The organism is Chromatium okenii, assembly GCF_016583745.1.
GTDB classification, from domain to species: Bacteria; Pseudomonadota; Gammaproteobacteria; order Chromatiales; family Chromatiaceae; genus Chromatium; species Chromatium okenii.
In genome coordinates this window covers 1-57,671 of the sequence record NZ_NRRQ01000015.1, presented here as the reverse complement: position 1 = coordinate 57,671, position 57,671 = coordinate 1, and the positions used below count along the sequence as shown (strand labels likewise).

Annotated in this window: 48 protein-coding genes and 4 tRNA genes (1 of these 52 running past the window's edge); 24 read left to right on the top strand and 28 right to left on the bottom strand. The window is 53.2% G+C overall.

Translation table 11 applies throughout. From position 1 onward, the window contains the following. From CKO12_RS07760 to epmB, 11 genes are all read right to left on the bottom strand, one after another. Window positions 1-1,582: the 5' portion of a valine--tRNA ligase gene (locus CKO12_RS07760; RefSeq protein WP_200154163.1), read on the bottom strand. Its footprint begins 1,250 nt before the window's first position; only the first 1,582 of its 2,832 coding nucleotides appear in the window; it begins with the start codon at window positions 1,580-1,582; the stop codon falls past the left edge of the window. Window positions 1,583-1,740: 158 nt separating this feature from the next. Further along, window positions 1,741-1,953, bottom strand: a complete 213-nt coding sequence (locus CKO12_RS07755) for a type II toxin-antitoxin system HicB family antitoxin (RefSeq protein ID WP_200154162.1) — start codon at window positions 1,951-1,953, stop codon at window positions 1,741-1,743. Window positions 1,954-2,101: 148 nt separating this feature from the next. Next, entirely contained in the window at window positions 2,102-4,933 is a 2,832-nt protein-coding gene (gene ileS / locus CKO12_RS07750) for an isoleucine--tRNA ligase (protein WP_200154161.1), read from the bottom strand. 78 nt (window positions 4,934-5,011) lie between these two features. Next, window positions 5,012-6,511: a helix-hairpin-helix domain-containing protein gene (locus CKO12_RS07745; protein WP_200154160.1), complete on the bottom strand. Its 1,500-nt coding sequence runs from the start codon at window positions 6,509-6,511 to the stop codon at window positions 5,012-5,014. Window positions 6,512-6,523: 12 nt separating this feature from the next. Beyond that, complete coding sequence (locus CKO12_RS07740; protein WP_242466254.1) at window positions 6,524-8,017, bottom strand: PP2C family serine/threonine-protein phosphatase; 1,494 nt, start codon at window positions 8,015-8,017, stop codon at window positions 6,524-6,526. A gap of 59 nt (window positions 8,018-8,076) precedes the next feature. After that, window positions 8,077-9,129: a TerY-C metal binding domain-containing protein gene (locus CKO12_RS07735; RefSeq protein WP_200154158.1), complete on the bottom strand. Its 1,053-nt coding sequence runs from the start codon at window positions 9,127-9,129 to the stop codon at window positions 8,077-8,079. An 84-nt stretch (window positions 9,130-9,213) separates the two neighbouring features. Then, window positions 9,214-9,855, bottom strand: a complete 642-nt coding sequence (locus tag CKO12_RS07730) for a VWA domain-containing protein (RefSeq protein WP_200154157.1) — start codon at window positions 9,853-9,855, stop codon at window positions 9,214-9,216. Window positions 9,856-9,887: 32 nt separating this feature from the next. Further along, the gene (locus CKO12_RS07725) at window positions 9,888-10,529 is read right to left on the bottom strand and encodes a TerD family protein (protein ID WP_200154156.1); all 642 of its coding nucleotides are present in this window, start codon (window positions 10,527-10,529) and stop codon (window positions 9,888-9,890) included. Window positions 10,530-10,539: 10 nt separating this feature from the next. Then, complete coding sequence (locus CKO12_RS07720) at window positions 10,540-11,178, bottom strand: vWA domain-containing protein (protein WP_200154155.1); 639 nt, start codon at window positions 11,176-11,178, stop codon at window positions 10,540-10,542. Between the two features lie 42 nt (window positions 11,179-11,220). Beyond that, on the bottom strand, window positions 11,221-11,826 hold the full coding sequence (locus CKO12_RS07715) for a TerD family protein (protein WP_200154154.1): 606 nt from the start codon (window positions 11,824-11,826) through the stop codon (window positions 11,221-11,223). A 100-nt stretch (window positions 11,827-11,926) separates the two neighbouring features. Continuing rightward, window positions 11,927-12,940 (bottom strand): EF-P beta-lysylation protein EpmB, encoded by a 1,014-nt coding sequence (gene epmB / locus CKO12_RS07710; RefSeq protein ID WP_420826833.1) that lies wholly within the window; start codon window positions 12,938-12,940, stop codon window positions 11,927-11,929. Between the two features lie 34 nt (window positions 12,941-12,974). On the opposite strand from epmB, the gene efp reads away from it, so the two are divergent. Genes efp through CKO12_RS07685 form a run of 5 tightly spaced genes read left to right on the top strand, consistent with a single transcriptional unit; the run spans window position 12,975 to window position 17,126 of the window. Continuing rightward, the gene (gene efp / locus CKO12_RS07705) at window positions 12,975-13,544 is read left to right on the top strand and encodes an elongation factor P (RefSeq protein WP_200154153.1); all 570 of its coding nucleotides are present in this window, start codon (window positions 12,975-12,977) and stop codon (window positions 13,542-13,544) included. A gap of 9 nt (window positions 13,545-13,553) precedes the next feature. After that, window positions 13,554-14,528, top strand: coding sequence for an EF-P lysine aminoacylase EpmA (gene epmA / locus CKO12_RS07700; RefSeq protein ID WP_200154152.1), 975 nt, complete (start codon window positions 13,554-13,556; stop codon window positions 14,526-14,528). Between the two features lie 40 nt (window positions 14,529-14,568). After that, on the top strand, window positions 14,569-15,498 hold the full coding sequence (locus CKO12_RS07695; protein ID WP_200154151.1) for an ABC transporter ATP-binding protein: 930 nt from the start codon (window positions 14,569-14,571) through the stop codon (window positions 15,496-15,498). A gap of 29 nt (window positions 15,499-15,527) precedes the next feature. Continuing rightward, the gene (gene gloB / locus CKO12_RS07690) at window positions 15,528-16,304 is read left to right on the top strand and encodes a hydroxyacylglutathione hydrolase (RefSeq protein ID WP_200154150.1); all 777 of its coding nucleotides are present in this window, start codon (window positions 15,528-15,530) and stop codon (window positions 16,302-16,304) included. Window positions 16,305-16,346: 42 nt separating this feature from the next. After that, window positions 16,347-17,126 carry an ABC transporter permease gene (locus CKO12_RS07685; protein ID WP_200154149.1) on the top strand — a complete coding sequence of 260 codons (780 nt, stop codon included), beginning with the start codon at window positions 16,347-16,349 and terminating at the stop codon, window positions 17,124-17,126. Window positions 17,127-17,184: 58 nt separating this feature from the next. Here the strand turns inward: CKO12_RS07685 and rpsT are convergent, their stop codons facing one another. The 3 genes from rpsT to CKO12_RS07670 all read right to left on the bottom strand — a co-directional run bounded on the left by rpsT (window position 17,185) and on the right by CKO12_RS07670 (window position 20,292). Continuing rightward, entirely contained in the window at window positions 17,185-17,448 is a 264-nt protein-coding gene (gene rpsT / locus CKO12_RS07680) for a 30S ribosomal protein S20 (protein WP_200154148.1), read from the bottom strand. A gap of 134 nt (window positions 17,449-17,582) precedes the next feature. Beyond that, the gene (gene htpG / locus CKO12_RS07675; RefSeq protein ID WP_200154147.1) at window positions 17,583-19,496 is read right to left on the bottom strand and encodes a molecular chaperone HtpG; all 1,914 of its coding nucleotides are present in this window, start codon (window positions 19,494-19,496) and stop codon (window positions 17,583-17,585) included. Window positions 19,497-19,701: 205 nt separating this feature from the next. Then, window positions 19,702-20,292, bottom strand: coding sequence for a hypothetical protein (locus CKO12_RS07670; protein ID WP_200154146.1), 591 nt, complete (start codon window positions 20,290-20,292; stop codon window positions 19,702-19,704). A 126-nt stretch (window positions 20,293-20,418) separates the two neighbouring features. Here CKO12_RS07670 and thiC point away from each other — a divergent pair, with 126 nt between their 5' ends. After that, a complete protein-coding gene (gene thiC / locus CKO12_RS07665) occupies window positions 20,419-22,308 on the top strand; it encodes a phosphomethylpyrimidine synthase ThiC (RefSeq protein ID WP_200154145.1) in 1,890 nt (629 codons plus the stop codon). 77 nt (window positions 22,309-22,385) lie between these two features. Here thiC and CKO12_RS07660 read toward each other — a convergent pair whose 3' ends face one another. The 4 genes from CKO12_RS07660 to CKO12_RS07645 form a co-directional block, all read right to left on the bottom strand. Then, entirely contained in the window at window positions 22,386-23,258 is an 873-nt protein-coding gene (locus CKO12_RS07660) for an HDOD domain-containing protein (RefSeq protein ID WP_420826832.1), read from the bottom strand. A gap of 40 nt (window positions 23,259-23,298) precedes the next feature. After that, window positions 23,299-24,513, bottom strand: coding sequence for an HDOD domain-containing protein (locus tag CKO12_RS07655; RefSeq protein WP_200154144.1), 1,215 nt, complete (start codon window positions 24,511-24,513; stop codon window positions 23,299-23,301). Window positions 24,514-24,596: 83 nt separating this feature from the next. Next, window positions 24,597-25,475: a hypothetical protein gene (locus CKO12_RS07650; RefSeq protein WP_200154143.1), complete on the bottom strand. Its 879-nt coding sequence runs from the start codon at window positions 25,473-25,475 to the stop codon at window positions 24,597-24,599. 96 nt (window positions 25,476-25,571) lie between these two features. Continuing rightward, a complete protein-coding gene (locus CKO12_RS07645; protein ID WP_200154142.1) occupies window positions 25,572-25,994 on the bottom strand; it encodes a rhodanese-like domain-containing protein in 423 nt (140 codons plus the stop codon). 80 nt (window positions 25,995-26,074) lie between these two features. Between CKO12_RS07645 and CKO12_RS07640 the strand changes: the two genes are divergently transcribed. Genes CKO12_RS07640 through CKO12_RS07630 form a run of 3 tightly spaced genes read left to right on the top strand, consistent with a single transcriptional unit; the run spans window position 26,075 to window position 29,428 of the window. After that, the gene (locus CKO12_RS07640; RefSeq protein ID WP_338032716.1) at window positions 26,075-27,022 is read left to right on the top strand and encodes a lysophospholipid acyltransferase family protein; all 948 of its coding nucleotides are present in this window, start codon (window positions 26,075-26,077) and stop codon (window positions 27,020-27,022) included. Next, complete coding sequence (locus CKO12_RS07635) at window positions 27,015-28,760, top strand: histidine kinase (RefSeq protein WP_338032715.1); 1,746 nt, start codon at window positions 27,015-27,017, stop codon at window positions 28,758-28,760. Before CKO12_RS07640 ends, CKO12_RS07635 begins: the two co-directional genes overlap by 8 nt. After that, window positions 28,760-29,428 (top strand): response regulator, encoded by a 669-nt coding sequence (locus CKO12_RS07630; protein WP_200154141.1) that lies wholly within the window; start codon window positions 28,760-28,762, stop codon window positions 29,426-29,428. Before CKO12_RS07635 ends, CKO12_RS07630 begins: the two co-directional genes overlap by 1 nt. 113 nt (window positions 29,429-29,541) lie before the next feature. Here CKO12_RS07630 and CKO12_RS07625 read toward each other — a convergent pair whose 3' ends face one another. Then, window positions 29,542-33,213, bottom strand: coding sequence for an N-6 DNA methylase (locus CKO12_RS07625; RefSeq protein ID WP_200154140.1), 3,672 nt, complete (start codon window positions 33,211-33,213; stop codon window positions 29,542-29,544). Between the two features lie 132 nt (window positions 33,214-33,345). Between CKO12_RS07625 and argS the strand changes: the two genes are divergently transcribed. The 3 genes from argS (at window position 33,346) to ispF (ending at window position 36,326) form a co-directional block, all read left to right on the top strand. Further along, complete coding sequence (gene argS, locus CKO12_RS07620) at window positions 33,346-35,127, top strand: arginine--tRNA ligase (RefSeq protein ID WP_200154139.1); 1,782 nt, start codon at window positions 33,346-33,348, stop codon at window positions 35,125-35,127. Further along, window positions 35,128-35,754, top strand: coding sequence for an SPOR domain-containing protein (locus tag CKO12_RS07615; protein ID WP_200154138.1), 627 nt, complete (start codon window positions 35,128-35,130; stop codon window positions 35,752-35,754). Window positions 35,755-35,840: 86 nt separating this feature from the next. Next, entirely contained in the window at window positions 35,841-36,326 is a 486-nt protein-coding gene (ispF, locus tag CKO12_RS07610) for a 2-C-methyl-D-erythritol 2,4-cyclodiphosphate synthase (protein WP_200154137.1), read from the top strand. On the opposite strand, the gene CKO12_RS07605 is transcribed toward ispF, so the two are convergent. Together CKO12_RS07605 and CKO12_RS07600 are read right to left on the bottom strand one after the other, a co-directional pair. Further along, on the bottom strand, window positions 36,323-36,748 hold the full coding sequence (locus CKO12_RS07605; RefSeq protein ID WP_200154136.1) for an FUN14 domain-containing protein: 426 nt from the start codon (window positions 36,746-36,748) through the stop codon (window positions 36,323-36,325). The two genes, ispF and CKO12_RS07605, sit on opposite strands and share 4 nt — an antisense overlap. Window positions 36,749-36,860: 112 nt before the next feature. Further along, the gene (locus CKO12_RS07600; RefSeq protein WP_200154135.1) at window positions 36,861-37,229 is read right to left on the bottom strand and encodes a septal ring lytic transglycosylase RlpA family protein; all 369 of its coding nucleotides are present in this window, start codon (window positions 37,227-37,229) and stop codon (window positions 36,861-36,863) included. Window positions 37,230-37,478: 249 nt separating this feature from the next. Between CKO12_RS07600 and CKO12_RS07595 the strand changes: the two genes are divergently transcribed. The 5 genes from CKO12_RS07595 to CKO12_RS07575 all read left to right on the top strand — a co-directional run bounded on the left by CKO12_RS07595 (window position 37,479) and on the right by CKO12_RS07575 (window position 44,783). Next, a complete protein-coding gene (locus tag CKO12_RS07595; RefSeq protein WP_200154134.1) occupies window positions 37,479-39,320 on the top strand; it encodes a vWA domain-containing protein in 1,842 nt (613 codons plus the stop codon). Beyond that, window positions 39,317-41,149, top strand: a complete 1,833-nt coding sequence (locus CKO12_RS07590; RefSeq protein ID WP_200154133.1) for a BatD family protein — start codon at window positions 39,317-39,319, stop codon at window positions 41,147-41,149. Before CKO12_RS07595 ends, CKO12_RS07590 begins: the two co-directional genes overlap by 4 nt. A gap of 91 nt (window positions 41,150-41,240) precedes the next feature. After that, a complete protein-coding gene (locus tag CKO12_RS07585) occupies window positions 41,241-42,746 on the top strand; it encodes a phytoene desaturase (protein WP_200154132.1) in 1,506 nt (501 codons plus the stop codon). Further along, window positions 42,727-43,809, top strand: coding sequence for a phytoene/squalene synthase family protein (locus tag CKO12_RS07580; protein ID WP_200154131.1), 1,083 nt, complete (start codon window positions 42,727-42,729; stop codon window positions 43,807-43,809). The genes CKO12_RS07585 and CKO12_RS07580 overlap by 20 nt, the downstream gene beginning before the upstream one ends. A gap of 101 nt (window positions 43,810-43,910) precedes the next feature. After that, window positions 43,911-44,783 (top strand): polyprenyl synthetase family protein, encoded by an 873-nt coding sequence (locus CKO12_RS07575; protein WP_200154130.1) that lies wholly within the window; start codon window positions 43,911-43,913, stop codon window positions 44,781-44,783. A gap of 92 nt (window positions 44,784-44,875) precedes the next feature. On the opposite strand, the gene pufA (CKO12_RS07570) is transcribed toward CKO12_RS07575, so the two are convergent. From pufA (CKO12_RS07570) to CKO12_RS07540, 7 genes are all read right to left on the bottom strand, one after another. After that, window positions 44,876-45,010, bottom strand: coding sequence for a light-harvesting antenna LH1, alpha subunit (pufA, locus tag CKO12_RS07570; RefSeq protein ID WP_200154129.1), 135 nt, complete (start codon window positions 45,008-45,010; stop codon window positions 44,876-44,878). A 323-nt stretch (window positions 45,011-45,333) separates the two neighbouring features. Then, window positions 45,334-45,477 (bottom strand): light-harvesting antenna LH1, beta subunit, encoded by a 144-nt coding sequence (gene pufB / locus CKO12_RS07565; protein ID WP_200154128.1) that lies wholly within the window; start codon window positions 45,475-45,477, stop codon window positions 45,334-45,336. A 284-nt stretch (window positions 45,478-45,761) separates the two neighbouring features. Further along, a complete protein-coding gene (locus CKO12_RS07560; RefSeq protein WP_200154127.1) occupies window positions 45,762-46,886 on the bottom strand; it encodes a methyltransferase in 1,125 nt (374 codons plus the stop codon). 257 nt (window positions 46,887-47,143) lie between these two features. Further along, the gene (gene pufA / locus CKO12_RS07555) at window positions 47,144-47,389 is read right to left on the bottom strand and encodes a light-harvesting antenna LH1, alpha subunit (protein ID WP_200154126.1); all 246 of its coding nucleotides are present in this window, start codon (window positions 47,387-47,389) and stop codon (window positions 47,144-47,146) included. A gap of 42 nt (window positions 47,390-47,431) precedes the next feature. After that, window positions 47,432-47,581 carry a light-harvesting antenna LH1, beta subunit gene (pufB, locus tag CKO12_RS07550; protein WP_200154125.1) on the bottom strand — a complete coding sequence of 50 codons (150 nt, stop codon included), beginning with the start codon at window positions 47,579-47,581 and terminating at the stop codon, window positions 47,432-47,434. A gap of 185 nt (window positions 47,582-47,766) precedes the next feature. Then, window positions 47,767-49,542: a SulP family inorganic anion transporter gene (locus CKO12_RS07545; protein WP_200154166.1), complete on the bottom strand. Its 1,776-nt coding sequence runs from the start codon at window positions 49,540-49,542 to the stop codon at window positions 47,767-47,769. Window positions 49,543-49,700: 158 nt separating this feature from the next. Continuing rightward, window positions 49,701-52,034: an FG-GAP-like repeat-containing protein gene (locus CKO12_RS07540; protein WP_207146301.1), complete on the bottom strand. Its 2,334-nt coding sequence runs from the start codon at window positions 52,032-52,034 to the stop codon at window positions 49,701-49,703. A 138-nt stretch (window positions 52,035-52,172) separates the two neighbouring features. Between CKO12_RS07540 and CKO12_RS07535 the strand changes: the two genes are divergently transcribed. The 7 genes from CKO12_RS07535 to CKO12_RS07505 all read left to right on the top strand — a co-directional run bounded on the left by CKO12_RS07535 (window position 52,173) and on the right by CKO12_RS07505 (window position 57,155). After that, complete coding sequence (locus tag CKO12_RS07535) at window positions 52,173-53,612, top strand: Mur ligase family protein (RefSeq protein ID WP_200154123.1); 1,440 nt, start codon at window positions 52,173-52,175, stop codon at window positions 53,610-53,612. Window positions 53,613-53,732: 120 nt separating this feature from the next. Then, window positions 53,733-54,554 (top strand): adenosylmethionine decarboxylase, encoded by an 822-nt coding sequence (gene speD, locus CKO12_RS07530; protein ID WP_200154122.1) that lies wholly within the window; start codon window positions 53,733-53,735, stop codon window positions 54,552-54,554. Between the two features lie 432 nt (window positions 54,555-54,986). After that, window positions 54,987-55,061 (top strand) — tRNA-Gly (locus CKO12_RS07525). A 153-nt stretch (window positions 55,062-55,214) separates the two neighbouring features. Continuing rightward, on the top strand, window positions 55,215-56,666 hold the full coding sequence (locus tag CKO12_RS07520; protein WP_338032714.1) for a Do family serine endopeptidase: 1,452 nt from the start codon (window positions 55,215-55,217) through the stop codon (window positions 56,664-56,666). Window positions 56,667-56,817: 151 nt separating this feature from the next. Next, window positions 56,818-56,894: transfer RNA gene (locus CKO12_RS07515), tRNA-Pro, on the top strand. 45 nt (window positions 56,895-56,939) lie between these two features. Then, a tRNA-Arg gene (locus CKO12_RS07510) sits at window positions 56,940-57,017 on the top strand. 63 nt (window positions 57,018-57,080) lie between these two features. Then, window positions 57,081-57,155, top strand: a tRNA-His gene (locus CKO12_RS07505). The last annotated feature ends 516 nt before the right edge of the window (window positions 57,156-57,671 follow it).

The window sequence follows — 57,671 nt, the reverse complement described above, 5'->3', positions numbered from 1 at the left end:
ACGGCACTGCGTCCATAAATTTCAAGCCCATCATCAACATCCGCGCTACCCAGAAAAAGATGATGTCAAAACCCGTCACCAGCACCGAAGTTGGATAAAACATTGCCAGCCGCTCGGTCGATTCCGGCCAGCCCAGCGTGCTAAACGGCCACAGCGCCGAGCTAAACCAGGTATCCAGCACATCTTCATCCTGCGCCAGCGCCACTTCCGCGCCCAAACCATGTTTATCGCGCACTTCCTGCTCCGAGCGCCCGACGTAAACATTGCCCTCCGCGTCGTACCACGCCGGAATCCGATGTCCCCACCAGATTTGCCGGCTGATGCACCAGTCTTGAATGTTGCGCATCCACTCAAAATAGGTGTTTTTCCAGTTATCGGGCACAAACCGCACGTCGCCATTTTCGACCGCTTTGATCGCTGGCGCGGCGAGCGGAGCCACGCGCACATACCATTGATCGGTGAGATACGGCTCAATCACCGCGCCCGAACGGTCGCCGCGTGGCTGTTGCAGCCGATGGTCTTTGACCGCTGCCAGCAATCCCGCCGCGTCCAAATCGGCAACGATCCGCTTCCGCGCTTCATACCGATCCAAACCGAGATACGCAGCGGGCAGCAGTTGCCCTTCGTCCGCTTCATTGGCGCGAATGCTGGCGCTGGGCGTGAAAATGTTGATTAAGCCGCCGTGCGGTTGGTCAGCAATCGCAGTCTCGTCGCGGTGGCGCAGCCAGACTTGATGGTCATTGAAATCGTGCGCGGGCGTGATCTTGACGCAGCCGGTGCCGAAGGTCGGATCAGCGTGTTCATCGGCAATGATTGGAATCCGTCGCCCGGTCAGCGGCAGATGGACGAATTCGCCGATCAAATGGCGATACCGCTCGTCTTCGGGATTGACCGCGACGGCGCAGTCGCCGAGCAGCGTTTCGGGGCGCGTGGTGGAAACGACGAGGTCGCCGGTGCCGTTGGTCAGCGGATAACGCATTTCCCACAGATGCCCGCTTTCTTCCTCCGATAACACTTCGAGATCGGAGACGGCGGTGTGCAGCACCGGGTCCCAGTTGACCAGCCGCTTGCCGCGATAAATCAAGCCTTCTTCAAACAGCCGCACGAACACCTCACGCACGGCGGCCGACAGCCCGTCATCCATCGTGAAGCGTTCATGTTCCCAATCAAGCGACGCGCCCATCCGCCGGAGCTGGCGCGTGATCGTGCCGCCGGATTCGGCCTTCCACTCCCACACGCGCTTGATGAACTGCTCGCGCCCGAAATCGTGACGGGTCTGACCATCGGCGTTAATCAGCCGCTCGACCACCATCTGCGTCGCAATTCCGGCGTGATCGGTGCCGGCTTGCCACAGCGTCGGCTCGCCGCGCATCCGGTGATAACGAATCAGCGCATCCATGATCGTGTCTTGAAACGCATGACCCATGTGCAGGCTGCCGGTCACATTCGGCGGCGGAATCATCACGCAATAAGGCGCAGCAGTCGGTTGACGGGCAGCAGTCGGGACGAAATCGCCCCGCGCTTCCCAGAATTGATACCAGCGGGTTTCGATGGCTTGCGGATCGTAGTTTTTGTCTAGCATGGAATTTTAAGCTCGGGGGTTTTTACAGTTGTGAGTTTTTAGAAATCGCGCAATGGATCACTGCAAATCGACAACTCGGCGGGTTAAAAAATCGGGTGACTATCAAAAAAGCTATTCTCAGTTTGAAAATAAAGGAGTGAGAGTTTCATCACTTGCCATTAAACGCACAACACTTGATTAGAAAAATAGGTCATGGGTTGTGGTAATGGAGTAGTTTCCAGCATTAACAGCGCCAAAACTTCTTTAGCTTGTTGCAAGGCTTCGTCATAGGTTGCGCCGTGCGTGTGTGCATAAGGCTCAAACTCAGGTAACGACGCGATATAACACTGATCTTCTTCAGACCACTGAATGAAAATACTGTAATGAATCATCGCAACTTTACAAACAAATGGTTAATTTATATTGCGCATCGCAAAAAGAGTTGATGATTCCCGCCCACAACACGCGAATCATCAAAAATTCCCCTTTGAAAAAGGAACGCGCAAAAAGCCCCCCTTTGAAAAAGAGGGGTTGGGGGATTTACGCAAAACGGCGCAATTCACCCGCACCAGTCACATTATCCACGCAGCGCCCGCACAATTCGGGATGTTCCGAATGCTGACCGACATCAGCGCGATGATGCCAACAGCGCACGCATTTGGGATAAACAGATGCCAAAACGCGCACCGCTAGTCCGTCTAAATCAGTCGCGTTGGCTTCTGCTGTCCGTTCGCTTAACGGCAGCAATTTCACTTCAGACACAATCAATGCAAAACGTAATTCAGCGCCGAGTTGTTTTAATTGCGCCAGCACAGCATCACTGCAATACAACGTGATTTCCGCATCTAACGCCGAACCAATTTCTCCCGCCTTTCGTGCAGATTCTAATGCCGGCCCAATCGCAGCGCGTACTGCAATCACCTGTTCCCAACAGTCACGATCAAGCGGATCGTTGGCAGTGAGCGTAAATAATTGGTTATACCAAACGGCAGTAAAAATCGTGTCATCGCGTTGACCGGGAATCTCGCGCCACATTTCATCGGCGGTGAAACTCAAAATCGGTGCCAGCCAGCGACTCATTGCTTCAATTAAATGAAACATTGCCGTTTGGCACGAGCGCCGAGCGCGGCTATCGGTTGGCGTGGTATATTGACGATCTTTAATCACATCAAGATAAAAACCGCCTAAATCAACCACGCAAAATTGCTGCACCTTTTGCACAACTAAATGGAACTGATAATCCTGATAAGCGGCAATAATATCAGTCTGCAATTGCGCGGCGCGATCCACAATCCAGCGATCCAGCGCCAGCATATCTTCTGGGGCAACCACATGAATTGCGGGATCAAAGCCGTTGAGATTGGCGAGTAAAAAACGGGCAGTATTGCGCAAACGCCGATACGCATCCGCAGTGCGATTCAAAATCTCATCACTGACATTCATCTCGCTGCGATAATCGGTTGCTGCAACCCACAAGCGAATAATATCCGCGCCTAGCGTTTTCATTACCGTTTGCGGACTGACGACATTGCCCTTCGATTTGGACATCTTTTCGCCTTTCGCATCGACGGTAAAACCGTGCGTTAATACTTGGCGATAGGGAGCGCAGCCGTGCATGGCGACCGAAGTCATTAACGACGATTGAAACCAACCGCGATGTTGATCGGAACCTTCTAAATATAAATCGGCGGGTGCGTGTAAACCATCGCGCTGATTTAATACGCAAGCATGAGTTACACCGGAATCAAACCACACATCCAACGTATCGGTGATTTTCGCATATTGTGCGCCTTCTTCATCACCCAATAAATCACGCGGATGCAATTCAAACCACGCTTCAATCCCGTGTTTTTCAACCCGTTTCGCCACCAATTCCAATAATTCAGCCGTGCGCGGATGCCGTTCACCAGTGGCTTTATGAATGAATAACGGAATCGGCACGCCCCAAGTACGTTGGCGCGAAATACACCAATCTGGACGCCCGCGCACCATACCTTCAATGCGGCTTTGTCCCCATTCCGGCAACCAATTCACGTTGCCAATTTCATTTAATGCCGTCTCACGCAATCCCGCTTGTTCCATGCTAATAAACCATTGCGGAGTTGCGCGGAAAATAATTGGCGTTTTATGCCGCCAGCAATGCGGATAACTATGCGTCAAGCGCGTTTCCAATAATAACGCGCCGTGCGTTTTTAATACTTCGACCACATGCGCATTGGCTTGAAACACGTTTTCACCGGCAAATAACGGCGTATCTGGCAAAAACCGCCCGTCGCCACCGACCGGATTATCGACCGCCAACCCGTAGCGCAGTCCCACGAGATAGTCATCCAAACCGTGCCCGGGCGCGGTATGAACCGCCCCGGTGCCCGCTTCCAGCGTGACGTGTTCGCCGAGAATGATCGGCACAGCGCGGTTATAAAACGGATGTTTGAGCTGCTGCCCCTCGAAATCGCGCCCGCGCCCGTCGCCCACCACGCGGTAATTCGTGATTTGCCAACGATCCATCGCATCTTTCAACAGCCCTTCGGCGAGAATCAGGCGCTCGGTGCCGTGCGCGGTCTGCGCCTCCACAATCACATAATCTAGCTCGGCATTGAACGCAACTGCTTGATTTGCTGGTAAAGTCCAAGGCGTCGTCGTCCAAATCACCACCGACATCGCGCCGCTGCCGCAACCAGTCGGGCTGGTGCTCGCGCAAGCTGCAAACGCAGTCGGATCGACCACCGGAAAGCGCACATCAATCGCAAGTGATTGTTTATCCGCATATTCCACCTCGGCTTCCGCCAGCGCCGACCCGCAATCAATGCACCAATGCACCGGCTTCTCGCCTTGCTGCAAATGCCCGTTGGCGATGATCTGACCCAGAGCGCGGATGGTCTCCGCCTCAAACGCATAATCCATTGTCAAATAAGGCTTTTCCCAGTCACCGAGCACGCCGAGGCGCTTAAAATCGCGGCGCTGCCCGTCCACCTGCGCGGCGGCATATTCGCGGCAAGCCACGCGGAATTCAGCCGCAGTAATTTTATGACCGGGTTTGCCTTTCTTTTTTTCAACCTGCAATTCAATCGGCAGCCCATGACAATCCCAGCCCGGAATATAAGGCGCATTCATTCCGTCCAGCGTGTGCGCTTTAATAATGATGTCTTTCAAAACTTTATTCACGGCATGACCAATGTGAATCTCGCCATTTGCATACGGCGGGCCATCGTGCAGAATAAATGTTGGCGCACCAGCGCGAGCGGCGCGAATCCGGGCATAAATCTCCATCGCTTCCCAACGCTTCAGCATTTCTGGCTCACGCGTAGCGAGATTGGCTTTCATCGCAAAACCAGTCTGCGGAAGATTTAACGTGTGTTTGTAATCAGTCACTCAAGTCTTGCTCCTATTTTTTTAATAGCGGTTCCTTGTAAAAAACCGCTGCGGTGTTAATAACGCAGTTGCGTAGGGTTAAGATTCAACCATTTGCACGACCACCAGCCGCCCGCCGTCGCCTTTGGCTAATAAAATTTGCTGACCGTCTTTCAATTCTAATTTGCTGCCAACGGGAATCGGCGTTTTAGTAGCGACATCAAGCAAATCAGGCAATCGTTCATTCACCAGCCACCAACGTTCAGCATGATAAACAAAATAACCAACGCGCTGTTTTTTTGTTTCAGTGAGCTTTTCATTCGGCGCGATTTGCGTATTGACATGCCACCAAAATAACGACTGTCCCGTCCACACCATTAAGCGATGATTATCGGGACGAAATTGTCCCTCTTTGCGCGAAGAATACAGATTGAGAATGGGCAATTTGCCACGAAATGGCGTCCCGCAAAATGGGCAACAGGGCTGCGTTGAATTATCAAAGACATACCATTGTTGCGCACATTGCGGATTGAGACAGGGTTGAATCAAATCAACAGTTTTTACCAGCGCCGTTTCCCAATCATTCGCCGATGGACGCTGCGCGGGATCATGTAAACCAGTAATCAATGCTTGGCGAAAGAGCGGCGATAAATACGGGCCAGTGAGCGTATATGGCAGCTTTTCAGTATCCGCCCACGGCAATTCAGTGGGTTTTGCGGTTTTGGTGTGAATACGATTGCTGGCATCAGTGGGATGTTCAACAAATAATGCCCGCTCACCCATTGATAATTGTTCATCGCGCAATTCATCAGAAACATCATGCACTTTTTTACCGCGCAACGGATGACGATAGAGCAAATACATATAAATCAACACCGCCAGCGCGTGTAAATCCGTTTCACGGCGCGGCAATTTGCGCAAAGGATCGTCTTTCAATAAATGACTGGTGCTCACCACTTCTGGCGCAATAAAATCCGGCGTTCCAACAACATCGGGCGGATATTTACCCGGCACCACCAATCCATCCACATCAATCACGCAAGCTAAACCGCGTGATGGATCAACCAAAACGTTTTTATACGATAAATCGGAATGCGCCAGCCCCGCCATGTGCAACCGGCGCACTGCTCGCGCTAGTAATAAACAAACTTTCAAATGATTCAGCCAATTGCCCAACTCACGCGGATCAACAAAGCGTTGGCGCAAATTGGCAGCCGCAAACCATTTGCCTTCTTTTTCTTTGCCTTTAATACTGAGCATGTCATTATTTTTTGAGCCATGCTCAAAAAAGAAATGCGCTGCATACGTCGGCGCAATCAAGCCTAGCCGTCCTTCATATTCTAACATCGCGCTCGGCCAGCAAAATAAATGCTGCCAATACTCGCCACCGATTTGATTAAAAATGCTCTCGCGGTATTTGCCGACAATCATTTGCAAACGTTCTTGCGCTTGATAATCCTGCGGCGTTTTATAAAACGCGACGACATAAGAACGATCCGGTGAAAAATACACATCTTTCATGGCACCAGAGCCAATGATGTCATCAACAAAAGCGATGGATTGACCGTCGCGGGTAGTGCAAGTAATGATTTTTGACATAACTGTAATCACTCACCACAGCACGGCTAAAGTCCGGTCATCGTGATGTCCGGCAGTGAAAAAATGCAGCCAATCACATAACGCGATCTCTGGAGTGGTGCTGGTTAAAATGGGTTGCAATTCATCCCACAGTGCATCCCAATTGGTTGCTTCGCTTAAACCGCGATCCGTTTCAAAACGCGGATCAGAAACGCCATCAGTCATTAAAAAAATTGCAGTTAAATCTGCAAAACGTCCGATGCCGATGCGTTTTGCAAAACCGTGATCATTTAATGCAGCGCGATCTAAAAAGCGCGTTTGTCCGGCAAATTCACCGCCATCTGGTGTTCCCATTAAACGCACTTTGCCGCGTGGCCCATACGCAGCAATTGCGCCATCGCCCATCCAAAAGGTCGCCAAAAAGGTATCATTGCCCTGCCGATTTACAATTGCTGCCAATAATGTGGTTGCATAATTGCGGCTTTCACTATTCCGTTGCTGCGCTTCTTTTTCAATTGCTTCCACCACTTGCGTTGCGACCCGATGAAATAAATAATGACATTCGCTGCCAATCATTTGTTTCGCATCAGAATCGTGATCCCAATGCTTTAATGCTTCAATCAGTTTTGCGCCGGTAGTTGCAGATAATTCTCGCGTTAATTGCTCACGCGCTGTCATTACCGCTAACCGCGAGCCTTCCCGCGAAAAGTTGGCGCTGCCCGCACCGTCAGCAACGAGCAGCAGCGCCCAGTCAGTTTTATCAATCAATTCAATGACAAAATCATCATCACGAAAGGTTCCGGCGTGTTCGTGCGAGCGCCCGCGCCGACTCGCAGCAGCGAGACGAAAGCCAAAGCCAGTAAGTAATTGATATACAGCGTGATTTTTTGGATAAGGCGCATCGGCGGCGGGTTCTTTCACCTGCCACAGCGTTTTGGGATCGGGATTGACGATCAAAATACAGTCGCTCGAATAGCGTTCGCGGCGATCCAGCGTCCACAACACACGCAACACATGCTCACCCGCCAACGTCGGAATACCATGTAATTCAACACGTTCGGCATCAAAGTGGAGGCCGAGATCGTCCGGCAGCCGCAGCTCCACAACCTGCGCCGCGCCTTCAGCCGTGTGCCCCTCCACGCGAGCGCGATACGCCACGCCGACCTTGGCATTGGGCAGCGTAAAACGCACAGTTGGCGCAGGCGCAGTTGGCGAGCGCGGCGGAATCGGTTTTGATAGTTTTACCGGCTCAGGTGGAATAATTTCTTGAACACTGGTTGCCGATTCCTGAATAGGTGGTGTCATTGGTTGCGGCATAGTTTTATTCAAATTGGATGAAAGCGGCAGAGGTTTAAGCGGAATATCATTGGGATATTGCGCTTTCCAAATGTTCATTAACTGTGTTACAAACTGAAACGTTTGATTCAGCACTTCCTCGCGTTTCACAAAATCATCAAGTGCTTCCGGTGAAAAGCCGCGCCGATCAAAAAATGGACGCGGATTATTTTCAAATAATCCTCGCAGCATTGCTATCATTTGAAGGCGTTGTTTTTGGTTAAATTCCGAACGCTGCGCACTCATGGTGATTAACCCCGACTCCGCCCAACATCAAAGCCATGTTGTTCATTGCCAGAATGCGGTTGAAAATTCACTGTTTCGTTGCACCAAGGACAAATCGCCTCACCCGGTTCGTTGATACATAAGAGCTTGCCGCAGCCGCATACTGCAAAAGCAATGCTATTGCCACAATAGGGACAGCCCGGCGCACCTAATAAATTGGCGGTATTCACTTTCAATTCAACCGCACAGCCATCTGACCACTCAAAATAATCCTCACTGAGCGGATAACAGCCGGTTAAACGATACATCGGCACGGCGATCTTAAAATCCAGATTAGCGAGATTGTGTAACTCGCTTTCATATTTAATCAAATACGGTTTGCGCGTGTTCTGACAACGCCCGACTAACGTCACGCAACTGCTATCGGCAAGATTGGGCGGCGGCGTTTTAATCAACTGCATAAATGACAAATCAAGTGCTGGCAATGAATCCTTTTCCACTCCCTCGCCAACGCTTTTACTTTGCGCGACAACTGAGGCGCTAATCCAATTGATAAAGTGCGTAAAATCACCAGTTTGATTGGGCTTAAATTGAATCACATGCTCGGTCAATTGCCGCAATATCGAAAAATCAACATCACGCCCTAAACCAACTGCAATCAGTGTGGCGCGGCGGGAATAGTGCGCATTCCATCGCGCAATCATCGGACCGGGATCATCAGTTGGATGACCATCAGTAAATAAATATACCAATGGTTTCCAATCGCCTTTTTGCTCTGGCGTGGTTTTCACAACAGCGCGATCCATTTCATTCATTAACACCATCAACGCCGCACCCAAACTGGTGCCGCTGCCCAGCGGTAATTTCGGTGGATAAAACGAAAACACTTCAATGAGCGGTACAATCGTTTTAGCCAATCCCGCAAAAGCAATCACGGCAAGATAAACCGTTTCCAGCGCATGAGGATCAGTGCGCAGCGTGCGCACAATCGCCTGCATTCCTTCTTCCATTTGTTTTAATGAATCACCAACCATTGATTCTGAACAGTCCAAAACAAAAAACACGGGAAGTCTACGCATTGGTTGCTCCGAATAAAAAACAAGATCAATTGTTTACTTCACATCACGCATTGATCAATAGATGCAATGCTATTGCAGCTACGTCTAAAGGACTAACTGCACTTCGGGCGGTGGCGGCGGTAACGTCACTGCATCATTGATTCCGGCGCTGCTTGATCCCGCCGCCACGCTTGCCGATACCCATTTGAAAAACCCGGAAAAGGTAGCGGCATCCATTGTATCAAGCATAACCACGCGATCCGTTAATTCGCGCAACGCTTCTTCCTTGGCTTTAGGGCCAGCCGCACAAGCGACAATTGATGCTAAATTGCGCCGTTTTAATGCAGGAATCGCTTGGCGAAACGCATGTAAATCAGACGGGCTGCCATCGGTCATTATAAATAACAACGGACGCCAATCACCTTTGGTGTCTGCTGTGCTTTTTTTCACATCTCGATCTAAACACGCAATTAACAATTCCAGCGCGGCACCTAAAAAAGTTGCACCAGCATCGGGAACCTGAATCTCATCAATTTGCACATCGGCTAACGGCGTGAGTGGTAGATATTCACGCGCTGCAATATCAAAGGTGATGATTGATAAATGGACGCTTTCTAACGCATAGGGGTCTTGCCGCAAGGCACTCAACATGGCTTGCAAACCAACATTAACGGAATAAATTGGCTCACCCCGCATTGAGCCAGAAGTGTCAAGCAAAATGTAAACCGGAAGGCGGCGCAAGCTCATGTGAATGCCCCGAAAGTGAAAATGATGACAGCTTAAACGTATTGTTTCAGCCAATCCACGAAGTTATCTGATGCCGAAGCAGTGCCAATTGCCTTAAATATCCAGCCGCTAGATTCGCGTATCAATTCAGCAAAGAGCAAGGAACGACAGGTGTCGTTATAGGCACCGCCCGACAAATCAAAGCGCACCATTTCTTGTCCGCGTGCATCCACTGCGCGAATAAACGCATTATTCACGTTGGCAAAACTTTGATTGTTTTTAATGCCTTGATAAATCTGCACGACAAAAACCACTTTCGTATATTGCACCGGTAAATCGTTGAGTTTCACGATGATTTGTTCATCGTCACCAGTGCCTGAGCCGGTACGGTTATCGCCGGTCAGCCATAAACAGCCAGAGCGATGAGATAAATTATTAAAAAAGATCACATCGCTATCAATCAAGGTGGCTTTGCCGTTGGTGTCGTGACCCAGATTATGCACCTTGCCATCGGCTTCACAGAGAAAAGCCGCAACATCTAAATCATAATCTGGTGGTGGTTTACCCAGCAATCCCGCAAATAAACCGGGTTTGGCTGAATGAATATCCCAACCTAAACCAATGGTGACTTTTGAAAGATCATGCTCGCTCTTTTTAAGGCTTATGCCTTGACCTTTTTGCAGTGAAATTCCCATGATGAAAACCTCAAAGAACTAAATTCACTTCCGGTGGTGGCGGCGGTAAATCATCCAAACCGGTGACTTCTTTACGCGCCTGATCGACTTTTTGGCTGCCGGTCGATACTGACGCAGACACCCATTTGAAAAACGCCTTAATTGTATTGGCATCAGCGGTGTCGAGTGCGACCACAATTTCGGTGATCTGTTTTAAGATCGTGGTTTCCGCACTTTGCCCAGCGGCGCAGGCAATCATCATCCCGGTGCGTACTTTTTTTAATGCGTCTAAACCACGCCGCCAATCATCCGTTGGTGAACCGTCAGTCATCATAAATATCAACGGTTTCCAGTCGCCTTTGGCATCAGCGGTAGTTTTTGCAACTTCCGCTTCAATCCGTTCCGCTAATAATGCCAGCGCCGCGCCAAATGCAGTGACCCCGGTAGCGACTAAATTGGGCGTTTGAAAAGTGGCCAATTCACTCAGTGGCATCACTTGGCGAGCGTTGCTATCAAAAGTAATCACGGATAAAAACGCGGTTTCGAGTGCGTAAGGGTCTTGACGCAAGGTTGATACTAAAAGCTGAACACCATTTTTGACGGCTTCAATCGGTTCACCACTCATGGAGCCAGAGGTGTCGAGCACTAAATACACGGGCAATCTGCGCATTATTTACTCCTCAACTGGTTATTGATCTCGCTGTTGCGCACGTCAAACAACTGCCACGCCAAATTGACGGCATAACGCTTCTAAACCATCTTTAAATCCCTGACCAACTGCTTTGAATTTCCAATCACCGCGATGCCGATAGACTTCACCAAAAATCATGGCGGTTTCAGTGCCGTAATCTTCAGATAAATCAAAGCGTGCAACTTCAGCCTCTGGGCGTGGCTGCCCTTGCGCGTCAAGTAAGTTGAGATTGACGATGCGAATAAACGCATCCGAGACTTGACCAAAACTCTGGTAACGCTGTTCAGCATCATAAATAGTGACGCAAATCACGATGCGAGCAATATCGTCGGCGATGCGTTCGAGATCAATTTTAATTGCTTCATCATCACCTTCTCCCGCACCCGTGCGATTATCGCCGGTGTGTTCGACTGCGCCACAAGATGAAGTGAGTTGGTTATAAAACACAAAATCTCCATCGCCGCGAACTTTACCGGTATTTGTCAATAAAAAGGCGCTGGCATCAAGATCAAAATCATCGCCATCCGTTGCTCGCGCTGACCAGCCCAAACCAACTAAAATCTGCCGCAGACTGGGGTCTGTTTTTGACAGGGATAGATTTGCACCTTTTTTCAAAGCAACAGCCATAATTCACCTCCAAAACGATTGATACTGTTGTGAATGGGATGAGCGTAACACTTAAAAAACGGATTATTTTACTGCGTTGTTTTTGTTGTGCGCTGCTAATTTACAGCGGATATTTTGCGGCAGCGCCAGGAATTTCGCGCACCAATCGCGGTACTAAATACCCCGGCAATTGGGCGCGGAGTCGTTCTAATAATTGTCGGGCGGTCACGTCGCTGACTTGAAAATGCGCTGCGCCAGCAACCGGATCAAGTTGGTGCAGGTAATACGGCACCGCGCCGCATTCAAATAATCGTTCACTCAATTGTGCCAGCACTGCGCAATCATCATTCACTCCGCGCAGCAAGACGCTTTGATTGAAGACGGCGATTCCTGCGTGCCGCAACTTTTGGAGCGCGGCGGCGGCGGCGCTGCCCAATTCCTGCGCGTGATTGACGTGCAGCACAAGCGCCGGTGTCAGGCGCGAATTGCTCAACATTGCGCACAGTTGCGGCGTGATCCGCGTCGGCAGCAGCGTCGGCAGGCGGGTGTGAATCCGCACCCGGCGCAGATGCGGAATGGCGGCGAGTTGCGCCAGCAGTATTTCCAATTGCGCATCGTCGAGCAGCAACGGCTCGCCGCCGCTCAAAATGACTTCGGTCAACGATGAATCTTGCGCGATCTGCGCGATGGCCAGCGCGTGGTGGCGGGTGGACATGCCGAGCGTGGCGGGCTGCAAATGCCGGCGAAAACAGTAGCGGCAATGCAGCGCACAGGCCGCCGTCGTCAGCAGCAGGGCGCGTCCGTTGTATTTGTGCAACAGCCCCGGCGCGTGAAGCGCGGCGGTGTCGTTGACCGGATCGGTGACGTAACCGGCGACGCGCCGTTCTTCACTGCGCAGCGGCAGGATTTGGCGCAGCAGCGGATCGTGCGGGTTGCCCGGCTGCATCAGGGCGACAAACTCACGCGGTACCAACAGGCAAAACGGGCTGGGATCGGGATCAAGATCGGGAATATCGGCGGGTTTGAGTTCCAACGCAGCGAGCAGTTCAGTGACTGCGGTGATGGCCGAATCTCCCCCATTTCCCTTTACCAAAGGCGGGGCGGGCGGGATTTCAAGCAGGCTTCGCGTTACCATTGGACGATTTCGCGGCATAGACAATGAGGAAGGCATGGCTTTTTACAGTACCAGTGAATTCAAGGGCGGTCTCAAGATCATGTTGGACGGCGATCCATACAACATCGTTGAGAACGAGTTTGTTAAACCCGGCAAAGGTCAGGCGTTTAATCGGGTGCGGGTGCGCAATCTGAAAACCGGGCGCACCGTCGAAAAGACCTTCAAATCCGGCGATACCGTTGAAGCAGCGGATGTGCATGATACGGACATGCAATATCTCTACAACGATGGCGAAGAATGGCACTTCATGGACCCGGAGAGCTTTGAGCAGATGACCGCCAACGCGCCAGCAGTCGGTGAGGCGGCGAAGTGGATTAAAGATAACGATATGTGCCGGGTCACGCTGTGGAATGGCGTGCCGCTCGCGGTTGATCCGCCCAATTTCGTGGTGCTGCGCATCGTTGAAACCGATCCCGGTTTGAAGGGCGACACTTCTGGCGGTGGCGGCAAACCGGCGACCTTGGAAACCGGCGCAGTGGTGCGGGTGCCGCTGTTCGTGCAGACCGATGAGCTGATTAAAGTTGATACCCGCATTGGCGAATATGTTTCTCGCATCAAAGAGTGACGCCCGCTGATGACCATCTCCGCTGCAACTGACTGGCAACCCAGCGCCACGCTGGTGCGACTTCGCGCTCGCGCCGCGCTGCTCGCTCGGCTGCGGCAGTTTTTTGCGGAGCGCGACGTGTGGGAAGTGGAAACGCCGCTGCTGTCAGCCGCAGCCGTCACCGATCCGGCGCTGGCAAGTTTTACCGTTCACCGCGCCAGCGGCGGGCATTGCGGCTATTTGCACACCTCGCCGGAATTCCCGATGAAACGCCTGCTGGCAGCCGGCAGCGGCGCGATTTATCAGATTTGCAAAGTGTTTCGGGATGACGAGCGCGGACGGCGGCATCACCCCGAATTCAGCTTGCTGGAATGGTATCGCCCCGGCTGGGATTACCGGCAATTGATGGATGAGGTCGCAGCGGTGGTGCGGCTGGCGCTGGAGCAACCGGCGCTGACGGTCGAAAAAATCAGTTACCGCGAGCTGTTTTGGGAGCGGCTGGCGCTCGATCCGTGGACGGCGAGCGTTGACCAGATGCGGGCAATCGCGCAAACGGCGGGCGTGGCGACGGCGCAGTTGGAATTAGATCACGATGGCTGGCTAGATTTGCTGCTAACGCATTGTTTAGAAACTGATTTAGGTCGCAACGGCATGACCTTTATTTGTGATTATCCGCCGAGTCAGGCGGCGCTGGCGCGGATTCGCCCCGACGCCGTGCCGGTTGCCGAGCGGTTCGAGCTGTATCTGCAAGGCATTGAATTAGCAAATGGTTTTACCGAACTCGGCGACGCCGGGGAGCAACGCGCTCGGTTTGAAGCGGATTTAGCCGAGCGCCACGCGCAGCAATTACCGCTGCCGCCAGTTGATGCGCATTTTTTAGCCGCACTCGCGGCTGGTTTGCCCAATTGCGCGGGCGTCGCGCTCGGTTTGGATCGACTGCTGATGCTTGCGACGAGCGCAACAGATATTGACGCCGTGCTTGCTTTTCCAATTGAACGCGCCTAATTCAATTCCGCCTCATCAATTGCCAAGTGGCTACTAAAAAATGCCCGCACTCGCTGTTACTCAACTCACCAAAACATATAAAACCGGCTTTCAGGCGCTAAAAGGAATTGACCTGAGCGTTGAAGAAGGAGATTTCTTTGCACTGCTCGGCCCGAATGGCGCAGGTAAATCAACGGTAATTGGCATTATTGCCTCATTAGTGAATAAAACATCAGGATCGGTGCGCGTTTTCGGACACGATCTTGACCGTGATCCTGAAAGCGTCAAATCGTGTATTGGTTTGGTGCCGCAAGAATTCAATTTCAATCTCTTTTTACCGGTTTTCGAGGTAGTGCTCAATCAAGCTGGCTATTACGGCATCCCGCGCCGTGAGGCTAAAATCCGCGCCGAGCGGTCATTGCGTCAATTGGATTTGTGGGATCGCCGTGATAGCGAAATGCGCACCTTGTCGGGCGGCTTAAAACGCCGTTTAATGATTGCACGGGCGCTGGTGCATCAGCCGCGTTTATTGATTCTTGATGAACCGACGGCGGGCGTGGATATTGAAATTCGGCGTTCCATGTGGGAATTCTTACGCAAATTAAATGCAGAAGGCACCACGATTATTTTGACGACGCATTATTTAGAAGAAGCAGAAAGTTTGTGTCGCAATGTCGCCATTATCAATCAAGGTCAAATCGCCGAACGCCGCAGCGTGGCTGATTTACTCAACACGCTGCACACCGAAACGTTTGTATTAAATTTGCGCGGGCGGGTATCGGAATTGCCAGAATTGGGCGGCTTTGTGTTGCAACAATTAGATGATTGCACGTTAGAAGTCGAAATGAACCGCGAGCATACCATTAACGGTTTATTTGATGCGTTATCGCGCAACGGCATTGAAGTGATTAGTTTACGCAATAAACAAAACCGTTTAGAACGGCTGTTTTTAGAATTGGTTGATCGGCGCGGCATCGCAGACAAGCATTAAATCAATGTCATTGCAGAGTACAATTCACCATGTTGCATAGTCGCCCACTGCCAGCATTTGCTGATAATTACATTTGGCTACTCACAACTGACAACGGCAACGCAGCAGTTGTTGATCCGGGTGCGGCGCAACCAGTATTCGCTGCGCTTGCTGCCGAACAATTGACTTTAACGGCGATTCTATTAACGCATCATCATCACGATCATATTGGTGGCGTGGCGCAATTGCAGGCAGCATTTCCATCGGTACACATCTACGCGCCCGATGAGCCGCGTATTCCACAATGCACAACGCGAGTGCATGGCGGTGAGCATTTTCAACTCGCCGGTTTGAATACGGATTTTGAAGTACTCGCTGTGCCCGGTCATACCGCAACGCATGTCGCTTATTTCAGCGCAGGGCATTTATTTTGCGGTGATACGCTATTTGCAGCGGGTTGTGGGCGGGTATTTGATGGCACCTTTGCGCAATTGGCGACTTCATTAACGCACATTGCGAGCTTACCGCCGGCAACGCAGTGTTATTGCGCCCATGAATACACGCTGGCAAATCTGGGTTTTGCGCAGTGGGTTGAACCGCACAATGCGGCGCTGGCGGCGCGGTTGAATGCCGATCAAGCGCAACGAGAATTGAAACAACCAACGGTGCCTTCATTGCTGGAATTGGAATTAGCAACCAATCCCTTTTTACGCACCCATGAACCCGCAGTGATTGCCGCTGCGGAACGGGCGGCGGGGCAAACATTACATTCTGCGATTGAAGTATTCACTGCATTGCGGCAGTGGAAAGATCGGGAATATGATTAAATAGTTTTTAATGCTGCAATGACTAAAGAAACGACATTATCTATGACGAATCACTGGCCGCGCTATTGGGTGACATTTTCAACGATTTTAACCAAAGAAATTCTGCGGTTTACGCGCATTTGGGTACAAACAATTCTGCCATCGGTTGTCACGACGACCTTATATTTCGTCATCTTTGGTCATTTAATTGGCGAACGCATTGGCCCCATGAATGGCTTTGCGTATCTTGATTTTATTGTGCCGGGCTTGGTGCTGATGAGCTTAATCACCAATGCGTATTCCAACGTGGTGTCTTCTTTTTATAGCAGCAAGTTTTCGCGCTATATTGAAGAATTATTGGTCTCACCAACGCCGAATTGGATTATTGTGGCGGGTTATGTTTCTGGCGGAGTGGCGCGAGGTTTAGTGGTGGGCGGGTCAGTGTTAATTGTGGCAATGCTGTTTACCGATATTCACATTGCGCACCCGCTGGTGATGCTGTTGATTTGTTTAATGACGGCGATTTTGTTTTCTTTGGGCGGCTTGATTAACGCTGTGTATGCCAACAGTTTTGATGATATTTCCATTGTGCCGATTTTTGTGCTCACGCCATTGACGTATTTAGGTGGCGTGTTTTATTCAATTGATTTATTAGCCCCGTTTTGGCAGGCGTTGTCACTCATTAACCCGGTGCTTTATATGGTCAATGCGTTTCGCTATGGCTTGTTGGGCGTGAGCGATATTCCGTTGAGTGTGGCATTTGGAATTGTGGCGCTCTTTATTGTGATTTTAACGGCGACGAGTTTATCGCTATTGCGGCGCGGAGTGGGAATTAAAAGTTAGCGCCGGAACCACAAACTTGCAGACATAAAAAAACCGGCGGTTGCCGGTTTTTTTGAATTCAAGCCATCGCTTTGATATGCGCGTTGAGTCGGCTCTTGTGCCGAGCTGCCTTATTCATGTGAATTAAGCCTTTGCGGGCAGCGCGATCAATACGCGGCACTGCTTCTTTATAGGCGTTGGTAGCGGCATCTTTATCTTGAGCACGAATCGCTTTAATCACTTTTTTAATGAAAGTGCGCAAAGTGCTGCGTTGTGCGGCATTACGTTGACGACGAACTTCGGACTGACGGGCGCGTTTACGGGCTTGCGGTGAATTAGCCAATGGATGCTCCTAAAAATCTGGCTGTTTAACTGCGCGTTTAATACAGTTCAAGACCGCGCATCTTCTTGAATTCGGCTTGCATTGTCAATCACTTGGCACTGCGCCCCCCGCGATACGGGGGGCAGTAGACGGATTTAGTCCGCCATCATTTTCAACATCAGCGCGTTGAGGCGTCCGACAAAACCAGCCGGATCATCAAGCTGGCCGCCTTCTGCCAGTTGCGCTTGGTCAAACAAAATCAAGCCCAGATCGTTAAACCGCTCCGCGTCGTTTTCCAGCTCCAGCCGTTTTAGCAACGGATGTTCCAGATTGACCTCCAGCGTGGGTTTATTTTCGGGCGTGTTTTGCCCGACCGCTTTGAGCACTCGCGCCAAATTCGCGCTCATGTCGTACTCGCCGACCACCAAACAGGCGGGCGATTCCACCAGCCGCGTGCTCGGGCGCACTGCCTCTACCCGCTCGCCGAGCGCGGTTTTCAACCGCTCCAACAACGCGCCATGCTCGGCGGCAGCCTTGTCCTTGGCTTCCTGTTCTTCGGCAGCAGCCAGCTCGCCAAGATCGAGATCGCCCTTCGCCACCGATTGAAACTGTTTGCCTTTATATTCAGTGAGATGGCTCATCAACCACTCGTCCACCCGATCCGACAGCAGCAGCACTTCGATGCCCTTTTTGCGGAACACCTCCAGATGCGGGCTGTGGCGAGCGGCGACCGCCGTATCGGCGGTGATGTAATAAATTTTCTCCTGCCCCTCCTGCATCCGCTCCAAATAACCATCCAGCGTTTCACGTTGGATATTGCTCTCGCTGTGGGTGGTGGCAAACCGCATCAGCCCAGCGAGCCGTTCCTTGTTGGCGAAATCTTCAGCGGGACCTTCTTTGATGACGCGCCCGAATTCATCCCAAAACGCGCCGTAGTTTTCCGCATCCTCAGTCGCCAGCGTTTCCAACACGCCGAGCACGCGCTTGGTGTTGGCTTGGCGGATGGTGTCGATCTTGCGATTGTGCTGGAGCAATTCCCGCGACACGTTGAGCGGCAAATCATCGGAATCGACCACGCCTTTCACAAAACGCAGGTAGTGCGGCATCAACTTGTCGGCTTCATCCATGATGAACACGCGCTTGACATAGAGCTTAACGCCATGTTTTTGCTCACGATCAAACAAATCCCACGGCGCTTTTTTGGGCACATACAGCAGCGTCGTGTATTCGTTGGTACCCTCAACGCGATTGTGGGCATACGCCAGCGGTGGCGCGAAATCGTGGGAAACGTGCTTATAAAAGTCGTGATAATCCGTTTCCGTCAGCTCCGATTTCGGCCGCATCCACAGCGCCGTGCCGCGATTCACCTGCTCATATTCTGGCGGCTCATCCTTTTTCGCTTCCGCCTCCTCGCCATACAACTCCTTGCGCATCTCCACCGGCAGCGCGATGTGATCGGAGAATTTGCCGATGATCGAACGCAGCCGCCAACTGTCGAGAAATTCCTTCTCATCGTCTTTCAGATGCAGAATGACATCAGTGCCGCGAGTGGTTTTCTCAACGGTTTCAAGCGTATAGCTGCCGCGTCCATCCGATTCCCAACACACGCCATGTTCCGCGCCCACACCAGCGCGGCGCGAGCGCAGCGTCACCTTGTCGGCGACGATATAAGCGGAATAAAAACCGACGCCAAACTGCCCAATCAGCGTGCTGTCTTTGGCCTGCTCGCCAGACAGCGCCTCAACAAAACGGCGCGTACCGGAGCTGGCGATGCTGCCGATGGTGTCCATCATTTCCTGCCGTCCCAGCCCGATGCCGTTATCGGAAATGGTCAAGGTGCCGGCGTCCTTATCGGCCTCCACGCGGATGCGCAGCTCGGCGTCACCCTCATATAACCCGCCGTCGCTCAAGGCTTCAAAGCGCAGCTTCTCGGCGGCGTCCGACGCATTCGAGATCAACTCGCGCAGAAAGATTTCCTTGTTTGAGTACAGCGAGCGAATCACCAAATCCAGCACCTGGCTGACTTCGGCTTTGAATTCCAATGTTTCCTTATGCGCTTCAACAGTCATCTTGTGAGTTACCTTCTTGGTTCGATCTTGGTTCAATAAAAAAAGCCATGCAATTATATTCTGCTTGCAATTGGATTGCACAACAGCTTGTTCATTCACAACCGCGCCGCCCCGCCTCACCTGAGGGGGAATGACGCTACCGGCACAGCGACTCCACAGCGGAGTGAGACGAGATAGTACCTAAACCACTCAAATTAAACCCACATCACTCCTGCATATAAAAATATCGCCATGGTTCCCCGCTAACTGCCCGCAATTGCGCTAATAATTCATCGCTGGGCGTTGCTTCATGTGGAAATACTTCTTCAATGACAATCAAGCGGCGTCCACAACCGCCGTGCTGTTTCCATTCCCATTGCAGCAATGGCGCGAGCATTGCGCACTGTGGACATTGCACCGTTAATAATGGACTATTCACTGCGGAATGAAACCGCTCTCGCCAATCCACGACGCGGCAGCGACAATACGGACAACGCGGCGGGCGCGTATTGCGGCCACTGTATAAAATAGGCGTCGCCGTGAGTGGTGGCAAATACACATGACAGAATGAACTGCTGCCCGCTGTGGCAATGTTTACCGCGCAGCCAGTAAATGATACTAGTGTAAAAAACTGCGCCCCAATTGTAAATTTACGCGGTTCCGGTATCATTGAATTTGATAATGGCGCACCAATACATTGACAATGCGTTAATGCCGCAATTAACGCCGCGCTATCTGGTGCAGCAGTCGCATCACACGGAGTGAGAATAAGGCGACCGGTGTGATTGGTTGTGCGCAGCGCAGCCGAATTAGGCATAATCTGAAGCTCAAGGATTAAGGACATTTGAATTGAATCGCAAGCCACCGCATCACCTCATTGTCCTCTCATTATCTGCTTGTTTAGCGCCGCGTGCGCTCCGTTTCAGCTTTCAAAGGAACCCCGATGAGCGCCATCCCGCTTGATTTTGTTCGCACTACCGCCCGTTTGTCTGCCGCCGTCACCCAGCCGTTTCCCAACTCGCGCAAAATTTATGTCACCGGCTCACGCCCCGATTTACAGGTGCCGATGCGCGAGGTGACGCTGACGCCAACGCAAACAAATCAAGGACTTGAAGACAATCCGCCGGTGTTTATTTACGACACTTCCGGCCCGTACACCGATCCCAACGCCCACATCGACTTAATGGCGGGCTTGACGGACGTGCGCTCGGCGTGGATTGCCGAGCGCGGCGATACCGAATTATTGACCGGCCCCAGCTCCGCTTTCGGTCACATTCGCCAGAGCGATCCGACGCTCGCGCAGTTGCGTTTTGAACATTTGCGCATTCCGCGCCGCGCTAAAACTGGGCAAATTGTGACGCAAATGCACTACGCCCGGCGCGGCATCGTGACTCCAGAAATGGAATATGTCGCGCTGCGCGAAAACCTGCGATTGAATGAATTACGCGCCGATCCGCGTTACGCCAAGCTGCTGCGCCAACAGCGCGGTAATAGTTTTGGCGCAGCACTGCCGGAATTGATTACGCCCGAATTTGTGCGCAGTGAAATTGCACGCGGTCGCGCCATCATTCCCGCCAATATCAATCATCCTGAATTGGAACCGATGATTATCGGGCGCAATTTTCGGGTGAAAATCAATACCAATATCGGCAATTCAGCGGTCAGTTCATCCATTACGGAAGAAGTCGAAAAGATGGTCTGGTCAGCGCGGTGGGGCGGCGATACGTTAATGGATTTGTCTACCGGCAAACACATTCACGAAACGCGAGAATGGATTTTGCGCAATGCGCCGATGCCAATTGGCACCGTACCGATTTATCAAGCACTTGAAAAGGTTGAGGGACGTCCAGAAGAATTAACGTGGGAGATCATGCGCGATACGTTAATTGAACAAGCCGAGCAGGGTGTGGACTATTTTACGATTCACGCTGGCGTGTTATTGCGTTATGTGCCGCTGACAGCTGATCGCTTAACGGGTATTGTTTCTCGCGGTGGCTCTATTCTCGCTAAATGGTGTTTAGCGCATCATCAAGAGAACTTTTTGTACACCCATTTCGCTGAGATTTGCGAGATTATGCAGGCGTATGATGTCGCATTTAGTTTAGGCGACGGGTTGCGTCCGGGTTCAATTGCTGATGCGAATGATCGGGCGCAGTTTGCAGAATTAGAAACGCTGGGCGAATTAACCCAATTTGCGTGGGAACGCGATGTGCAGGTAATGATTGAAGGCCCCGGTCATGTGCCGCTGCAAATGATTCAAGAGAACATGACTAAAGAATTGGCGGATTGTGGTGAAGCGCCGTTTTATACGTTAGGGCCATTGATTACTGATATTGCGCCAGCATACGATCACATTACTTCGGGAATTGGTGCGGCGAATATCGGTTGGTATGGCACTGCGATGTTGTGTTATGTCACGCCGAAAGAACATCTCGGTTTACCGACGAAAGAAGATGTCCGCGATGGCATTGTGACGTATAAGATCGCAGCTCACGCTGCGGATTTAGCGAAGGGGTTACCCGGCGCACAATTGCGTGATAATGCGCTATCAAAAGCGCGGTTTGAATTTCGCTGGGACGATCAATTCAATTTATCACTTGATCCCGAACGGGCGCGGGAATTCCACGATCAAACCATGCCGCAGGCGGCGCATAAAGTCGCCCATTTCTGTTCAATGTGCGGGCCGCATTTCTGCTCAATGAAAATCACGCAGGATGTGCGCGAGTATGCACAAGCGCAGCAGATTGATTTGGCAGCAGCGGTGGATACGGGAATGCAAGAAAAAGCGCGGGAGTTTGTAGAAAAAGGCGCGGAGATTTATAAAAAAGTGTAGCGGGTTTTATTAAATAATTGCGGCCTGATTGTTGACAATCAGGCCGCAAGTTGAAGCAGAAACGTGATACCAGTGATTTAACGCAAATTCGGATCGTGCAGCGCCTCCACTGCCAATACCTGATATTGCGCTTGATCGAGAAGCTCCAGCAGCGTCGCGGGTTGGAGCCGTATCTGCGTCCAAATCGCTGGCTCTACCGGCGGCGCATCGCGCCAATCGCGTGAATCTAATTCCGCTAAATGGGCGCCAGTGTTCGCTAAATGCACCAAAATCACCGGCAATCGCACCGCTTCTGGTGCCAACATGGGCGCATGATGATAGCGCAGACAGGCACATAAACTGTCTGGCAAGCCCCATTCTTCCGCCAACGCGCCGCCCAATTCGGCATGGTCAAAGCCCAATTCTGCGCGTTCTGCATCTTGCGGCGTCAGCACGTTGGGATCGCTCAGGCTGCGCAAAAAGGCGCGGTGTGCCGCTTCCGGTTCCTGCGAAAACAACACCAATTGCCCCAGATCGTGCAGCAATCCCGCCAAAAATACCGTGCCTGCTAACGACGGCGCTTCCACCTCTGCCAGCAACCGCCCAATCACGGCGCAATAGGCGGAGTGGTGCCAAAACACCTCCAGCGGCAATAACGCTTGGGTCGGCAACCGATCTGATGCCTGCGTCACCGCGCCAGCAATCACCAAGCGCCGCAGATTGTTGCGCCCCAGCAAGGTGATGGCGTGTTCCATCGAATCGACGGTGCGCGAGGGCGCAAAGGCGGGGCTATTTGCCAGTCGCAGCACGATGGCGGCGAGCGCCGGGTCCTGCGTCAGCAAGCCTGCAATCGTCGCTTGCCGACTGCCGGGATCATCAAGCAGCTTGAGCACCTCGCCCACCACTCGCGGAATCGCCAGCAAGCGCCCGGTTTTTTTAATCAAAGCATCGATGGTGAGTGATGATGACACGCAACAAATCTCCCGTTAATTCAGCGCGTAGGCGCTAATCTTACGCAGAAAACATTGATTTCAAGGTTTCAAGCGCCTTTTCGCTACCGAGCAATTGCGCGATGGGTTCGCCCGGCAACGGTGGCGGCAACAAGCCCAAGGTCGCAAAAGCGGGCACATCGGCCGCGGCGGGATGCGGCAAGCCTTGGCTTTGCAGCATTGCCCACCGCGCTACGGTGGTGATGCTGGCGTAATCCGGCGTCGTGGCGCGATAGTTCCACTGATTCGAGTATTCTGCCACCGCCACCAAATCCTCACCCAGCCCCCAATAATTGATAACCAAGACGCCGGTGATGCTGCGTAATTTGGAAATCAGCGATGCAATTTGTTCTGGCTGCGGATGCGGATCGCGCATTTCAATAAATTGAATAATCGGCACTGCGCCAATGCCGGCCACCAGCCCCGCTAATAGCGCCCGCTCGTGATTGAGAATGCCGAGAATGTCGGACAATAAATAGCTGTACGCCGAGCACAACACGCCTTCAGTCCACACCTGCGCCATCGCCTCGCGGGTGACGGTGTGTTTGGTTTTGAACGCTTGGCGCAGCGCCAGATTGGTGGTCAGCATCCGCGTGTTACGAAACCCAAAGCGCAATACCGCATCGCGCACCGATTGAATTTCTTTGGAGCCACGAAACAGCGGGCTGTTGGTGGCGTGAAGCAGTGCGCCAGCAATGGTGCCATCGCGCTGAATGATCTCGGTGAGTTCGGCGACGCCGGCATCAGGATCGTTGGTTAATTCTTGAATTTTGAGCGCGACTTCGGGGCGGGTGGGCAATTCCAAGCGATTGCTGGTGATTAACGCGTACAGCTCGGCGAGAAATTCGCCCTCGGCGGGATCAAGTTCAATGTCGCTGACATCAAGGCTGGCACTCAGCGCGGACTCCAGCGCCTGAATGGGAATGCGGAGCACGATGCAAGGCGTTTCGGTGATGATGCAATCGTCGGCATCTCTGCTGTGATCGAACAGGCTGATCGGATCACTCAAGCCCTGATAACTCTCCAGCCGCTCGGTGCTGCCGTTCGTCAAGCGCACTGCGTGCCCATCCACCAAAAAGAGGCGATGTCCCTCGATGTCAGTGAGCCGAATCCGCTTTTTGGGTGCCAACTCGCTGACTGCGCAGTGTTTCGACAACTCCTCGCGCTGCGGGCGCGTCAGGTCTCGAATCAGGTCGATTTCCGTCAACAGTGACAGAATCTCTGAAGTCTGCTGCATAGCTGGATTCCCAGATGGATGAAGTCAAGTTGTGTCTAGTCTAGCAGCATCGCTTCAGAAACTAACGGCGGACGCAGTAGGACTTAACTCAAGCTGTGGTAGCCCAGCAACACATCCGCCGCTTCACCGTGACTGCCGTCAGTGCGCTGAAACTGACCGCTTTGCGCCACCGTGTCATAGACATTCAACGCTTTGCGCGTGTGGTGATAATCGAGTTCCAGCGCGGTCACTCCCGCCTCCGCCAAAGTCTGGGTGCGCTGCGTTCCGTCTTGGCTGAGTTGCAACAGCCGCAACTGGGAAAACACCGCATCATTGGCATCAATCACGCCATCGGCGCGTCCGCTCGCATCGGCGTCATAACGCGCCAACTCCGCAAACCCGTGCGCGGCACCGTGTTGGTCACCAAACAGCTCGCGCCCATCATCAATCTGCGCATTGCCGTTGCGATCCAGCGCCAGCAACCAAGTATCACCAACGGCGGTGCTGACGCGTTCTTGCTGGCCATCGCCGTTCAAATCAAATTGCACCCCAGCGTCAACGCCGCTGGTCGTGATGCCCGCTCCTGACAAATCAAGCACCAGCGGATCGGCAGTTTCAACACTGACCTCCGTCACGCGCTGCTGCCCACTGGTAAAGGTCACGGTCAAACTGGCGGTGCGTTCTTGGCGCTGGGCGGATGCGGCGGCGATCTCTTCAGTGTTGAGCGTGGGCGCAGGCGGCGGCGTATCTGCCACGCGGCGACGGCGCAACGCCGTGTCTGTTTCCAAATTGAGCGTTTGGCGCAAAATCTGATAATCCAAATCCTGCTCCAAGCGGTTGGCGAGATCGTCAAGAATGTCGTCAGCGGTGCGGATAGCAGATACTGGCGCGGCGGCAGGTGGTGCGACAGCTACCAACACGGGACGCACTGCGGGCGTGGGGAGCAGGGATGAGAGGCGATGAACCGAGATGGGAGTGAGCATGTTGGAACCTTTTTTGCCGCTTGCAACCTAGCGTCAATAGCGGCGTGGAAGCCTAAAACTTGATCGCTGTTGCCATAACATATCACGCAAAATCAATCAACATTGTTCCCACGGCAACCCGTGAAAGCGCCAGCCGCCCACCGTACTGCGATGATGATATTCATCGCGCTCGCCCTCAAAACCCTCATCAACGTGATACACCGCCGTCAGCCCAGCGCGTCGCAACGCCGCCCCCGCATCCAGTGACCGCTTGCCGCTGCGACAAATTAAAATCACCGGCACCTCCGCGTTGGTCGCAGCGCCGCCGAGGAGCAACTGGCGGATTTCAGTCACAAAATTGGGATTGATGTCCCAATCTGGCTCGTCAATCCACGCCACATGCACCGCGCCCTGCGGATGTCCGACAAAGAGAAATTCCATCGCCGAGCGAATATCCACCAAAATAGCCTGCGGATTCGTTTTGAGTAACGCCCACGCCGCTTGTGGCGTCAGGCTGTGTGGCAGCGCATCAGTAGTCATTTTTTAATCATCGTTTTAAGGTGATAAGACCGTTCTATCTTAGAGATTGCGTCGTCGCTGTCGCAATCAGGAGCCAACTCGTGGCGCATTCAGCTCGCCCCCTGACCATCCGTATCAAGGATTGGCTGGCACAACAATTTATCCACCTCATCGCCCGCCTCCCGCTGGTGCTGAGTCAACGCCTCGGCGCGAGCTGCGGCTGGGTGCTGGCGCACTGGCCGAATCGGCAACGCCGCAATGCCTTGATTAACATCACGTTATGTCTGCCAGAATTGAGCCGCAAGCAACAATTGGCGCTGTGTCGGCGCAATCTGTGTGCGTTCGGCACCACCTATTTTGAGATCGCCTATCTCTGGCAGCGCCCGCTCACCGAGGTGTTAGCGCACATCCGCGAGGTGCGCGGCGGTGAACTGCTCCAACGTCCCGCCGGACAAGGATTGATCGTGCTCTCGCCGCATCTGGGCGCATGGGAATTGGCGGGGCTGTATTTGGCGGCGCAAGGGCCGACTGCGATCTTTTATAAACCGCAGCGGTATCTTGACACCTTGATCCGCACCGCCCGCAGTCGCAGCGGCGCAGAACTTGCGCCGATCACCATCAAAGGCATTCGGGTGCTGACGCAGGCGCTGGAGCGCGGCGCTGCCGTCGGCATCCTGCCCGATCAGGAACCCAAAGCGGATAAAGGTGCAGTATTTGCGCCCTTTTTTGGCGTTCCCGCTTTCACGATGTTGCTGGTCAATCGCCTTGCCCGTCGCAGCGGAGCCCCGGTGATTTTTATGTTTGCCGAGCGGTTAGATGACGGCGGTTTTCGCCTGCACTGCCAGCCTGCGCCCGCCGGAATTGATAGCGCCGATGATGTCGAAGCCGCCACTGCGCTCAATTACGGCATTGAGCAATGTGTGCGTACCTGCCCGACGCAGTTTCTGTGGCCATATAAACGCTTCCGCCGGCGGCCGCCGGGCGCGGTAAAGCTCTACAGCGCAACGTCAACTCTGCCGCTGCTACACGGGAATCACGCCGGTGACTGACAGCACTTCTGAACCTTTGCATCTCAACGCCAGCGTCACGGCGCTGCTCCGGGCGGCGCGATTATGGCTGCCGCTGTTGACCATCAGCGGCGCATTCACCATCGCGCTGGCGTTGGCGCTGCGGGCGGGCGATGCGCCGTTGACAGTGACGCTGGGGCTGGGCGCGAGCGGCTTCGCAGTGCTGTGGTGGCAATTGCGGCGACGGTTGTTGATTCCGCTGGTGCGGCTGGAAACGTCGTTGACGCGAGTCTGTCAGGGTGAGCCGGGCGCGAGTGCGGCGCTGTGCGATCACGGCGTATTGGCGGGCATTGCTGAGGATATTCGGGCGCTGAACGAAGAACTCACTGATTTATATGAAGATATGGATAATCGCGTGGCGCGGCAGACGATGCGGCTGGCGCAGAAAACGGCTTCGCTGAAAATTCTGTACGACGTGGCGGCCGGCATTCAGCAGGCGGAAAGTGTGGAGGAATTGCTGCTGCGCTTTTTGCGGGTGTTGAAGGAAATGATTAACGGGCGGGCGGCGACGGTGCGCTTGCTGGCACCGAATGGATCACGGCGGCTGTTGGGTTCAATTGGGCTGGATAACGTGCTGGTGCGTGAGCACGAGATGACGCCGGTGACGCTGTGTTTGTGCGGGATGGTGCTGACGCCGGGCGATATTTTGTGCGACCGCGAGCCGCGTTATTGCGCCGAGCTTGATGGGCGACGGATGTTGAGCAGTCGAGAAATTGAAGTGGTGACGGTGCCGCTGGAACATCGCGGCGAGCAGCTCGGCGTGTACACCATTTTTGTGGATCGGGCGGGCGTGACGGCGCGAGAGGACATCATGGATTTGCTGTTTACCGTTGGCCATCATCTCGGCGTTGCAATTGCGAAACAACGGGCGGATGTGGAAACGCGGCGGCTGTCGATTATTGAAGAGCGCACGTCGCTGGCGCATGAGCTGCACGATTCGCTGGCGCAGACGTTGGCGAGTTTGCGGTTTCAGTGTCGGATGTTGAGCGATTCGCTGGGCGATACGCCGTTGGCGGCGGCGGCGCACACCGATCTTGCGCGCATCCGCACCGGGCTGGATGAGGCGCACACCGAGCTGCGGGAATTGTTGGCGAGTTTTCGAGCGCCGTTAGATCGACGCGGTTTGGTGCCGGCGCTGGCGAAATTGGTGGAGCAATTGGGGCGCGATACCGGGGCGCATGTGTTATTTCAAAATGATTGCCGTCCGTTTGAATTGGCGGCGAGTGTGGAATTACAACTGCTGCGTATTGTGCAGGAGGCGCTGACTAATATCCGCAAACATGCACAAGCGCAAACGGTGCGGGTTTTATTGACGATGGAAAAATCCCAATCCTCCCCCCCAGCCCCCCTTTTTCAAAGGGGGGAGTTAAATAGTGATCTTTTTCAAAGTGGGGAGTTAAGCGGTGATCTTTTTCAAAGGGTGGATTTTCCGCATCTCCCCCCTTTGGAAAAGGGGGCTGGGGGGATTTTGCAAAAAGGAGATTTAACTGCTTCAGAACCGCGTTGTTTATTGTTGATTGAAGATGATGGCGTGGGATTTAGTGCTTCGCCCGTACCCACGCAAGCTGGTGAACATCTTGGATTAACGATTATGAATGAACGCGCCCGCCGCATTGGTGCGACAGTCACAATTGAAAGTGAACCGGGTGATGGCACTCGAATTGAAATCATATTTGCGATTTGTCGGCGTCGTTCGCGCCGGTCGCTGGAGTTAAGTTAATGCGCGTGTTGCTAATTGATGATCACGCTTTATTCCGTTGTGGTCTGCAAGAATTACTGGAACGGCGCGGTTTAGAAGTGATTGCGGTGGGAGATGCGAGCACCGGTTTACAACGGGTGCTGGATACCAGCCCGGATGTGATTTTATTAGATATGCGAATGCCGCAAGTGACCGGTTTGGAATTGCTGCGCCAGCTCCGCGCCGCAGCGCAACAGATGCCGATTGCAATGTTGACGACGAGCGCCGAGGAGCGCGATGTTATTGAATCGCTGCGCAGCGGGGCGCAGGGATATTTGCTCAAAGATATGGAACCGGAGGCGTTAATTGCAGCGTTGGGTCAAATTGTGCGCGGTCAAACGGTGGTGGCACCGGAATTGGCCAGCGTGCTGGCGCGGGCGGTGCAGGCAAAAGCGCGAAGTGCGCAAACCACGAGCGGAATTGCTGATCTCACGCCCCGCGAGCAAGAAATTCTATGTCATCTTGCTGAAGGTCAAAGCAATAAAACGATTGCCCGCTGTTTAGGAATTACCGATGGCACGGTCAAACTGCATGTAAAAGCAATTCTGCGCAAACTCGATATTCATTCGCGGGTTGAAGCGGCAGTGATTGCGGTGGAGCGTGGTTTATGTGAACGGGGTTTGAATCAGGGCGTGGGAGAAAGAAATTAATTTTAAGGCGCTCACGCAATGATGCAAAATCAAGAATGGAATCAAAAAAACTCTATTAAAAAATACTTGTTTTGTTAAAGCCCGCAATTGCGGGTTTTTTTGATACAAGCGTGTTATTGAATAGAAGGGTTGTCGCCTAAAATCATTTGTTCTATCAGTTGTTTGGCAGCAGTTAATTCGGCAGCAGCTTCGGTTTTTAAGTGTTTCGCTTCGGCGCGAATGGCTTTGATTTTAGCGGCGATCTCTTGTTGTTTTTCTAGTGGTGGTAAAATAACATCTACATTTTTTATAGTAGGAATTGTGATATTTCCTTGAATAGCACCAATTTTATTCCTCTGAAATAAATCAGTCATTGGTTTTGAATTAAGATAGTACGAAAGATAAAGACTATTGACACTAAAATCATCTTTAAGTCTAAATCTAATCATAAACGAACCAAATGCAAAGTCGTTAAACCGTTTATCTACTTGTGCAACAATGCCTATTGTGCCGCTTCTGGTAATCAAAAAATCACCTTGTGAAACAAAACAGCGACCTAATTCTTTACGCATGGAATCAGGAAGATATACAACATCTTCTGTGCTAATTTCATTGCGTTTCAAATCTTTTATTCTCAACAATGGTATGCCAGCTTCAACGTATGTATTGCTAACCGATGCGCCATAGGAAATCTCTTTAATTAAATCTCCTAATTTTACTACGTTGTACGAATTTTGATGTAAACAGTTTTCCAAGGCTAGAAAGTGTATTTTATGATAAAAAACATCAAATCTATTGCCAAAAAGTTGACTTGAAGAACAAAGAAACATCCGCTCTTTCAAATCATTTTCCGTCGCAGGCGGCAAATGAATTCCCAACTCACCCAGCAAATAATCGTCAATGCTTTCTAATAAGGCTTGGGCGCGGGCTTCTTTCTGTTGTTTTGATTCGTAAACCTGCTTGAATATGCTTACAATTTTGTTTTGTATGTCAAAAGGTGGGTATGGAATTTGAAGATTTTTGTATTCTTCTGCATTGATATTTGGCTGTCCAGAAGTTCTTTGAATTGCATTTTTCCAAGCTGAATACATAGAAAGTTGCATATAGCAAAATACATATTCTGGATTGATCAAAGTGGGATCAAAAACAAATCTAATCATGTATCCTGCAAAAAAGCATTTATAGCTAACACTATTTGATTTATGTAAATATGCTTTCCCTACCGTATTGCCACTTCTTGCTATCAACAGGTCGTTATCATTCATAATATATCTTTCTTCTATTTTTTCCGCAGTTGCCCCTAAATCTTGTTTTAGCAATCCATAATCATCAATATCTGTTATCCTAATATAGCGCGGCTCACTTTCAGATGTTCTATCTATTCCCTGTTCGTTGGCTCCATACTGCGGAAACCCAAGTAAAAAGGTTTTAAGTTTTTTTACTTCATACTTAAACACTAAAGTTTTTTTAGCATACAAAATCATCTGAGGGTCTAGCCGCCCATCCAATTTGCCCCAATTCAGAAGAAAAACTTTGTTTTCATCTAAATCAGGGCGTAATTGAAAAAAACCGTCTTTCTCCGCGATCACTGCCTCAATAAAACGCTTCAACTCTGGCGCGATGGTGGTTAATTCATTCTGAGCCGTTGCGCGTCCCGTCGCGTCATAACCAATCTCTTCGGCAATCGCCATAAAAATTGGATAATCCAGCAACTGCGTTTTTACCTGCTCCAGCATCGTCTCCTGTAACGCTTCCTTCACCGCCTTAATCTGCTCGTTGAATTCATCGCTGATGTCTTTCTTCCAAGTCTTAAAAGCCTCACTATTCTCGTATTCCTTCCGCGCTGCTTTCGTCAACTGCTCCAAATCTTTGCGCCGCGATTTATTCATTGGCGCGACTTTTTTCTGCGTCTCAGGACGTAAAAACATATCCTGAGCTTGCGCAGCGTCCAAATGCGCAATTAAATCCTGTTCAATGCGTTGGCATTCCGCATCGCCGCATTTTAAGACCCGCAGCTTTTCCTGTTCCAAACGACTGATTTCCGCGCTGTATTCGGGCAGCTCAAATAACCGATTCTGCACCTGCGCTTTCAGCGTGCGAATTTGTGCCGTCGTTGCTGCTGGATATTTACGCAAAAACAGCACCGAACTTTTTACTCCCGCACCGGTTGCCGCAAAAGCGGTTTGCGGCATCGACACCACCGCCAAAATCCGCCACTGTTCTTCAATCCAATCGCGCACATATTGCAAACTTGAATTGGTCAAAATGCCATCAGGAACCACCATTGCTAAAATCCCATTGGGTTTTAGCCAGCGATGACATTGTTCTAAAAACAAGATTTCCGTACTTTGCCGATCACGCGGCGTCGTGCGATTCAAATTGATGTTTTTTAATTTCGCCTCAATCCAATCAACACCTTTACAGCCGAGTTCATATTCCGCCATATACGCCTTTTCAGCGTTTTTGACATCCGCACCAAACGGCGGATTCGTCGCAATCAAATCAAAACGCTCGGCTTGAAAACCATGATTTTTCGTGCCCGCCTCAATCACCGGCGGCAACGCCAAACCATCAAACGCCACGACATTCGTATGCCCGTCATCGTGAATAATCATATTCATCTTGGCGGTGCGAGCAATTGCCTCCGAGATTTCAATCCCGAATAGGTTACGCTCTGCGAAATTATGCCAATGTTTATAATGATCTTGTGAGTCTTGCGAATAATGCGCATCAGCTTCACGGCGCACAGCATCGAGAAAATGCAATAAAAAACCACCGCTGCCGCAAGCCGGATCAAGCACCAATTGGTTATGATTTAATGGCAAACTGTTGACAATAAACTGCACAATAGGGCGCGGCGTAAAATACTGCCCGAATTCACCCCGAAAGAAATCACCCATAAAGGTTTCAAGCGCCCGACCTTTACTGTCTAAATCGGTTTTATTGAGATGAATCTGTGCAAGATAGCCCACCACAGTTTGCAACTCAGCCGCCGTCAACCGAATGTCATCCTTAAACACTTCGGCATCTTTCAAGCGCCCTTTTTCATACAGGTTTTTAACTCGCGCCAATAACGCTTCTTTCGGTTCACCGGCACAGATTTGGAACTGATACGGTTCACCAATTTTGCGTAATTCCCGCTCGTCGCTAATTTTGCAAAAAATCAGCTTGCTTAATTCATCAAACGCTTCTGCTGGATTGCGTTTACCGCCCGCCCATAATGCGTCATGCGCTTTGCGGAAAATCTGCGTTAATGTGTTCTGCTCGACAACTTCTAACTCAATGCCATCCACACCGCCGCGTGTGAATTTCCAACTGTTCGCTTTATCCTTTCCAAAATGCGGAATATCTGCAATCCGATTAGCTTCTCGCTCCATTGAAGGAGAATTAGCCACATCAAAGAAATCTTCTTTTAATTCTGAAGTCACCCATAAAAATGGCGCTTTGATCGAGTTGGCATTCCCAAAACCCTGCTCAATCGCCTGCTTAAATTCCGCCTCAGAAATATCGGGCTGTTTGCATTCAACCACGATATGCGGCGTTTTCAAACCGTCATCGCTAAAAACGACAATATCTGCGATATTATTCGGCGTGCGATGTGGCACCTTCACTTCCAAATCAATTCTTTCTGGCGCATAGCCATAATGCAGAATCAATTTGAGATACACTTGAGCGCGGACTTTTTCCTCTGGATCAGAATAGCGATAATTTTTATTGCAACTGCGATAATTGATATTCTTGTGCTCGGCATCGAATTGAATCAATCCCTGCGCCAGACCAGTTTGTAAACGCTTTTGAGAAGTCATGAATTTCAGTTATCCTAATTGGCAAGCTGCGCTTTGAATTACCCGCCGCAGCAACACACAAAACCCCTATTTTTTCAATCCCTTGCGGACGCCCGCTCCCCGCGCCAGCGCCGCTACACGAAGCCCCCGCGCATGAAATCAGCGATTCACGACTTACTCCGTGCCGCCGTCGCCACGCTCGTTGCTGACGGTCAATTTGACGCCTCCACTTTACCGCTGCCGCAGCTTGACCGCACCCGCGACCCCGCGCACGGCGACCTTGCCACCAATCTCGCGCTGGTACTCGCCAAACAATTTGGCACCAAACCGCGTGAGCTCGCGCAGCAATTGGTCAACGCGCTACCCGCCTCGCCGGTGCTGGCGCGGGTGGAGATCGCCGGTCCCGGTTTTATCAACTTTTTTCTGACCGACACCGCTTATCATGCTGTTATTCCACAGATTTTAGACACCGGCTGCAACTTCGGGCGCAGTCAGCACGGCGCAGGAAAACGGGTGCAAGTCGAATTTGTCTCCGCCAATCCAACCGGCCCGCTGCATGTCGGACACGGACGCGGCGCGGCGTATGGCGCAGTGGTCGCCGATTTGCTGGCCGCCATCGGCTTTGATGTCCACCGCGAGTACTACGTCAACGACGCCGGTCGCCAGATGGACATTCTCGGCACCTCGGTGTGGCTGCGCTATTTGGAGCTGTGCGGCGAAGATGTGCGCTTTCCCAGCAACGGCTACAAAGGCGACTACGTTTGGGACATCGCCGCCACGCTCCACCGCGAACATGGCGACGTGTATCGCGTCGATGCAGCGGAAGTGCTCGCCGGAGTGCCGCTGGATGCAGCAAATGCTGACGAGCCAGCGCGTGAGGATGGCGATAAGGAAGCGCACATTGACGGCTTGATTGCGGCAGCGAAACGGCTGCTCGGCGACAACCGTTATCGCTATGTCTTTGAATTAGGTTTGAATGTCATTTTGGATGACATCCGCGCCGATCTCGCCAGCTTCGGCGTCGAATATCAGGAATGGTTTTCCGAGCGGTCGCTCACCGAGCGCGGCGCGGTCAATCGGGCGATTGAGCGGCTGCGCAGCGGCGGTCATTTATATGAGCAAGACGGGGCGCTGTGGTTTCGCTCCACCGCGTTCGGCGATGAAAAAGATCGCGTCGTCGTGCGCGAGAACGGGCAGATGACCTATTTTGCCTCCGACATCGCCTATCACATGGACAAGCTGGAGCGCGGTTTTGAGCGCGTGATTGACATCTGGGGCGCAGATCATCACGGCTACATTCCGCGAGTGAAAGCGGCATTGACGGCGCTCGGCGATGACGTGACGCGGCTGGAAGTATTGCTGGTGCAGTTTGCGATTTTGTATCGCGGCGGCGAAAAGGCGCAGATGTCCACGCGCTCTGGCGAATTCGTGACGCTGCGGCAATTGCGCAACGACGTCGGTTGTGATGCAGCGCGGTTCTTTTATGTGATGCGGCGCTGCGAGCAGCATCTTGATTTTGATCTGGATTTAGCCAAATCGCAGTCGGCGGATAATCCGGTGTATTACGTCCAATATGCTCATGCGCGAGTCAGCAGCGTGTTGCGGCAAGCGGTTGAAAAAGGGCTGGCGCTGGAGCCGAGCGCGGGAGTGACCAACTTGGAATTGCTGACGACCGCGCACGAGCTGGCGCTGGTGCGGACGTTGAGCCGTTATCCCGAACTGGTGGAAACCGCTGCGCTGCGAGCCGAACCGCACCAGTTGACGCAATATCTGCGCGAGCTGGCCAACGAATTTCACACCTATTACAACGCCCAGCAGTTTTTGGTACCCGACGCGGCGCTGCGCGATGCGCGGCTGAAATTGATTTTGGCGACGCGGCAAGTGCTGCGTAACGGCTTGAGTTTATTGGGCGTTTCCGCGCCGGAGTCGATGTAAATGGCAAAACCCGTAAGAAGCGCAGCGCCAAAACCTGCGCCGCCGCCGTTGAAACGCAATCGCCAACCGCGCTCGTGCGTGTGGTGGTTTTTGATGGGGATCACGCTCGGCGCAGTCGGTGGCAACATTATTTCCACCCGCCGCGATGAGCCTGCTGCCACGCCACCAACTCCAACGGCGGGAGCGCGGGAATCAACGCCCGCGCCGGTGTCGCCGACCTTTCATTTTCCGCAATTGCTCAATGACACGCGGGTTGAAGCGGCTGATCGTGCGCCGCCCCCGCCGCCGCCTGCGCCGCGTCCGCAGTTGCCACCGCCACCGGAAGATGAACCGATGGCGGATGCCGGTGCTGACGAGCCGATTGAACCGCCACCACCGCCGTCACGCACTGGCGCGGGTTTTGTGGTGCAAGCTGGCTCGTTCAAAAACACGACGGATGCGGAACGGCGGCGCGGAGAATTGGCGCGGTTGGGTGTTTCCAGCAGTGTTCAAAAAGCGACCTTGCCGGATGGACAAACGGTGTATCGGGTGCGGTCTGGCGTGTATGCCACCCGCAAAGAAGCGGAACAAACGCGGGATTTATTAAAACGCAATGGCAAGGATGCGGTGGCGTATCCGGTGAAATAAGCGGGGAATGGCGCAGTTGTCAATTGGAAAATGCTTCATTTGTCAACTGCGTTATTCTTAAAAATAAACAGCGAGGTAATTATAAGATGTTGATTGGACAAGGGTTTGATGCGCACCGTTTCGCCCCAGAGCGGCGTTTAATTCTCGGCGGTTTAGAGATTCCGCATTCGCTCGGTTTAATTGCGCATTCTGATGGCGATGTCGTCATTCATGCGCTGTGCGATGCGCTACTCGGTGCCGCTGGTTTGGGCGACATCGGCCACCATTTCCCCGATACCGACGCCGCTTATGCCGGCATTGATAGCCGGATTTTGCTGCGTCAGGTCATGACGAGCCTGCACGAGCGCGGGTTGGCGGTACACAACGCCGATCTGACCATCATTGCCCAGCAACCCAAGCTCGCGCCGCACATTCCGGCGATGCGCGAGCTGTTGGCGGCTGATCTCGGTTGTCCGGTGACGCGGGTCAACGTCAAGGCCACGACGATGGAACACATGGGATTTACCGGACGCGGAGAAGGAATTGCGGCAGCGGCAGCGGTGTTGCTCACTGAACCAGAGAGCAGCAGTTAAAATTTCAAGCCCAGCGCCAGCCCCGCGAGAAATGACACGCCGCCGCTGAGATGACTGGCCGCAAAATCAAGAAAATTGCTACCGGCGGCACTGAACCACGCCGCCCAACCATCGTAATGGCCTTCCAAACCAGTCCAGTTCACTTCCACCACGCCGGCGTATTGCAGCCCAAAAACGCCCAATAAAATCACGCCCATCACCAGCAAGGCGATTTTGAACGCGATCTTGAGCGCAAAACCCATCGCCAAGCCGACCATGAATGAAAAGCCGACGGTGAGAAAAAAGCTGCTATTGAAAATCTCAGCGGCACTCGATGGTGCGCCTGATGCGTGATCGGGTAATAGCGTGGAAGCAGAAGCGGGAAAGACGCCGGTTGCCAGCGTCAGTGGTAAAAAATGCAGCGAGGAAGTGAACGAGTGCATGTTTCGGTTCTCGACGTGAAAAGTGACGTAGGTTGAAAGCACAACTGACGTCACTTTATAACGCTAAAACCACGATCAAACACCGCTCCTCAAGAGCAGAACTGCTGATCGATCACAACACGCGGAATTTAATGGGGGCAACGCCCTGATGAATAATTCCCAAGCTCCGCGCTGCTTCCCGCGACAGATCAAGCGAGCGCCCTTTGGCGTAGGGACCGCGATCATTCACTTTGACGATAATTGAGCGCCCAGTGCGCGTATTCGTGACTTCTAATTTGGTGCCCAAGGGCAGAGTTTTGTGCGCAGCGGTGAATTGATTGCGGTTGTAACGCTGCCCGCTGGCAGTTTTGCGACCATGAAAACGGTCGTGATAGTAGGAGGCCATGCCTTTCTGAGTGTGACCGGAGCCAGCCTGAGCGTCGCTGATGACGGGAAAAAATGTGCTTACCAACAGCGCGGCAGTTGCGAGTGTCTTATTCATTGGTGCCAACCTCTTTCAAGAAACGACCATCCCGCAGGTCAAGGCAAATTGGGACGGCGGTTTGATTTACTAAGGAAAACACAGTCTACGGGAAAACCCTATGCGGATAAACCCTAAAATTGTTGCAACTGCCAAAAAGTTCCAAAATCAGCGCCGGTTGCAGCGCAAAACTCTTCCAAAATTTGCAACTAACGTACTGTTTTAATAAACATAAGCGTAAATTTTACGCGATTTGTTTAGGATTTCATTATGACGCTTGATATTCAGCTTTTACGCCCGTTTTGGTTGTTGGCATTGCTGCCGCTCGCCCTGCTCGTGCTGGCGCTGTGGCGGCACCCGCAGCGCGACGCCAATCGCTGGCGCAGCCTGATTGCCCCGCATCTGCTGCCGCATCTGTTGACCAGCGCCAGCACGCCATCGCAGCGATTGCCGTTGATTTTATTAAGTATTGGCTGGACGCTGCTGGTGCTTGCCCTCGCCGGACCGGTGTCACAGCGCCTGCCGCAGCCAGTGTTCACCACCGGCGGGCAGCGCGTGCTCCTGCTCGATTTATCACCCAGCTTGAATGCCGCCGATGTCGCGCCGTCGCGGCTGGCGCGAGCGCGGTTTGAAATTCTCGACCTGCTGCGCGGCGCAACTGAGGGGCAAATCGCGCTGATTGCTTTTGGTGCCGAGCCATTCGTCGTCGCGCCGCTGACCGGCGACGCACAAACCATCGCCGCGCAGGTGCCGCTGCTGACGGACGCGCTGCTGCCAGTGCCCGGTGAGCGCCGGCTTGATTTGGCGCTGCAATTGGCAGGTGAGTTGTTGACGCAAACCCGCGCCGGACATGGCGAGGTGATTGTGGTGACTGATGGCGTTGGCGATCTCGCCCGCGCCCAGACTGCCGCGCAGCAGCTCGTCGCCGCCGGGCATCGGCTGTCAGTGTTGGCAATTGGCACCGCCAAAGGTGCGCCGATTCCAACCGGCAGCGGCAGCTTTCGCCACAATGCCAGCGGTGAGATTGAGATGGCGCGAGTGGACGCGGCTGGTTTGCAACAGCTCGCTGCCGCAGGTGGCGGGCGTTATGTGCCGGCAGTGGTGGGCGATGCCGATACGCAAATGCTGCTGGCGCTGGGCGCACCGCAGTTGACCGCTGCCGTCACTGCGACGGCATTCACCTCCGATCAATGGCGCGAAGACGGCGTGTGGTTATTGCTGCCGCTGTTGCCCTTGGCGGCAGTTGCTTTTCGCCGGGGTTGGCTGCTGCCGGTGCTGGCGCTGGCATTCATCATGCCGCCGCCGACCCAAGCTGCGAATTGGGCGGATTTATGGCAACGCCCGGCGCAACAGGCAGCGGCACAATTGGCAACGGGCGCGACTGCCGCCGCCAGTCAATTTGATGATCCGGCATGGCAAGCCGCTGCGCATTATCGGGCGGGCGCTTTTCAAGAGGCGTTGACGGCGTTAGAGGGAATGACTGGCGCGGAGGCGGATTACAATCGTGGCAATGCTTTGGCGCGATTGGGGCGTTTGGAGGAAGCGGCAGCGGCATATCGGCGAGCGTTGCAGCAGGCACCAGATCACGCCGATGCGCAGCACAATTTGGCGCAGGTGGAGCAGGCGTTAAAACAACAACCGCCGTCGTCATCCGCGCCGAATCAGCAGAATCAATCGCAAAATAAAGATCAAAATCACGATAAAAATCAGCAGTCTGATCCACATTCAGCGCCGGCTGCTGGTGCGCAAAAGCAGTCATCAGACGCTGCGCCGGACGCCGCCAATTCCGCTAATCAACAAGATGCTGGCGCTCAACCAGACGCAGCATCTGCCGCGAACAATTCACCTGCGGCTGAGGATTTGCAGCCCGCCGCCGCGCCGCAACCAGCGCCAGCTTCAAAAACCTCTGAACCGTCTTCTCCACCTCCGCCGTCAAATGGAGAGCAAAAATCGCCCGTTGAAAAAGGGGAATTTGCAGAATTGAATCCCGAACAACAGGAACAACAACAAGCACTTGATGCCCAATTGCGCCGAGTGCCCGATGATCCCGCCGGACTGCTGCGCCAGCGGTTTTTATTACAACATTTGCGCCGTGAAGGACGTTTGCCGTGAAAGCTCATTTGCCATTTCTGCTGAAAATCGCTGCCGCTGGGTTCGCCCTGAGCTGCGCCGTCACCGCGCTGGCGACGACGACATTTCAGGCTCAGACGGATCGCAATCGCTTGAGCGTCAATGAAACGTTGACGCTTAATTTGATCGCTGACAGCGATGCCAGCGGCGAGCCAGATGTGTCACCGCTCGCCGCTGATTTTGAAATCCTCAGTCGCGGCGAGAGCACGATGATTAACGTGTTCAACGGCGCAATCGCGCACACGCGGCAGTGGACGCTGGAGCTGGCACCAAAACGTGCCGGTCAGTTGACGATTCCGGCGCTGGCGCTGGACGCAGCCCGCAGTCAGCCCATCGACATCACCGTCACGGCGACGGCAGATGACGCGACCGATGCCAGTAAACCGCTATTTATGGAGGCGACAACCGATCTGGCCACGCCTTACGTTGAGCAACCGCTGGAATACCGGCTGCGGATGCTGTTGCGGGAGCAGCCGTTGCAGCCGCTGCAATTATCGGAGCCGGTGGTAGACGGCGCGACCATTGAGCAAGTTGGCGAAGATCGCCAGTCGGAAACTGAAATCAACGGTCAGTTGTATCGCGTGATTGAGCGGCGTTATCGCGTGATTCCGCACCGCAGCGGCGCGTTGACGCTGGAGAGTCCGCGTTTGGAGGCGGTGTTTGCAGATCGCAGCGCGGGTCGTCCTCGCGCTCGTGATCCGTTTACTGAATTAGATCAAGCCTTTGGCAGCAATTTATTACAACAGTTTGCCGGTCGCAGCGGACGACGTGTGCTGGAGCGAGCGCCTGCGATCACGCTGACGGTGCGCCCGCAACCGGCTGGCACTGGCACCAGTTGGCTGCCGGCGACTTCGGTGCAATTGAGCGATGAGTGGACACCCAGCCCGCCGGTGTTGCGCGTGGGCGAGCCGGTGACGCGGACGGTGACAATTACCGCGCTGGGCACGACTGCCGCGCAGTTGCCGACGCTGGAGCTGGGTGCGGTGGACGGGGCGCAGTTATATGCCGAGCAGCCGCAGGCTGAGGAGCTGCGCGGCACCAGTGCGCCAACTGCGATCAAAAGTCGCAAAGTGGCGCTGGTGCCGACTCGCGCTGGAACCTTGACGGTGCCGGAGCTGCGGCTGCGGTGGTGGAATACCGAGCGCGATGTGGCGCAGGTGGCAGTGATTCCAGCGCGTCAGCTTGAAGTACTCGCTGCGCCGAATGCGCCAGCCGCCGCGCCGGTGCCTGAACCCGCGCCAGTCGCCGCAGCGCCAATACCAGCGCCGTTGCCTGCGCCCAGCTCGCCACCAGCCATTGCCGCGCAAGCTCCCGCTGCGGCACCTGTTGAAATTGCGGGTTATCAAATGCGTTGGGAAACGGCGCTGGCGCTGTTATTCGGCGGGTTATGGCTGCTGACGCTGGGCTGGTGGTGGCGCGAGCGCCGCCGGTCAACTGCGCTCCCGCTGGCGGTCACTCCCGCATCATCGCCCGCACCGCAGCAACAAGCGGCATTGCGCACGGCGCGGCAGCAGGTTGAGCAGGCTTGTGTGGCAGCAGATGCGCGGGCGGCACGAGCAGCATTATTGGCGTGGGGGCTGGCGCGATGGCCGGAGCAACCACCCAGCGGGTTGCGGGAGTTGAGCCAGCATTTCAATCAAGTGGAGCTGGCGACGGTGCTGCTGGCGCTGGATCGGGCGATTTATGCGCCGATTGAAATGGCGTGGAATGGCGCGGCGGCGTGGCAGGTGTTGGCACCACATTTGACAGTCAAAACAACGGCAGCGCCGGAGACGAGTACGCCGTTGCCGCCGTTGTATCCGCGTCGTTGAGCAATAATGCGGTGCGGTTCCTGTTATACTGTCAACCTATAATGACAGTGAATTAGGTAATGCAAACTTGACACTCGCGGCTCCCACTCTCATGGAACCCTTATCTCGTCAGTCCAAACCCGCCGCCATTGTGATCGGTAGTGGTTTTGGCGGTTTGGCAGCAGCAGTTCGCCTCGGTGCTCGCGGCTATCAAGTCACGGTTCTCGAACGCCTCGATGCGCCCGGTGGGCGGGCTTACGTTCATCACCGCGATGGTTTCACCTTCGATGCTGGCCCCACCATTATCACTGCGCCCTTTTTGCTCGATGAGTTGTGGGCGCTGTGTGGGCGGGTGTTTGCGGATGAGATCGAACTGAAATTGATGAATCCGTTTTATCGGATTCGTTTTGATGACGGCAAAGTCTTTGATTACAACGGTGATCCTGACGCGGTGAAGGCGCAGATCGCGCAGTTTGCTCCCGCTGATGTGGACGGCTACGACCGTTTTATGAAGATGAGCGAGGCGGTGTGCAAAGTTGGTTTCGAGCAACTCGGGCATATTCCGTTCACCTTTTGGACGGATATGGCGAAGATCGTGCCAAATATGGTGTGGCTGGAGAGCTACCGCACCGTGTATGGAATGGTCTCGAAATACATCAAAGACCCGTATATCCGCCAAGTGTTGTCGTTTCATCCGCTGCTGATCGGCGGCAATCCGTTTACCGTGACTGCGATTTATGTGCTGATTTCGTTCTTGGAGCGGAAATGGGGCGTGCATTCGGCGATGGGCGGCACCGGCGCACTGGTCAAGGGTTTGGTGAGTTTGATTGAAGGGCAGGGCGGCACGCTGCGTTATCAAGCGGAAGTGGCGGAGATTGTGGTCAATAACGGCACGGCGACGGGAGTGCGTTTGACCTCCGGCGAAACCTTGACTGCGCCGGTGATCGTTTCCAACGTCGATGCTGCGACGACATACAACAAGCTGCTGGCGACCACCAAACGCAAGCGGTGGACGGACAAACGGCTGGAGCGGTCGCGGTATTCGTGCGGGCTGTTTGTGTGGTATTTCGGCACCAAACGCCAATATCCCGATGTTAAACATCACACCATTTTGCTCGGCCCGCGTTATCAAGAACTGATTACGGACATCTTCACCAACAAAGTGCTGGCGGAAGATTTCAGCCTCTATCTGCATCGCCCCACCGCCACTGATCCGAGTCTGGCTCCCGACGGCTGCGACACGTTTTATGTGCTCGCGCCGGTGCCGCATCTGGGCAGCGGCACTGATTGGGCGACGGTAGCGGAGAGTTATCGCGCCAAAATTGCTCGCTATCTCAGCGCGACCGTGTTGCCTGATTTGGAAGACAACATCGTGACCTCGCTGGTGACGACGCCGCAGGATTTTCAAGACCGGCTGTCATCTTATCAGGGAGCTGGTTTCAGTCTAGAACCCATCCTTTTGCAAAGTGCGTGGTTCCGGCCACACAACAAGAGCGAAGAGGTGGATGGTCTTTATTTGGTCGGTGCGGGAACGCATCCGGGGGCGGGCGTCCCCGGCGTCCTATCGTCGGCGCGTGTCCTCGATACGGTGGTACCTGATGCCTCAACTTATCTCTAAATGCACTCCAGTTTCCTTTTCCTACGCGACAGTGGCTGACCTGACTGCGTGTCGGGAACGACTGCGCGAAGGTTCGCGGTCGTTTTATGCGGCATCTTTCCTGTTGCCACAGAAATTCCGCGATCCTGCCATTGCACTGTATGCGTTTTGTCGCATCGCCGATGACGCCGTCGATTGCGTCGAGGGCGATCTCGTCGCGCAAACCGCAGCACTCGCGCAACTGCACGAGCGGCTCGACCGTATTTATGCCGGTTGCCCAATTGATGATCCGGCTGATCGCTTGCTGGCTGAAGTGGTGGTGGATGTTGCGCTGCCCAAACGCCTGCTCGAAGCGCTGTTAGAAGGATTTGAGTGGGATGCGCAAGGGCGCACTTATGAAGATTTGTCTGGCGTTTACGATTATTCAGCGCGGGTGGCGGGCACGGTCGGCGCGATGATGGCGGTGTTGATGGGAGCGCGTTCCGCAGAAATGATTGCGCGAGCGTGCGATCTCGGCGTGGCGATGCAGCTCACCAACATTTGCCGCGATGTCGGCGAAGATGCGCGGAATGGACGGCTGTATTTGCCGCGTCAATGGCTGCGGGAAGCGGGGATTGATCCCGAAGCGTGGCTGGCGCAACCGGTGTTCAGTCCGGCGCTGGCGGCGGTGGTGCAACGTTTGTTAGATGCCGCTGATGCGCTGTATCAACGTTCGGATGCTGGAATTGCTGGCTTATCAATCGGTTGTCGCGCTGGCATTAACGCAGCGCGGTATCTGTATTCCGAAATCGGGCGGCAGGTGGAACGGCAAGGATTGGATTCGATTTCACGGCGGGCGGTGGTGCCGGTGCCACGCAAGCTGCGTTTATTAGCGCCGATTTTGAGTAAAGCACTGGTGACGGCAGCGCCGTTGTCGGCACCTGCGTTGCAGGAGACGCGGTTTTTGGTGGATGCGGTGGTGGAGGCAACGCCAACACTGGTCACACCCGGGCGCAGCAGCGGCATGTTACGGGTGTTGGAATTGTTAGCAGTGTTGGAAGAACGGGAGCAGGCGCTGAATATGCGCTGCAGTGACGTGCATTGAGCGTCAGCAAACCCTGACTTTGTAAGCATTCACTGGCTTGTTGTACACTGACAATTGTCATATCAGTTGATTCATTATTTAGTAGTTATTGAGGGACACGCATGGGTGCCACAACACGAATCGAGCAGGCTTTGGCCGCTGCCATAGATCATGTGGCAATTCCCGGCTGTCCACCGCGCTTAGTAGCGGCGGTGCGCCACGCCGTTTTTCCAGCAGGAGCACGGGTACGTCCGAAGCTGTGTCTCGCTGTTGCCGCTGCTTGTGGTTACCAAGATGATCCCGCTGCTGACGCGGTGGCAGCATCCATTGAATTGTTGCACTGCGCCTCGCTGGTGCATGACGATTTGCCCTGTTTTGACGATTCTCCGCTGCGGCGCGGCATTCCGTCGGTGCATCGCGCTTTCGGTGAACCGCTGGCAGTTTTAGCGGGTGATGCCTTGATTATTCTGGCATTTGAGAATTTAGCCCGCTGTTTGGCAGCGACACCAGAGCGGTTGGCACCGTTACTGTTGACGGTGAGTCGCTCGGTGGGATTGCCGCACGGCATCACGGCAGGGCAGGCGTGGGAATGCGAGCCACGCGTGACGGTAGAGGAATATCACCGCACGAAAACCGGTTCACTGTTTGCGGCAGCGACGGCAGCGGGGGCGCAAGTCGCGGGCGCAGATGCGGAATTGTGGCGCATCGTTGGTGATCGCATTGGCGAGGCTTATCAAGTCGCCGATGATTTGCGTGACGTGGCAGCCACGGCGCAGGAAGTGGGCAAACCGGTGGGGCGCGATGCGGTGTTGAATCGTCCGAGCGCGGCGGGAGAGTTGGGCGTTGAAGGCGCGGTTGAGCGGCTGCAACAACTGCTAAAAGGCGCGATTGAGGCAATTCCACCCTGTCCGGGTTCGGCGCAATTGGCGCAGGTGTTAATTGCTGAAGCCCATCACATCATGCCCAAGAATTTAGCAGCGCGGGTGACGCTCTAATCTTCTCGACCGCATTAACGACACCACCAAAACAAATAAAGGCAGCCGAAGCTGCCTTTATTTGTTATTGGCGTGTTTCACGTCACTTACTACTACAAACCGCTTAACCAATTAAATTCAGCGGTACTTAAAAGAATGAAGTGAATCGTGAGTCCTAAAATAAACAGAAAGCCAGTCAACCCGGTTAATACGAGAGCTGGACTAAATAGTTGCCAGATTTTGTGCATGAAAGAAATCTGCTGCAAAACCTAATCAAAATTGACTAGGAGGATTGATCCGCACTTGGTTGCTGCGGCAAACCGCCCAACTCAAGCCCCTGACGCTCAGTTGCGCCGGAGTCTACTGACCGCTTTATGGCAGTGTTCATACCTGCTCATCCTCAGCAAATGTCAGCAGATGAAAATACTTTATAACGATAAAGCAGCGATCAGTGAGTTGCTTCAGTGTTGAAACGCCAGCAACTCACTAATGCTGTAAAGAAGCAATGCGAACAATTGTCAAACTGAGCAGTGCGCATCAGCTCAACAATTGCGCCTCAATTGCTAATAATTTACAGCCAGGGACGCCACATCCAAGCCAACAGATGGGCAAATACTGCAACGCCAATAAACGTTGACATGCCCTGCGTGAAAAAGTCATTGAATTCTTTTGCTTCTGCGTCAGTCAATCCAGTCATGCTCTTCTCGTTAGCCATTTGGCGTTGCCTCTTTTAAGTGTCGTTGTCGAGTCTTTCACGCACCGGACAATGAAATACTCGGTTTAGACTGAGTGACTGCTGTTAATGACTCACTTATTCGAGTCAGAAAACAACACAATCACTGCGTCATTCTGCTGCACTAGCATTCCGATCAGCACGTTCATTTGATTCTAAACGATACGCGACGCGCTCTTATCAATCGGTAGCATAGTGTCAGTCTAGCTTAACGGACATAGATGTCAATCTAAATTTACAGTGCCGATCAACACCACCAGATCCGCTTAATGCTTGGCTACTCGCGCCACAATCAGGCGCGTTTGCAGCGGGCGGCGCGTCCGCACCATGTGCATTTCATCAAAACCCGCTGCCGTCAACATCGCGTTGAGTTCACGCGGCGGACGGGTGCGCCCGCTGCCCATCGCCAGCAGATACAGCCCAAAATACGCATCACCAACCGGTTCTGCGCCGGGCGTTTCCGACATCGGCTCAATCACCAACAAGGTGCCGCCGGGCGGCAATGCCATGCGCACCGCCCGCAGAATGTGCAGCGCCCCGTCGTCATTGTGATCGAGGATCACCCGCACCAGCGAGATGACATCAGCACCTTTGGGCAAAGCGTCCGTTTTCAAATTGCCGCCGTGTACCTGAATGCGCTGCGCCAGCCCCACGTCGCCGAAATGGGTTGCTGCCCGTTCCACGACCGCCGGCAAATCAAATAACATCAATTTGAGATCGGAATAACGTTGCGCGACCTGCATTAAAAAACGCCCTTCGCCGCCGCCAACATCCATTAAACAGCGATGTTCTCGCAGTGAATACGCATCCAACGCATCTTCTGCAACAAAACCACTTGAAGCTGACATTAACGTGCTGTATTCCGCCACCCGTTGATCGTCATCCGCTGCCGGATTAGGTGAACAGGCATACGACCAATAACGGCTCAATTCCGTTTCGCCCAATTCGCCGCGAAATAATGCCAATGGATCATATAAATCGTGATAGAGCATCCGATGATGTTTGACCATCGCCGCAATGCCGGGATTGCCTGGCAGCGCAATTCCCAACCGCCCTAAACCATAGCCGTGTTCACCACGGCGTTCTAATAAATCAATTGCGACTGCCGCCCGCAATAAACGATCCGCCGCAGTGATTGACATGCCCATGTGTTCGGCTAATTCAGCCGCAGTTTGCGAGCCAGCAGCAAGGCGATTAAACACATCAAGCTCAACGCAAGCGTAGAGAATTTGCGAATAAACAAAACCGGCAGTGATGTCGAATAACCCCCGCGCTCGGCGTGAAGCTTCCCAACGCGTTAGCGGGAAATCTGCTGCCCAACGTTGAAATTCTGGACTAGCCAGTTTGCGGTCGCGCCAAATGCGCCAGCGTTCGAGAATTGAAAACTGCACTGAAAATATCTCACCTAAATGATGGCTAAAGAAAATCCATCGGCTTCAGGCAAGCGTTCCAATAACAAGCGGTTGACGGTCGCAGATACCAATGGGATAGGAGTAACAAAGAATCTCACATAAAAAAACCACCTCGGTTTGATTCCAAAGAACCAACGCTTTAATAAAAGCGTACCGAGGTGGTTGATCGCACAAATACCAGAAGAAATGACAAGGTTTAAATCATCACCTCATGCCCAGCATTGGCGAGGTAAAACTTACTGCGCAACGGTCGTGCTGGCTGGTGCAACGATAGCAGCAGGAGCAGCGCGGACGGAATCTTTGAAGCCGTAGCCTGGCAGAGCCAGTGCATAGCTGTGAATCATCCACATTTGTACGAACAGAATGCCGAAGAAAGGAACCATCCAAGTGGCTGGATTGATAACAGTCCAGATTTTCCAATCTTCTTCAGGATGATTAGGAGCGGCAACGGATGGATCAGCGAACATGACAGGTACTTGCATTGGAGATTCTCCTTAAATAGTGAATAAAAAAACCGGCGGTTCTTAGAACCAGGGTTGATAAACCCAAGTGACAGCGTGAACGGCACACGCGATCATCACCCAGCTCCAAGTACCATGCTTCCAATGCTCATGGAATTCTTTTGCTTGTTCATCGGTCAAACCGGACAAATTTACTGCTTTTACGTCAGCCATCGGAAATGTCTCCAGTGAAAAATGATGCCATTGAATATGGCGACTATCGGCACGCTAATTTCAATTTCTAACTTACGTGGCACGAATCACCGCATAAGAGAAAGGTGACTGCCTGCCGTGCGATGCCTTGAGTGTTAGTTTAGCCTGACACTGTGCTGTGTCAAGGCTTATTTACACTGACCGCTTCAACCGCCCTTACATTCTTTGAAAATGCGCTTGTCGCAGGTCGCGCAGATCGACTTATCCAGCTTTTGATAAATCCCGCGAATCGCTGCCGTTTTCGCCTGAAACACGTTGCGCCCGTCGGTTGCTTCCCAACAGCCGCAGCGTTCCATCTCTTCCCAAAGCCCTTGTTTCACATTGATTAAATACATCCCACCGCCATTGGCAAAGCGCCGCACCGTCTCCTGCACCAGCGTCTGTCCGCCCTGCAAATCAACAAAATTGATCCCGTTGGCAATCAGCGCGAGATGTTTTTGCAGCGGATGTTCAACCCGCAGGCGATCAAAAAATTGCTCCACATGCGCGACTGAACCGAAAAACAGCGAGCCATCAATCCGCACAAATCGCAGTTGTGGGCATTGCGCCACATCGGGCGAACTCGAAAACGCATGATTCGGCAACCGCGGGTCGGGCGCGAGGCTGACAATCCGCGGTTTGGAGGTGCGATCCAGATACAGCACCAGCGACAGCAAGACGCCCGCAAAAATGGCAAATTCCAGCTCTAAAAAGATCGCCGAGAAAAAGGTCACTGCCAATACGCCAGTTTCACGTTTTGAGGAGTGCAAAATGTGCTTAATCTCTTTGAAATCAATGAGATTCCATGCCACTAAAAACAAAATTCCCGCCATCGCCGCCTTCGGTAAATAGCTGGCATACGGCGCGACCAACAACACAATCGCCATCAATAAGAATGCCGCGAAAATCGACGCCAGCGGCGTCCGCGCTCCCGCGTCGTAATTCACCGCGCTGCGATTGAAAGACCCGGTGGCGACGTAACCAGAAAAGAAGGAACCGGCGATATTGGATAATCCTTGGCCGATAAATTCCTGATTCCCATCAATGCGATAGCCACCGCGTGCCGCCAGCGCCCGCCCGATGGAAACCGCTTCGGTCAACGCAAACAGCGTCACCGCCAACGCCGATGGTGCGAGCTGGCGAATGTGTTCCAGCGTCAATGATGGCGCTGATAACGGCGGCAACGCGGCCGGCAATGCGCCCACCGTCGCAATTCCTGCGCCCAGCCATTCGCTCAATCCCAGCGCCAGCACGCTGCCCACCAACATCGCCACGATCATGTAGGGAATTTTGGGAAACCAATGCCGACACGCAATCCCCACCGCCAAGGTCACGGCCGCTACCGTTGTCGCGCCGGGATTGATCTCCAGCAGATGACGCAAAAACTGCCACAGGATGTCGTGCAGATTGCCGTTGCTGTCCATGCTGATGCCAAAAAAATGCTTGAGCTGTTTGGCTGCAATCAACACCGCCGCGCCAGCCGTGAAACCGACCACAACAGAATGTGAGATGAAATTGACCAGCGCCCCCATTCGCGCAAATCCCAGCAGCAGCTCCATCATCCCCACCATGAACGTCAGCGTCAGCGCCAGCATGACGTAGTCCGGCGAACCGGGCAGAGCGAGCGCCGATAGCGCCGAAAACAGCACCACTGATGCTGCCGTCGTCGGCCCTGAGACCAGATGACGTGAAGAACCAAACCACGCTGCGATGATGGCGGGCACCATGCCAGCGTATAAACCATATTCCGGCGGCATTCCGGCGATGGTGGCAAACGCGACGCCTTGTGGCAGTACGACGACCGCGCCCGTTAATGCTGCGACCAGATCGGCACGCACATCAGTCGGTTTAACGTGCGGCAGCCACTGTTTATATGGCGTAGTCCACGACCAATCGAGATTACGCAGCCCTTGGGCAGATGCGGCAACTGCCGACTGCGCCATCGCAGCGACATTGAGTGAATGAAGCGTCTTCATAAACGAGATGACGTCCTAAAAAAGAAACCAATCCGGTCGGGACGAGACAAGCATTCAACCCCACCGGCACCAGAGCAAGCGCCGTTATGTTAGCGCGATGTCTCACCACTCGCGGCGACGCCTGCTCAAATCACCACCACCTCGGCAGCGGTCAACGCCGGCTGTCCGAGCAGCGTCACGATCTGGATTGGCGCAGCCGCGCTGCCGGAACCATCCGCGTCGTAATACAGCGCCCCCGTGCTCTGGTCATACAGCAGAAAATCGTTGGCATCCGCAGCGGTGGTCACTTTTGCCCCGCTGCGCAACAGCCCCGCCGCCAAAGTGCCGGTCGCCGTCAACGCCCGAAAAACCGCATTTTCCAATTGCAATTGATCAACGGCGACCGTGAAGTCCTTGATTTGATCGGAATTTGTTATCGCATTCGGCGCAGTCTCAAAACGAAACAGATCGCGCCCCGCGCCGCCCGTCAGCACATCATTGCCCGCGCCACCGCGCAGCACATCAGCGGTCAGCGTACCAATGAGCACGTTATGACCGCTGCCGCCGCGCAGCAGATCGCCGCTGGCGAGCGCGTCCACGATTTGCCAATCTTGACTGCTGATCGTCGCAACCGCCTGTTTCGTCGCACTATTACCACTTTTCCAGATCGCATCGGCACCAGTGTTGGCATTGCGCCACAGAATATCACTCACGCCATCGCCGTTGAAATCGCCAACGCCGACGACTTGCCAATTTTGATCCGCCTGCGCCGCCACAGTTTGTTTTGTCGCACTGTTGCCGCTTTTCCAAATTACATTTGCACCAGTGTTGGCATTGCGCCACAGAATATCGCTCACGCCGTCGCCGTTGAAATCGCCGACACCTGCAACCTGCCAATTTTGATCCGCCTGCGTCGTCACAGGCTGCTGCGTCGCACCGTTGCCACTTTTCCACACTGCGTTAGCGCCTGTGGCAAAATTGCGCCACAAAACATCGCTCACGCCATCGCCGTTGAAATCGCCAACGCCGACGACTTGCCAATTTTGATCCGCCTGCGCCATCACAGTTTGCTGCGTCGCACTGTTGCCACTTTTCCACACTGTATTTGCGCCTGTGGTAGAATTACGCCACAGAACATCGCTTATGCCGTCACCGTTGAAATCGCCGACGCCGACGACTTGCGCGTTTTTATCTGCCAACGTCGTCACAGTTTGCTGCGTCGCACTGTTGCCACTTTTCCAAATTACATTTGCGCCAGTGTTGCCATTGCGCCACAGAATATCGCTCACGCCGTCACCGTTGAAATCGCCAACGCCGGCGACTTGCGAATTTTTATCCGCCTGCGTCGTCACAGTTTGTTTTGTCGCACTGTTGCCGCTTTTCCACACTGCGTTAGCACTTGTGGCAGAATTGCGCCACAAAATATCGCTCACGCCGTCGCCGTTGAAATCAGCAGGCGCGAGCGTCAAGCGCCGCATCGTCCCGTCGCCGAATTGCAGCCATTCGATGCCAGTCAGCAGATCGGTGCCTTCACCGCTCGCGCCGGTCGTCAGCGTCCAATTCAGACCGCTGCGGGTGAGCTGATATTCCGCTGCTGCGCCGCTATAAATGGCAGTATCAATGCCCGCACCGCCGTTAATAGAATCATTGCCCAAGCCGCCATTAAATGTATCATTGCCATTTAAGCCCGCGAGTGAATCATTGCCCGCTGCGCCAGTTAAAAAATCAGAGAGAGCGGTGCCAGTGAGCGATTGATTGACGGGTAAAAGTGGCGCACTGGCTGGCGTTAAAGTGGAGCCATTGACGGAATTAACGCCATATTCGCCACCCAAACCGTCGCCGCCATAAATCCACCATAATGCCGCTAAATCATATTCTTGATAAACCGCTTTTGCTTCACCAGTCCAGGTATATGACATTAACGTGTGATCGGTATTATCAATTGCGGTTGGCAATTTTATATTGCCTTCAAATGGATGTTTCAAGCCGAGCGCGTGACCGATTTCATGCAACAATACTTGATAGCCTTCGCTGCCCTGTTCTGGATTCAAATTATCCTTAAAATCAACGCTGTCCAGAAAAATATCTGCACTGATCGCATAAGACAGCAGCACTTCGCCGCTGGTGTAAGAATAACTGGATTCCCAACTAGTCAAGCCCGATACATTGGCACCAGATAAATTGGCGTTAAAAAAAGCAAATTGCGCTTGTGACGCAGAGCTAGTTTCAACAAAATCAATGCCAGTGACGCTTGCGACATACGCCAGCGCATCCCGCACCGCACTTTTTTGTTCCTTATTAAAGGTGTTGATGCTGGAAATGCCGCTGGAGTGCGTGCCGTCATTGGTGAAGGTATAAGATAAAACATTGCCCACGTCGGGCAATAAATAATTCCACGATGGTCCTTCGGCAATTAACGCATCAACCAGCGCATCACCAGATACAGGAATGGCGCTAATATCGCTAATGGTGGTCATCATAATACTCCAGTTGTTTTGTATAAAAATGGCTATTGAAATACTCCAGTCTCGCTGCGCATCAATCCATAACCCATATCGACGGCGCTGCGCTCCTCGGTAACAATGTCGCTGCATTCATTCACGATTGACATCACATCCATGCCATTTAATCCACTGTCTCAATTACTCACCACGCTGCCTGTGGTGTGGGAACAACAGCCACCCGCGCCCGCGCAGCCGACTAACATTCAATGGCGTGCCGATGCGTGCGATGCCGGTTCCATTTTGTTTTTTCAACGCTTTGACGATGGGCGCAGCGATACGGAAATCTACACCCGTTATCTTGCCGACTGCGCGGCGGCGGTGATCGTCACAAATCGACATCTGGACTGCGTTGATCGCCTCGCTGATCGGCATGTGTTGGTGGTGCAGCCGAGCGATTGGGCGCAAGTGGTTGGCGTGTTTTGTGATTTTTGTTATCCGCTGGCGACCGCTCGCCTGCGTTTTATCGGCGTCACGGGCACCAACGGCAAGACGACGACGGTGAAATATCTGGAGGCGATTTTGGCGGCACACGGGCGGCGGGTGTTGTCGATTGGCACGTTGGGGGTATTTCTTAACGGGATGTTGCTGCTGGAAACTGGCTTCACGTCACCACCACAAATCGCATTGCAACAGTTGCTACATTGTTATCAAAATCAATGCGATGTCGTGGTGATGGAACTGAGCAGTCATGCGCTCGATCAGGGGCGGGCGTTTGGGATTCCGCTGTGTGCGGCGGGCTGGACGAATTTCACTCAAGATCATCTCGATTATCACCACGATGAGGCGGCATATTTTGCTGCCAAAGCGCAAATTCTGAATTTGCTTGTGGACAATGGACGTTTGTGGTGTAGCCGCCCGGCGGTGACGGCGCGGCTGATGGCGAGCGGGAGGACGCGGGTGCCGGTGTTGACGGTGCCGGAGCTGGCGCTGGATGCAGCGGCGCTGGTGGCAAAACCATTTCTCACCTTGGCACATAATCGCCACAATTACGCGCTGGCGCGGACGCTGGCGGACTGCATTCTCGGCACGGATGTGCGGGAGGATTGGCAACATTTGCAGGCGGTGGCGGGGCGGTTTGAATGTCAGCAATTCGGCACCCGCACCGTCGTGATTGATTTTGCGCACACGCCAGATGCGCTGGAGACGATGTTGACGGCGATTCGCGCTGATTTTCCGACCGCAAAAATTGTGACGCTGTTTGGCTGCGGCGGCGACCGGGATCACAGCAAACGCCCGTTGATGGGTGCGGCAGTGGCGCGACATTCGGATTTTTGCGTGGTCACGTCGGACAATTCGCGCACCGAAGCGCCGGCGCAGATCATCGCTGAAATTGTGGCGGGCATGGCAGATGCGCCTCATGCGGTGGTGGTCGAACGGGCGGATGCGGTGGCGTATCTGTTTGATTGGTTAGAACATTGTTCAGCGGCAGAACAGTGGGTGGCGCTGCTGGCTGGCAAGGGGCACGAGCGGTATCTCGACCGCAACGGGCGGAAAGAGGACTACAGCGATCATGCTGAGGTGATGCGCAATGTGGCGCGACTGGGCTGGGTCTGAGCGCGGCATCATTGGCGATAAAAAGTCACTCAAAATTCACTTGCGCAGACTGAATCTAATCGGTAGTTTGCGCGATTCTTATTCATTGCACATCAAAAACCTGAGGAGGTTTTTCCAACAATGCCTATGACGCTTAAGAAGCTGCGGTTACATGGTTTTAATAATCTCACCAAAACCCTCAGCTTCAACATATACGATGTCTGCTATGCCGATTCTGCGGAGCAGCGAGAAGCCTACATTGCGTATATTGATGAGGCTTACAACGCCGCTCGTTTGACGGCTATTTTGACTGATGTGGCAGAGATCATTGGGGCAAATATCCTCAACATCGCGCATCAAGATTATGAGCCGCAAGGCGCATCAGTCACGATGTTGATTTCGGAGGAGGGCATTGTTGCAGAGAACCTTTCTAATACGGCAACGCCGGGACCATTACCGGATGCGGTGGTGGCGCATTTAGATAAAAGTCACATCACTGTCCACACTTACCCTGAAACCAATCCGCAGACGGGCATTAGTACTTTTCGGGCAGATATTGATGTGTCCACTTGTGGACGGATTTCACCATTACGCGCTTTGAATTATTTGATTCATGCGTTGGAATCCGACATTGTGATTATGGATTATCGGGTGCGCGGTTTTACGCGGGACGTGACCGGGCGTAAGCATTTCATTGATCACAACATCAGTTCTATTCAAAACTATCTGTCAAAAAAAACGAAAAATCGTTATCAGATGGTGGATGTGAATGTTTACCAAGAGAACCTGTTTCATACCAAGATGGTGATTAAACAATTCAGTCTCGATCACTATTTGTTCTGCGTTGAAGCAAAAGATTTGTCGCCGCAGGAACATCAACGCATCCAGAAATTGCTGCGGCGTGAGTTGACCGAGATTTTTTATGGACGCAACCTCGGGCGCAATCTGGAATTTATGGATTGACGGCTGCGCCCGCTGCGGTGGCGGTTGCCACATAGTATTCAATAAACTGTGTTTTGCTTAGTATGATTTAGGAATGCTAAGTCCAGCATATCTCTACAGATAACGACTTTGACAGTGCAAAAATCCGTCGTTATCCTAAACCGAGCAGCATGTACCTAATGGCGATAACCAAGCCCGTGTTGCTAAATCACGCTCTTTAACAAGTTCGAGTATGCGGTTGCCAGCACGAGTTGCTGGTGTAAAACTTGAAACGCATCAAAGAGTTCGCGCTGCAAAAGCATTCGCTTGTGCAGCTTTGGTAGATACACCCCAATCTTCAGATTGGCAGTTGAGCATTACTCAGCAATGTTCAAGAAAAATGTATCGGTGACGACAAATTGTCACTTGTGACTTGACAGCCCGCCGAAACCCATTAAAATTGCCGGCTTCAAAGCGGGAATAGCTCAGTGGTAGAGCACAACCTTGCCAAGGTTGGGGTCGCGAGTTCGAACCTCGTTTCCCGCTCCAAATTTGAGAAAACAGCGATCCAGATGATCGCTGTTTTTTTTGCCTCGCGGAGCGGAAACCTGCCAGCGGTGCGCAATTGCCAGTTGATTTTGAGCGGCGTTGCCAATACTAAACGCCTGTTTTTGGGCATTTAACGTGGAGGGTTGAAACAAAGTGAAGCAAGCAACTGCATCAATTCCAAACCAGTTCCGGCGCAGCGGGTTGATTGGAGTGCTGGCGCTGGTGCTCGTGAGTCCCGCCATGCCAGTGTTGGCGCAGGCGGCACTGCCGAGTTTTGCGGATGTTGCCGAGCGGGTGTCGCCAGCGGTGGTCAATGTGCAGGTGCGGGCGACTGCCGATCAGCCGTTGGCACTGCGCGGGCAGCCGGGGATGCCGGATAATTTGCCGGTGCCGGAGTTTTTCCGGCGCTTTTTTGAAGAGCGCAGCAGTCCCACCCCGCATCAAATGCAGGGTCAGGGATCGGGTTTTATCATCGACGCCGATGGTTTGGTGGTGACGAATCATCATGTGATTGAGGGCGCAACTGAAATCACGGTGGTGCTCAACGATGGTTCAAGTCATGTCGCGCAAATCGTTGGTTATGATGAAAAAAGCGATCTGGCGTTGTTGAAAATTACTGCGGGCAAACCGCTGGCAGCGGTAGAGTTTGGCGATTCCACACGGGCGCGAGTCGGTGATTGGGTGTTGGCGGTCGGCAATCCGTTTGGGCTGGGCGGCTCGGTCAACGCGGGAATTATTTCGGCGCGGGGACGCGACATTCACGCCGGACCGTATGACGACTATTTGCAAATCGACGCGGCGATCAATCGCGGCAATTCGGGCGGTCCGCTGTTTGATACGAGCGGGCGCGTGATCGGCGTCAACACGGCGATTTTTTCGCCAACCGGCGGCAATGTCGGCATTGGCTTTGCGATTCCGGCGGAAACGGTCAAGCAGGTGGTCGGTCAGTTGCGCAAAAACGGGCATGTCGAGCGCGGCTGGCTTGGCATTCAAATTCAAGCACTGACGCCAGAATTGGCGGCGGGATTGGGGCTGAATAAACCAGGCGGGGTGCTGGTGGCAGAAGTCATTCCGAATGGTCCCGCCAGCCAGAGCAATCTGCGCGTGGGCGATGTGATTGTCAGCATTAACGGCGAAGCGATTGAATCTCCAAAAGATTTGCCGAAACGGGTCGCAGCGACGGCAGCCGGGACGCGGATCAATTTGGAGGTCTGGCGGCATGGCAAACCTTGGCAGGTAGCGGTGACGGTGGGAGTGCTGCCGGATCAGGCGCAGGCGGCGACAGCGTCCGATCCGACGCAGCCAGATGCAAATCAAGCGGTGTTGGGAATGGCGGTGGTGGCGTTGACGCCGGCGTTGTGTCGCCAACAGGGTCTTGATCCTGATTTACAAGGCGTTTTTGTAGCACGAGTGCAGCCGGGGAGCACGGCGGCGCGAGCGGGCATTGAAGCGGGCGCGGTGATTGCGATGGTTGGCGCGGAGCCGGTCGATTCGCCAGCAAGTTTTGCGGCGGCGGTGCGCAAAGCCGTGACGGAACAGCGTCAAACCTTGATTTTATTGGTTGAACAAGGCGGTCAGGCGCTATTTGTGGCGGTGCCATTGTAAGCAAAGCAGCCGAGCGCGGGACGGCGCGTTCCCCGCTCGGCTGGCGCAGTTTGAGAATGAGATGTGTGGAAGATAGAAATTTTAGTTGACTAAAAAGTAGTCATACGCGTACATTGACGTCCCTTGTTGCAGACAATTTAATGCTTGATTTCGGGGTATAGCGCAGTCTGGTAGCGCGCCTGCTTTGGGAGCAGGATGTCGGGGGTTCGAATCCCTCTACCCCGACCATTTTTTGTTAAACAATTTAGTTTTTCGCGCATTACGCTTAGTAAAGCGCCCGTAGCTCAGCCCGGATAGAGCAACGGCCTTCTAAGCCGTGGGTCGCAGGTTCGAGTCCTGCCGGGCGCGCCAATTGATTACTGAACTAAACTGCGTTTTGAGTATTGAACGCTTGTAATTAGATGATTTTCGCTGGTGGGCGAGGCCGAACGGTTAGGCACTGGATTGTGATTCCAGGTGTAGTGGGTTCAACTCCCATCGTCCACCCCATTATTACTTGAGATGTCGCTTGGTTTTCAGCGTGTTACATGTAGAAAAGCTGAAAATGCTGAGTTGAAGTGTTGCTGTAACGATAATTTTTTTTGACATTTCGGCAGCCGCTGCTAGAATGCGCGGCTCACTTAGGGAATAACACTACTGCTGCAACGCGAATAGCGCACAACAGTAACCTTAAGGCAGTGAAGCAGTCAGAAAGTCGTCAACGCCACGAAATAAAACGTTGACAGCAGAATGAAAGGCTGTAGAATGCGCCGCTCTTAACGAACAATTGTTTTGTCGTTAATGACCGAATAAGAAAGTGAAGTTTGACCCAGTTCTTTAACAATTTGTTCAGATAATTTGTGTGGATGCTTCGAGTATCGCTTCGGGTGAATGAAGAGATATTAACGAGTATCTTCATTATGAAGAATTCGTTGAGCACGAATAATACCAATTAAATGGTATGAAGGAATTAAACTGAAGAGTTTGATCCTGGCTCAGATTGAACGCTGGCGGTATGCCTAACAC

Bases quoted from the DNA above. Each gene is read 5' to 3' on its own strand.
- CKO12_RS07755 (WP_200154162.1), bottom strand. From the start codon at position 1,953: ATGATTCATTACAGTATTTTCATTCAGTGGTCTGAAGAAGATCAGTGT.
- CKO12_RS07745 (WP_200154160.1), bottom strand. From the start codon at position 6,511: ATGTCAAAAATCATTACTTGCACTACCCGCGACGGTCAATCCATCGCT.
- CKO12_RS07740 (WP_242466254.1), bottom strand. From the start codon at position 8,017: ATGCTGCGAGGATTATTTGAAAATAATCCGCGTCCATTTTTTGATCGG.
- CKO12_RS07735 (WP_200154158.1), bottom strand. From the start codon at position 9,129: ATGCGTAGACTTCCCGTGTTTTTTGTTTTGGACTGTTCAGAATCAATG.
- CKO12_RS07730 (WP_200154157.1), bottom strand. From the start codon at position 9,855: ATGAGCTTGCGCCGCCTTCCGGTTTACATTTTGCTTGACACTTCTGGC.
- CKO12_RS07725 (WP_200154156.1), bottom strand. From the start codon at position 10,529: ATGGGAATTTCACTGCAAAAAGGTCAAGGCATAAGCCTTAAAAAGAGC.
- CKO12_RS07720 (WP_200154155.1), bottom strand. From the start codon at position 11,178: ATGCGCAGATTGCCCGTGTATTTAGTGCTCGACACCTCTGGCTCCATG.
- CKO12_RS07715 (WP_200154154.1), bottom strand. From the start codon at position 11,826: ATGGCTGTTGCTTTGAAAAAAGGTGCAAATCTATCCCTGTCAAAAACA.
- epmB (WP_420826833.1), bottom strand. From the start codon at position 12,940: ATGGTAACGCGAAGCCTGCTTGAAATCCCGCCCGCCCCGCCTTTGGTA.
- efp (WP_200154153.1), top strand. From the start codon at position 12,975: ATGGCTTTTTACAGTACCAGTGAATTCAAGGGCGGTCTCAAGATCATG.
- epmA (WP_200154152.1), top strand. From the start codon at position 13,554: ATGACCATCTCCGCTGCAACTGACTGGCAACCCAGCGCCACGCTGGTG.
- CKO12_RS07695 (WP_200154151.1), top strand. From the start codon at position 14,569: ATGCCCGCACTCGCTGTTACTCAACTCACCAAAACATATAAAACCGGC.
- gloB (WP_200154150.1), top strand. From the start codon at position 15,528: ATGTTGCATAGTCGCCCACTGCCAGCATTTGCTGATAATTACATTTGG.
- CKO12_RS07685 (WP_200154149.1), top strand. From the start codon at position 16,347: ATGACGAATCACTGGCCGCGCTATTGGGTGACATTTTCAACGATTTTA.
- htpG (WP_200154147.1), bottom strand. From the start codon at position 19,496: ATGACTGTTGAAGCGCATAAGGAAACATTGGAATTCAAAGCCGAAGTC.
- CKO12_RS07670 (WP_200154146.1), bottom strand. From the start codon at position 20,292: ATGCCTAATTCGGCTGCGCTGCGCACAACCAATCACACCGGTCGCCTT.
- thiC (WP_200154145.1), top strand. From the start codon at position 20,419: ATGAGCGCCATCCCGCTTGATTTTGTTCGCACTACCGCCCGTTTGTCT.
- CKO12_RS07655 (WP_200154144.1), bottom strand. From the start codon at position 24,513: ATGCAGCAGACTTCAGAGATTCTGTCACTGTTGACGGAAATCGACCTG.
- CKO12_RS07650 (WP_200154143.1), bottom strand. From the start codon at position 25,475: ATGCTCACTCCCATCTCGGTTCATCGCCTCTCATCCCTGCTCCCCACG.
- CKO12_RS07645 (WP_200154142.1), bottom strand. From the start codon at position 25,994: ATGACTACTGATGCGCTGCCACACAGCCTGACGCCACAAGCGGCGTGG.
- CKO12_RS07630 (WP_200154141.1), top strand. From the start codon at position 28,760: ATGCGCGTGTTGCTAATTGATGATCACGCTTTATTCCGTTGTGGTCTG.
- CKO12_RS07625 (WP_200154140.1), bottom strand. From the start codon at position 33,213: ATGACTTCTCAAAAGCGTTTACAAACTGGTCTGGCGCAGGGATTGATT.
- argS (WP_200154139.1), top strand. From the start codon at position 33,346: ATGAAATCAGCGATTCACGACTTACTCCGTGCCGCCGTCGCCACGCTC.
- CKO12_RS07615 (WP_200154138.1), top strand. From the start codon at position 35,128: ATGGCAAAACCCGTAAGAAGCGCAGCGCCAAAACCTGCGCCGCCGCCG.
- ispF (WP_200154137.1), top strand. From the start codon at position 35,841: ATGTTGATTGGACAAGGGTTTGATGCGCACCGTTTCGCCCCAGAGCGG.
- CKO12_RS07605 (WP_200154136.1), bottom strand. From the start codon at position 36,748: ATGCACTCGTTCACTTCCTCGCTGCATTTTTTACCACTGACGCTGGCA.
- CKO12_RS07600 (WP_200154135.1), bottom strand. From the start codon at position 37,229: ATGAATAAGACACTCGCAACTGCCGCGCTGTTGGTAAGCACATTTTTT.
- CKO12_RS07595 (WP_200154134.1), top strand. From the start codon at position 37,479: ATGACGCTTGATATTCAGCTTTTACGCCCGTTTTGGTTGTTGGCATTG.
- CKO12_RS07585 (WP_200154132.1), top strand. From the start codon at position 41,241: ATGGAACCCTTATCTCGTCAGTCCAAACCCGCCGCCATTGTGATCGGT.
- CKO12_RS07580 (WP_200154131.1), top strand. From the start codon at position 42,727: ATGCCTCAACTTATCTCTAAATGCACTCCAGTTTCCTTTTCCTACGCG.
- CKO12_RS07575 (WP_200154130.1), top strand. From the start codon at position 43,911: ATGGGTGCCACAACACGAATCGAGCAGGCTTTGGCCGCTGCCATAGAT.
- pufA (WP_200154129.1), bottom strand. From the start codon at position 45,010: ATGCACAAAATCTGGCAACTATTTAGTCCAGCTCTCGTATTAACCGGG.
- pufB (WP_200154128.1), bottom strand. From the start codon at position 45,477: ATGGCTAACGAGAAGAGCATGACTGGATTGACTGACGCAGAAGCAAAA.
- pufA (WP_200154126.1), bottom strand. From the start codon at position 47,389: ATGCAAGTACCTGTCATGTTCGCTGATCCATCCGTTGCCGCTCCTAAT.
- pufB (WP_200154125.1), bottom strand. From the start codon at position 47,581: ATGGCTGACGTAAAAGCAGTAAATTTGTCCGGTTTGACCGATGAACAA.
- CKO12_RS07545 (WP_200154166.1), bottom strand. From the start codon at position 49,542: ATGGCGCAGTCGGCAGTTGCCGCATCTGCCCAAGGGCTGCGTAATCTC.
- CKO12_RS07540 (WP_207146301.1), bottom strand. From the start codon at position 52,034: ATGATGACCACCATTAGCGATATTAGCGCCATTCCTGTATCTGGTGAT.
- CKO12_RS07535 (WP_200154123.1), top strand. From the start codon at position 52,173: ATGCCATTTAATCCACTGTCTCAATTACTCACCACGCTGCCTGTGGTG.
- speD (WP_200154122.1), top strand. From the start codon at position 53,733: ATGCCTATGACGCTTAAGAAGCTGCGGTTACATGGTTTTAATAATCTC.